At 70.9% G+C, this 55,435-nt stretch carries 53 protein-coding genes and 1 pseudogene (2 of these 54 only partly in view); 10 read left to right on the top strand and 44 right to left on the bottom strand.

Annotated features, from left to right (window positions below):
- The 6 genes from D1J51_RS08510 to D1J51_RS08485 all read right to left on the bottom strand — a co-directional run.
- Positions 1-546 carry the 5' portion of an FGGY-family carbohydrate kinase gene (locus D1J51_RS08510; RefSeq protein WP_119074756.1) on the bottom strand. The gene continues 963 nt to the left of window position 1, outside the view, so 546 of the gene's 1,509 nt are visible here — the first part of the coding sequence; its start codon is at positions 544-546; its stop codon lies beyond the left edge, outside the window.
- Between the two features lie 25 nt (positions 547-571).
- Complete coding sequence (locus tag D1J51_RS08505; protein WP_240423075.1) at positions 572-1,699, bottom strand: ABC transporter permease; 1,128 nt, start codon at positions 1,697-1,699, stop codon at positions 572-574.
- A complete protein-coding gene (locus D1J51_RS08500; protein WP_119074755.1) occupies positions 1,689-2,786 on the bottom strand; it encodes an ABC transporter permease in 1,098 nt (365 codons plus the stop codon). The genes D1J51_RS08505 and D1J51_RS08500 overlap by 11 nt, the downstream gene beginning before the upstream one ends.
- Positions 2,783-4,297 carry a sugar ABC transporter ATP-binding protein gene (locus tag D1J51_RS08495; protein ID WP_119074754.1) on the bottom strand — a complete coding sequence of 505 codons (1,515 nt, stop codon included), beginning with the start codon at positions 4,295-4,297 and terminating at the stop codon, positions 2,783-2,785. Before D1J51_RS08495 ends, D1J51_RS08500 begins: the two co-directional genes overlap by 4 nt.
- 51 nt (positions 4,298-4,348) lie before the next feature.
- A complete protein-coding gene (locus tag D1J51_RS08490) occupies positions 4,349-5,389 on the bottom strand; it encodes an autoinducer 2 ABC transporter substrate-binding protein (RefSeq protein ID WP_119074753.1) in 1,041 nt (346 codons plus the stop codon).
- Positions 5,390-5,606: 217 nt separating this feature from the next.
- On the bottom strand, positions 5,607-6,380 hold the full coding sequence (locus tag D1J51_RS08485) for a DeoR/GlpR family DNA-binding transcription regulator (protein WP_119074752.1): 774 nt from the start codon (positions 6,378-6,380) through the stop codon (positions 5,607-5,609).
- Between the two features lie 122 nt (positions 6,381-6,502).
- On the opposite strand from D1J51_RS08485, the gene D1J51_RS08480 reads away from it, so the two are divergent.
- Positions 6,503-7,318: a BtpA/SgcQ family protein gene (locus D1J51_RS08480; RefSeq protein ID WP_119074751.1), complete on the top strand. Its 816-nt coding sequence runs from the start codon at positions 6,503-6,505 to the stop codon at positions 7,316-7,318.
- An 82-nt stretch (positions 7,319-7,400) separates the two neighbouring features.
- On the opposite strand, the gene D1J51_RS08475 is transcribed toward D1J51_RS08480, so the two are convergent.
- The 8 genes and pseudogenes from D1J51_RS08475 to D1J51_RS08445 all read right to left on the bottom strand — a co-directional run bounded on the left by D1J51_RS08475 (position 7,401) and on the right by D1J51_RS08445 (position 18,823).
- Positions 7,401-8,363, bottom strand: coding sequence for a quinone oxidoreductase family protein (locus tag D1J51_RS08475; RefSeq protein ID WP_371414081.1), 963 nt, complete (start codon positions 8,361-8,363; stop codon positions 7,401-7,403).
- Between the two features lie 57 nt (positions 8,364-8,420).
- The gene (locus tag D1J51_RS08470; RefSeq protein ID WP_119074749.1) at positions 8,421-9,680 is read right to left on the bottom strand and encodes a tetratricopeptide repeat protein; all 1,260 of its coding nucleotides are present in this window, start codon (positions 9,678-9,680) and stop codon (positions 8,421-8,423) included.
- A 190-nt stretch (positions 9,681-9,870) separates the two neighbouring features.
- Positions 9,871-10,440, bottom strand: coding sequence for a hypothetical protein (locus tag D1J51_RS08465; protein WP_119074748.1), 570 nt, complete (start codon positions 10,438-10,440; stop codon positions 9,871-9,873).
- Positions 10,441-10,470: 30 nt separating this feature from the next.
- A pseudogene (locus tag D1J51_RS18625) lies at positions 10,471-10,581 on the bottom strand (hypothetical protein); the annotation flags it as partial.
- Between the two features lie 610 nt (positions 10,582-11,191).
- The gene (locus D1J51_RS17890) at positions 11,192-12,502 is read right to left on the bottom strand and encodes a tetratricopeptide repeat protein (RefSeq protein WP_162903727.1); all 1,311 of its coding nucleotides are present in this window, start codon (positions 12,500-12,502) and stop codon (positions 11,192-11,194) included.
- Positions 12,499-13,710, bottom strand: a complete 1,212-nt coding sequence (locus D1J51_RS08455; protein WP_119074747.1) for an ATP-binding protein — start codon at positions 13,708-13,710, stop codon at positions 12,499-12,501. The genes D1J51_RS17890 and D1J51_RS08455 overlap by 4 nt, the downstream gene beginning before the upstream one ends.
- Positions 13,711-14,057: 347 nt before the next feature.
- On the bottom strand, positions 14,058-16,097 hold the full coding sequence (locus D1J51_RS08450) for a YhgE/Pip family protein (protein ID WP_119074746.1): 2,040 nt from the start codon (positions 16,095-16,097) through the stop codon (positions 14,058-14,060).
- Positions 16,094-18,823, bottom strand: a complete 2,730-nt coding sequence (locus D1J51_RS08445; protein ID WP_119074745.1) for an MMPL family transporter — start codon at positions 18,821-18,823, stop codon at positions 16,094-16,096. The genes D1J51_RS08450 and D1J51_RS08445 overlap by 4 nt, the downstream gene beginning before the upstream one ends.
- A gap of 110 nt (positions 18,824-18,933) precedes the next feature.
- Here D1J51_RS08445 and D1J51_RS08440 point away from each other — a divergent pair, with 110 nt between their 5' ends.
- Both D1J51_RS08440 and D1J51_RS08435 read left to right on the top strand, forming a co-directional pair.
- Positions 18,934-19,686 carry a TetR/AcrR family transcriptional regulator gene (locus tag D1J51_RS08440; protein ID WP_119074744.1) on the top strand — a complete coding sequence of 251 codons (753 nt, stop codon included), beginning with the start codon at positions 18,934-18,936 and terminating at the stop codon, positions 19,684-19,686.
- 310 nt (positions 19,687-19,996) lie between these two features.
- Positions 19,997-21,208 carry an ATP-binding protein gene (locus tag D1J51_RS08435; RefSeq protein WP_240423072.1) on the top strand — a complete coding sequence of 404 codons (1,212 nt, stop codon included), beginning with the start codon at positions 19,997-19,999 and terminating at the stop codon, positions 21,206-21,208.
- A gap of 272 nt (positions 21,209-21,480) precedes the next feature.
- Here D1J51_RS08435 and D1J51_RS08430 read toward each other — a convergent pair whose 3' ends face one another.
- Entirely contained in the window at positions 21,481-22,107 is a 627-nt protein-coding gene (locus tag D1J51_RS08430; protein WP_119074742.1) for an FMN-dependent NADH-azoreductase, read from the bottom strand.
- Positions 22,108-22,146: 39 nt separating this feature from the next.
- Positions 22,147-22,257 (bottom strand): 2-oxo acid dehydrogenase subunit E2, encoded by a 111-nt coding sequence (locus D1J51_RS08425; protein ID WP_240423070.1) that lies wholly within the window; start codon positions 22,255-22,257, stop codon positions 22,147-22,149.
- 43 nt (positions 22,258-22,300) lie between these two features.
- Here D1J51_RS08425 and dcd point away from each other — a divergent pair, with 43 nt between their 5' ends.
- Complete coding sequence (gene dcd, locus D1J51_RS08420) at positions 22,301-22,906, top strand: dCTP deaminase (protein ID WP_119074741.1); 606 nt, start codon at positions 22,301-22,303, stop codon at positions 22,904-22,906.
- A 117-nt stretch (positions 22,907-23,023) separates the two neighbouring features.
- Here dcd and D1J51_RS08415 read toward each other — a convergent pair whose 3' ends face one another.
- The 4 genes from D1J51_RS08415 to rpmB all read right to left on the bottom strand — a co-directional run bounded on the left by D1J51_RS08415 (position 23,024) and on the right by rpmB (position 24,292).
- A complete protein-coding gene (locus D1J51_RS08415; protein ID WP_119074740.1) occupies positions 23,024-23,302 on the bottom strand; it encodes an HU family DNA-binding protein in 279 nt (92 codons plus the stop codon).
- Between the two features lie 278 nt (positions 23,303-23,580).
- Positions 23,581-23,886 (bottom strand): 30S ribosomal protein S14, encoded by a 306-nt coding sequence (gene rpsN / locus D1J51_RS08410; RefSeq protein ID WP_119074739.1) that lies wholly within the window; start codon positions 23,884-23,886, stop codon positions 23,581-23,583.
- A gap of 2 nt (positions 23,887-23,888) precedes the next feature.
- Entirely contained in the window at positions 23,889-24,056 is a 168-nt protein-coding gene (gene rpmG, locus D1J51_RS08405; protein WP_017884003.1) for a 50S ribosomal protein L33, read from the bottom strand.
- Positions 24,056-24,292, bottom strand: coding sequence for a 50S ribosomal protein L28 (gene rpmB / locus D1J51_RS08400; RefSeq protein WP_119074738.1), 237 nt, complete (start codon positions 24,290-24,292; stop codon positions 24,056-24,058). Before rpmB ends, rpmG begins: the two co-directional genes overlap by 1 nt.
- Positions 24,293-24,912: 620 nt before the next feature.
- On the opposite strand from rpmB, the gene D1J51_RS08395 reads away from it, so the two are divergent.
- The 3 genes from D1J51_RS08395 (at position 24,913) to D1J51_RS08385 (ending at position 30,721) form a co-directional block, all read left to right on the top strand.
- Positions 24,913-25,683: an SGNH/GDSL hydrolase family protein gene (locus tag D1J51_RS08395; protein ID WP_119074822.1), complete on the top strand. Its 771-nt coding sequence runs from the start codon at positions 24,913-24,915 to the stop codon at positions 25,681-25,683.
- Positions 25,684-25,755: 72 nt separating this feature from the next.
- Entirely contained in the window at positions 25,756-26,769 is a 1,014-nt protein-coding gene (locus D1J51_RS08390; RefSeq protein WP_119074737.1) for an aldo/keto reductase family protein, read from the top strand.
- 256 nt (positions 26,770-27,025) lie between these two features.
- Entirely contained in the window at positions 27,026-30,721 is a 3,696-nt protein-coding gene (locus D1J51_RS08385) for an efflux RND transporter permease subunit (protein WP_119074736.1), read from the top strand.
- Here the strand turns inward: D1J51_RS08385 and D1J51_RS18365 are convergent.
- The 10 genes from D1J51_RS18365 to D1J51_RS08335 form a co-directional block, all read right to left on the bottom strand.
- A complete protein-coding gene (locus D1J51_RS18365) occupies positions 30,636-31,613 on the bottom strand; it encodes a pyridoxal-phosphate dependent enzyme (RefSeq protein ID WP_256386003.1) in 978 nt (325 codons plus the stop codon). The genes D1J51_RS08385 and D1J51_RS18365 overlap by 86 nt on opposite strands.
- Positions 31,614-31,870: 257 nt before the next feature.
- Entirely contained in the window at positions 31,871-32,803 is a 933-nt protein-coding gene (locus tag D1J51_RS08375; RefSeq protein ID WP_119074735.1) for an amino acid ABC transporter permease, read from the bottom strand.
- The gene (locus tag D1J51_RS08370) at positions 32,800-33,450 is read right to left on the bottom strand and encodes an amino acid ABC transporter permease (RefSeq protein ID WP_119074734.1); all 651 of its coding nucleotides are present in this window, start codon (positions 33,448-33,450) and stop codon (positions 32,800-32,802) included. Before D1J51_RS08370 ends, D1J51_RS08375 begins: the two co-directional genes overlap by 4 nt.
- Before the next feature lie 63 nt (positions 33,451-33,513).
- Positions 33,514-34,395, bottom strand: a complete 882-nt coding sequence (locus tag D1J51_RS08365) for a glutamate ABC transporter substrate-binding protein (protein ID WP_119074733.1) — start codon at positions 34,393-34,395, stop codon at positions 33,514-33,516.
- 88 nt (positions 34,396-34,483) lie between these two features.
- Positions 34,484-35,266 carry an amino acid ABC transporter ATP-binding protein gene (locus D1J51_RS08360; RefSeq protein WP_119074732.1) on the bottom strand — a complete coding sequence of 261 codons (783 nt, stop codon included), beginning with the start codon at positions 35,264-35,266 and terminating at the stop codon, positions 34,484-34,486.
- A 177-nt stretch (positions 35,267-35,443) separates the two neighbouring features.
- On the bottom strand, positions 35,444-35,881 hold the full coding sequence (locus tag D1J51_RS08355) for a Fur family transcriptional regulator (RefSeq protein ID WP_119074731.1): 438 nt from the start codon (positions 35,879-35,881) through the stop codon (positions 35,444-35,446).
- Positions 35,882-35,897: 16 nt separating this feature from the next.
- Positions 35,898-36,719: a metal ABC transporter permease gene (locus D1J51_RS08350; RefSeq protein ID WP_240423068.1), complete on the bottom strand. Its 822-nt coding sequence runs from the start codon at positions 36,717-36,719 to the stop codon at positions 35,898-35,900.
- Positions 36,716-37,603 carry a metal ABC transporter permease gene (locus tag D1J51_RS08345; RefSeq protein WP_240423067.1) on the bottom strand — a complete coding sequence of 296 codons (888 nt, stop codon included), beginning with the start codon at positions 37,601-37,603 and terminating at the stop codon, positions 36,716-36,718. Before D1J51_RS08345 ends, D1J51_RS08350 begins: the two co-directional genes overlap by 4 nt.
- Positions 37,603-38,382 carry a metal ABC transporter ATP-binding protein gene (locus tag D1J51_RS08340; RefSeq protein WP_240423064.1) on the bottom strand — a complete coding sequence of 260 codons (780 nt, stop codon included), beginning with the start codon at positions 38,380-38,382 and terminating at the stop codon, positions 37,603-37,605. The genes D1J51_RS08345 and D1J51_RS08340 overlap by 1 nt, the downstream gene beginning before the upstream one ends.
- Positions 38,379-39,353, bottom strand: a complete 975-nt coding sequence (locus tag D1J51_RS08335) for a metal ABC transporter substrate-binding protein (protein ID WP_119074730.1) — start codon at positions 39,351-39,353, stop codon at positions 38,379-38,381. The genes D1J51_RS08340 and D1J51_RS08335 overlap by 4 nt, the downstream gene beginning before the upstream one ends.
- Before the next feature lie 166 nt (positions 39,354-39,519).
- Between D1J51_RS08335 and D1J51_RS08330 the strand changes: the two genes are divergently transcribed.
- Positions 39,520-40,917 (top strand): amidase, encoded by a 1,398-nt coding sequence (locus D1J51_RS08330; RefSeq protein ID WP_119074729.1) that lies wholly within the window; start codon positions 39,520-39,522, stop codon positions 40,915-40,917.
- Between the two features lie 136 nt (positions 40,918-41,053).
- On the opposite strand, the gene D1J51_RS08325 is transcribed toward D1J51_RS08330, so the two are convergent.
- From D1J51_RS08325 to D1J51_RS08290, 8 genes are all read right to left on the bottom strand, one after another.
- Complete coding sequence (locus D1J51_RS08325; protein WP_162903726.1) at positions 41,054-42,088, bottom strand: Gfo/Idh/MocA family protein; 1,035 nt, start codon at positions 42,086-42,088, stop codon at positions 41,054-41,056.
- The gene (locus D1J51_RS08320; RefSeq protein WP_119074728.1) at positions 42,085-43,083 is read right to left on the bottom strand and encodes a Gfo/Idh/MocA family protein; all 999 of its coding nucleotides are present in this window, start codon (positions 43,081-43,083) and stop codon (positions 42,085-42,087) included. The genes D1J51_RS08325 and D1J51_RS08320 overlap by 4 nt, the downstream gene beginning before the upstream one ends.
- Before the next feature lie 338 nt (positions 43,084-43,421).
- Positions 43,422-43,862 (bottom strand): type II toxin-antitoxin system VapC family toxin, encoded by a 441-nt coding sequence (locus D1J51_RS08315; RefSeq protein ID WP_119074727.1) that lies wholly within the window; start codon positions 43,860-43,862, stop codon positions 43,422-43,424.
- Positions 43,859-44,110, bottom strand: coding sequence for a type II toxin-antitoxin system Phd/YefM family antitoxin (locus D1J51_RS08310; RefSeq protein WP_240423060.1), 252 nt, complete (start codon positions 44,108-44,110; stop codon positions 43,859-43,861). Before D1J51_RS08310 ends, D1J51_RS08315 begins: the two co-directional genes overlap by 4 nt.
- 227 nt (positions 44,111-44,337) lie before the next feature.
- Positions 44,338-45,135, bottom strand: a complete 798-nt coding sequence (locus D1J51_RS08305) for an SDR family oxidoreductase (protein WP_119074726.1) — start codon at positions 45,133-45,135, stop codon at positions 44,338-44,340.
- Positions 45,136-45,240: 105 nt separating this feature from the next.
- A complete protein-coding gene (locus D1J51_RS08300; protein WP_119074725.1) occupies positions 45,241-46,254 on the bottom strand; it encodes a Gfo/Idh/MocA family protein in 1,014 nt (337 codons plus the stop codon).
- The gene (locus D1J51_RS08295; RefSeq protein WP_119074724.1) at positions 46,251-47,120 is read right to left on the bottom strand and encodes a sugar phosphate isomerase/epimerase family protein; all 870 of its coding nucleotides are present in this window, start codon (positions 47,118-47,120) and stop codon (positions 46,251-46,253) included. Before D1J51_RS08295 ends, D1J51_RS08300 begins: the two co-directional genes overlap by 4 nt.
- A 141-nt stretch (positions 47,121-47,261) precedes the next feature.
- Positions 47,262-48,494, bottom strand: coding sequence for a Gfo/Idh/MocA family protein (locus D1J51_RS08290; RefSeq protein WP_119074723.1), 1,233 nt, complete (start codon positions 48,492-48,494; stop codon positions 47,262-47,264).
- A gap of 221 nt (positions 48,495-48,715) precedes the next feature.
- Between D1J51_RS08290 and D1J51_RS18550 the strand changes: the two genes are divergently transcribed.
- Positions 48,716-48,847, top strand: a complete 132-nt coding sequence (locus D1J51_RS18550; protein ID WP_256386002.1) for a hypothetical protein — start codon at positions 48,716-48,718, stop codon at positions 48,845-48,847.
- A gap of 54 nt (positions 48,848-48,901) precedes the next feature.
- Positions 48,902-49,732, top strand: a complete 831-nt coding sequence (locus tag D1J51_RS08280; RefSeq protein WP_119074722.1) for a TrmH family RNA methyltransferase — start codon at positions 48,902-48,904, stop codon at positions 49,730-49,732.
- A gap of 205 nt (positions 49,733-49,937) precedes the next feature.
- Here the strand turns inward: D1J51_RS08280 and D1J51_RS08275 are convergent, their stop codons facing one another.
- The 6 genes from D1J51_RS08275 to iolD form a co-directional block, all read right to left on the bottom strand.
- A complete protein-coding gene (locus tag D1J51_RS08275) occupies positions 49,938-50,858 on the bottom strand; it encodes an ATP-binding cassette domain-containing protein (protein ID WP_119074721.1) in 921 nt (306 codons plus the stop codon).
- Positions 50,855-51,901, bottom strand: a complete 1,047-nt coding sequence (locus D1J51_RS08270; protein WP_119074720.1) for an ABC transporter permease — start codon at positions 51,899-51,901, stop codon at positions 50,855-50,857. Before D1J51_RS08270 ends, D1J51_RS08275 begins: the two co-directional genes overlap by 4 nt.
- Positions 51,902-51,917: 16 nt before the next feature.
- Positions 51,918-52,916 carry a substrate-binding domain-containing protein gene (locus D1J51_RS08265; RefSeq protein WP_119074719.1) on the bottom strand — a complete coding sequence of 333 codons (999 nt, stop codon included), beginning with the start codon at positions 52,914-52,916 and terminating at the stop codon, positions 51,918-51,920.
- A 712-nt stretch (positions 52,917-53,628) separates the two neighbouring features.
- Entirely contained in the window at positions 53,629-54,543 is a 915-nt protein-coding gene (locus D1J51_RS08255) for an NAD(P)-dependent oxidoreductase (RefSeq protein WP_119074718.1), read from the bottom strand.
- A complete protein-coding gene (locus tag D1J51_RS08250; protein WP_240423058.1) occupies positions 54,540-55,340 on the bottom strand; it encodes an HpcH/HpaI aldolase family protein in 801 nt (266 codons plus the stop codon). Before D1J51_RS08250 ends, D1J51_RS08255 begins: the two co-directional genes overlap by 4 nt.
- On the bottom strand, positions 55,337-55,435 hold the 3' portion of the coding sequence (gene iolD, locus D1J51_RS08245; protein WP_119074716.1) for a 3D-(3,5/4)-trihydroxycyclohexane-1,2-dione acylhydrolase (decyclizing). 1,893 nt of this gene lie beyond the right edge of the window; the window shows 99 of its 1,992 coding nt (coding positions 1,894-1,992); its start codon lies off the right edge, out of view — the gene reads right to left on this strand; its stop codon occupies positions 55,337-55,339. The genes D1J51_RS08250 and iolD overlap by 4 nt, the downstream gene beginning before the upstream one ends.

The following is a 55,435-nucleotide window of genomic DNA, read 5'->3' as shown; positions in this document are numbered from 1 at the left end:
GGAGTAGCCGGCGGTCGCGTGGTCGACGACCACCCGGCCGGTGAGCCGCGCGACCAGGAAGCTCTGGCTCGTGAGGTACCACCGGGTGCGCGCGGCGACGTCCGGCTCGTTCCGCTCGATCCACAGCATCTTCGGGCCGGCGGACTGGCTCGTCAGCGCGTTACCCGCGCGGCGGAAGATCTCCTCGCGCCCGAGCCGCTCCTCGAGCTCGGCGATCTCCGCCGAGGCCCGCGTGTCGACGCCGTAGAGGATCGCGGGCCGCAGGGGGCGCAGCGCCGCATCGACCGGGAGCACGCACGGCCCGATCGCGCTGCACCCGAGGCCGATCAGTTCGTCGCCCGGCCCCGCGTGCGACGTGAGCTCGCGGGCCACCCGGACGAGGTCGGCCCACCACACGGTCTCGGCGTCGTGCTCGACCCACCCCGGCCGCGGCGTGCTGATCCCGTGCCGGGCCCGCGCCTCTGCCCGCACCGCCCCGGCCGCATCGACCAGCACGCCCTTGGTCTCGTAGGTCCCGATGTCGATGCCCATGAGCAGTCGGGTCATGGTGTCCTCCGCCTCGTCCAGCCGGTCATCTCGGTGCCCGGGTGCCTTCCGCCCCCGCGGTCTCGGCGGCTGCGGCGGTCGCCACGATACTCGTCGGCGTCGATGGGGCCTCGCGGTGACGCCGGCGCAGCCGGACCTGGTCGAACACCATGACCGCGATCAGGATCACTCCCTGCGCGATGGCGTACTCGTAGGCCGAGAGCCGAAGCGCCGTGAAGCCCGACTGCACGACCTGCAGCACGAGGGTCGCGAGCACGACGCCGGTCACGGTGGCGTAGCCGCCCACCGGGTTGGTCCCGCCGAGCACCGCGATGACGATGACGAGCAGCACGTACGAGCTGCCGTAGTCGGCGCTGGCCGTCGGGTTGCGGGCGAGGAAGACGAGGCCGGCGCAGCCCCCGAGGAGGCCCGTCAGCAGATAGGTGCCCATGAGCACGCTCGATCCGCGGATTCCCGAGTAGCGCGCCGCGACTCCGTTCGCGCCCTGGAGCATCGTGCGGCGGCCGAAGGGTGTGCGCGACAGCAGCACGCCGACGATCAGCGCAATGACGATGAAGACGAGGAACAGCACCGGGATCCCGGCCACGGTCGACTTGCCGACCGCGGCGAGCGCCTCGGGAGCGCCGTAGAGCGTCTTACCGCCGGTCCACACGATCGCGAGGCCGTTGTAGATCTGCATCGTCGCGAGAGTGGCGAGGATCGGGGCGATCCCCACCGACGAGATCAGAAACCCGTTCACCGCGCCCCCGAGCAGCCCGACGCCGAGACCGAGCAGCAGGATCAGGGGCGCCATCGCCTCGGCCTGCGCCGGGTCTCCGGCGGCCACGGCCGTGTACGCGGTGCTCACGGTGACCGCGGTGAGGTTCGCGATCGCGACCAGGGAGAGGTCGATGCCGCCCGTCATCATCGCGAACGCCATCGCGACCGCCAGGATCCCGATCTCGGGGGACGCGACCATGAGGTTCTGCAGGTTCAGCGGGTTCAGGAAGATCCCGGGTTTCAGCACCGCGAAGAAGGCGGACGCGATGGCGAGCAGCACGACCATCCGGCCGATGCCGCGCTCGACGTGGACCCTGCCGAGCAGCGCGCGGAACGAGCGGTCGACGTCGGCGTTGATCCGGGCGACGCCGCCCCGGTCGGATTCACTCGGCATGAGCCGCCTCCCTCTCGGAATTGCCCGGGCGCGCGCCGTCGGTCCGGGGGGTTGCGGCCGGACCCCCGCCGTCGATCACGAATGTGCGTCTCGCCGCCCGCTTCGCCATGAGCGCCTGCACGCCGACGCCGAGCGCGAGCAGAACGCCGACCGCGGCGCGCTGCCAGGCCGTCGGCACGCCCATCAGGATCAGACTGTTGTTGATGATCTGCACGAGCAGGACGCCGAGCACCGTGCCGATGACGCTTCCGCGCCCGCCGAAGATGGAGGCTCCGCCGAGCACGACCGCGGCGATCACGTCGAGTTCGGTGCCGACGAGGTCCTGCGGGTTCGCGTTCTGGCCCAGCACGACGTGCACGAGGCCGCCGATCGCGGCGATGGCCCCGGCGAGCACGTACAGCAGCACCTGGTAGCGCACGACCGGGAAGCCGGCACGCCTGGCGCCCTCGATATCGCCGCCGATCGCGTAGAGGCCGCGCCCGAACATCGTCTTGCCGAGCAGCAGCGAGACCGCGACGACGAGGACGACGACGGGCACCGCCGCCATCGGCAGGTACGACCGGCTGCCCTCGACGGCGATGAGGCTCGAGGTCGAGAGCTGGGAGACGCTGCCGGGCAGATCCGCGATGTAGCGGGAGCCGACGTAGGCGAGCAGCACCCCCTTGAAGATCCCCTGGGTCGCGAGGGTGACGATCAGCGTCGGCAGCCTGAACCTCGCGATCACCGCACCGTTGACGAGTCCGAGCAGCGCGCCGATCGCGATCGCCATCACGATCACGCCGATCAGACCGGGGTCGAACTGCCCCTGCTGCGCCAGGAATACCGTCGTGTACGCCGCGAAGATCGCGATGGCGGGGAACGAGACGTCGATCCCGCCCGAAATGATGACGAGCAGCACGCCGAGCGCGAGCACCATCGGCACGAGCGCCGCCCGGAGAATCGAGAACAGCGTGTGCACGGTGAAGAAGGTCGGATTCACGAGGCTCATCACGACGACGAGCAGCAGGATGATGCCGACGAGCACCAGCTCGCTGGAGAAGGCCGAGGCACGCAGCCTCGAGCGGCCGGTTCTCAGTGCGGCGCTCATGCTGCGATCACCTCCTGAATTCGATGGGTCTCGATGCGGTCGTCGGTGAACTCGCCGACGATCTCGCCCCGTCGCACGATGAGCACGCGGCGGCAGATGGAGACGAGCTCGGGTACGTCATCGGAGATCATGACGACTCCCATGCCCGCGGTCGCGGCCTCGCGGAGGATCTGCAGGATCTCCTCCTTGGAGCCGACGTCGACCCCGACCGTCGGTCCGTTCAGGATCAGCACGCGCGGTTCGGTCGCGAGCCACTTGGCCAGCACGACTCTCTGGGCGTTGCCGCCCGAGAGCGACCGCACGGGGGCGGCCACGCTCGGCGCCTTGATCCGGAGCCGGTCGAACAGCCGGGAAATGGTCTCGGCCGTGCGCCGGGGGCTCAGGAAGAGCCGTCCGCGCGCGTGCTCGCCGAGCGAGCTCGCGATGATGTTGTCCGAGATCGGCTTGTCCAGGAAGAGCCCCTGCGTCAGGCGGTCCTCGGGCACGTAGCCGAATCCGGCGGCGATCGAGGATCGGATGCTGCCCGGCCGCACGCGGACGCCGCCGAGCTCGACCGTGCCCGATTCCGGCTTCAGCACGCCGAAGAGCGCCTCGGCGATCTCGCCGCGGCCCGATCCGAGGAGCCCCGTCAGACCGAGCACCTCCCCCGCACGCAGATCGAAGGAGACGTCGGTGAAAGCGCCCGGGAGCGTGAGCGATTCGACGCGCAGGAGCGGGCCCGCGCCGGGGTCGACCTCCACCACGATCCGGGAGTCGTCGACCTCGCGCCCGGTCATGGCCTCGGTCAGGGAACGCACGTCGAATTCCTCGACCGGGCCGTGAGCGACGAGCCGCCCGCTGCGCAGCACCGTTACCTCCTGCGACACCGACAGCACCTCCTCCAGCTTGTGGCTCACGAAGACGAGCGCGACCCCGCGGCCCTGCAATCGGCGCACGAGTTCGAACAGTCGCTCCACCTCGGAGTGGGTGAGCGCCGTGGTCGGCTCATCCATGAAGATCACCCGTGCCTCCTGCACGAGCGCGCGGCAGATGGCCGTGAGCTGGCGGTCGGCCACGGAGAGCTTACCGACCTCCTCGTCGAGGTCGAGGCTCAGGCCGAGCTCCTGCACGATGCGCTCGGCCGCGGGCCGCAGGCGTTTCGCGCGGTACAGCTTGCTGCGCGCGGCGATGGCGGCCGGCAGCACGATGTTCTCGGCGACCGTGAGGTTGGGGAAGAGCGAGAAGTCCTGATAGATGACCTGGATGCCGGCCCGGAGCGCCGCCGTCGGCGTCATCCGCGACACGGGCTCTCCGTCGATCAGGATCTCCCCGGTGTCGGCCGGCTCCACGCCGCTGACGATCTTGATGAGCGTCGACTTGCCGCAGCCGTTCTCGCCCGCGAGACAGTGGACCACGCCGGGGCGGAGCGTGATCCCCACGTCGTCGAGCGCCACGACGCCGCCGAAGGTCTTCCGGACACCCCGCACCTCGAGCACGGGAGGTGCTGCTGCGGGGGCTGGGTCTGCGGTCATCGGGTCTCCTCGGGTGGGTCAGCGGGCGGTGCCGGCGGCCGGGCGAGCGGCTCAGAAGTCGTACTCGTCGACGTTCTGCTTGTCGACGGTGACGGCGGCGTCTCCCACGAAGACGTTGTCGTACCCCTCGAGGGCCGTGAGCGACTCGTAGCCCTCGATGCCGAGGTCGGTGCCGTCCTTGATCTCCTCACCGTTGACCAGCATCTCGGCGATCTTCAGCTGGGCCTTGCCGGCCATCGCCGGATCCCAGAAGAAGATCTTGTCGATGGAGCCGTCGGAGAGGTACTTCTTCGCCACCGAGGGGATGCTCGTGCCCATGACGCACACCTGATCGGCCAGTCCGGCCTCCTGCACCGCGCGCGCCGCGCCTGCGACGTCGGTTCCGGCCGAGCCCTGGATGCCCTTGAGGTCCGGGTACTTCGCGAGCAGCTCCTTGGTGCGCTGGTAGGCCACGTTCTCGTCCTCCTTGCTCTCTACGGGATCCTCGACGCGCTGCATGTCGGGAAACTTGGTCTGCTGCTGATCGTAGGCGCCGCCGACCCAGTCCATGTGGGTCTTCGCGGTCAAGCCGCCCACGAACTGCACATACTTGCCCTCGCCGCCCATGCACTGGCCGAGGTTGTCCATGATCTGCGCGCCGTACGACTTGTTGTCGAAGGCCTCGATGTCGATGTCCGCGTTCTTGATGCCCGCGGCCTCGTGCGCGACGACGACGATCCCCTGGTCGCGGGCCTGGCCGAGGACCGTCTCGAGCGCCTCGGGCGAGTTCGGGACGACGGTGATCGCGTCGGGCGCCTGCGGGATCAGATCCTGGATGATCTGGATCTGCTTCTCGGGGCTCGCGTCGTCCGCACCCTCCTGGCGGACGTCGTTGCCGCTGTCCTGCGCGTACTCGTTCACGCCGACCTCCATGCGGTCGAACCAGCCGACCCCGGTGATCTTGACGACCGTGACCATCGTCAGCGGGCCGCCCTTGGAGCCGCCGTCCGCCGAACCACCCGCCGAACCGCCGCCGCCGACCTGACCGCAGCCGGTGAGAGCCAGCGTCGCAATCGCTCCGATACCGAGTCCTGTTACCAATCTGCGCCGCATTTGACACTCCTTTGTGTGAGTTTCCATCATTAATCCCAAGTTCTGGGACGAAATTTCATCGTTTGGGAAGAGTAAAACCATCTCCGAGGCGTTGTCAACACACGACCCGGCGGGTTCCCAGTTCGGCCGCGCGCGGAAGCCCGGGCGACGGGACGCGGCGACGGCTCGGCGACGGCCCGACGACGGCCGGACGACGGCCGGAGCGGCTCCGGGTCGCTCAGAGGGAGGGCACGCACTCCACGGTCACGCCGGCCGCGCGCAATCCGACGAGCGCTGGGTGGTCCGCGGGCCCGTCCGTGATGAGCAGGTCGATCTCGCCAGGCAGGGCCACGTTCGTCAGGTGCACCCGACCGAGCTTCGAGGCGTCGGCGACGACGATGACGCGCTCGGCCGCGCGCAGGGCTGCGCGCTTCACCGCGGCCTCCTCGTTGCTGTAGTCGGAGAGCCCGCGCTTCCCGTCAACCCCCGAGACGCCCATGATGTACACGTCGCAGTTGTAGCGATCGAACGCCGCGACGGATTCGGCCCCGATGAGGCTCAGCTCGCCGGGCCGCACGGTGCCCCCGGTGACGAGCACGGTCGTGTTGGGCTCGTTGTGCAGCTCGGCCGCCACGAGGATGCTCGGCGTGACGACCGTGAGCCCGAGGCCCCGCCCCACGATCGTGCGGGCGACCGCGAGCGCCGTGCTGCCGCTGTCGAGCACGACCGTCTCACCCGGGATCAGGTGCCCCACCGCCGCGATCGAGATGCCCACCTTCTCGCGCGCGCTGACCAGCGCCCGGGCATCGAAGCCCGGCTCGACGGCGGTGCCGTGCGCGGCGATCGCGCCGCCCATGATCCGGCGCACACTCCCCGACTGCTCGAGCAGCTCGAGGTCGCGCCGCACCGTCATCTCCGAGACGCCGAACTCCTGCGACAGCGTCTTGAAGGAGGCCTCGCCGTCGGAAAGAATCCGCCGCTCGATGAGCTCGCGTCGCTCCTGCGCTTCCATGCACGGCCTCCAGTCGTCAGGAACCAGGATAGAACACCCCATTGTGTTATCGAATCTCTTGTGATTAGCTCATCGTGAATTATTCACAAATCTTTCACATTCCGAACCTGGAACGAGGAACAATGGCCAACTGGCTCCCCGATGTCTTCGGCACGCACAAGCCCGTCATCTCGATGCTTCACCTCGCGGCCCTCCCCGGGGATCCGGGCTACGACTCGACGGGCGGCCTGTCGGCGATCGTCGATCGCGCGAAGCGCGAGCTCGGCCGGCTGCAGGAGGGGGGCGTCGACGGCGTCCTGATCTCGAACGAGTTCAGCCTCCCCTACCTGACCAAGACCGAGCCCATCACGGCGATCACGATGGCGCGCGTCATCGGCGAACTGCAGTCCGAGTTCGAGGTGCCCTACGGCGTCAACGTGCTCTGGGACGGCCGCGCGTCGATCGACCTCGCAACCGCGACCGATGCGAAGTTCGTGCGCGAGATCTTCACGGGGGTCTACGCGAGCGACTTCGGGCTCTGGGACACGAACATCGGCGAGGTCGCCCGCCACCACCACCGCATCGGCGCCGGCAGCGTCAAACTCCTGTTCAACATCGTCCCGGAGTCCGCGGAGTACCTCGCCGACCGCGACCTCGCCTCGATCGCCCGCTCCACCGTGTTCGCGTGCCGGCCTGACGCGCTGTGCGTCTCTGGCCTCACCGCCGGCGCGCCGACCGACGCCCAGTCGCTCTCCATCATCAAGGAGAACGCGGGCGACACGCCGGTCTTCGTGAACACGGGCGTGCGCGCGAGCAACGTCGCCGAGCAGCTCGCGGTCGCCGACGGCGCCGTGATCGGCACCTACTTCAAGCGCGACGGCGTCTTCGAGAACGAGGCGGACCTGGCCCGCGTGCAGGAGCTCATGGGCGAGGCCCGCGCATTCCGCGACGCGCTGTAGAAGACGGGCGATCCCGCTTGCGCTCCGCTTCCGAGCCTCTCCCGGTCCCGACGACTGAACGTGCGAGGCGAGAGCGGCCTGCTCACGGCTCGAGGATCACCTTGCCCGTCGTCTCCCGGCCCTCAAGCGCCGCGTGCGCCGCGGCGGCCTCGGCCAGGGGAAAGCGCACGCCGATGCGGATGTCGAGCGCCCCCGCGGAGATCGCGTCGAAGAGTTCGCCGTAGCGCCAGGCCCGCTCCTCGGGCGTGCGCAGGAAGTGGCCGAGCGAGGGACGGGTGACCGACAGGGATCCGCCGGCGTTGAGGCGCTGCAGGTCGAACGGCGGCACGGGGCCGCTCGCCGCTCCGAAGAGCACCAGCTCGCCTCGCACGCGCAGGGCGCGCAGGGAGTCGTCGAAGGTGCTCCTGCCGACGCCGTCGTAGACGACGGCGACGCCGTCACCGTCCGTGAGCTCGCGCGCGCGATCCGCGAAGCCCGCGTAATCGAGCACCTCGGCGGCGCCCGCGCCCCGGCTCAGCTCCCCCTTCTCGGGCGTCGAGGCGGTGGTCAGCACCCGCACCCCGCGCGCGACGAGCAGCTGCGTGAGCAGCAGGCCGACGCCACCGGCGCCCGCGTGCACGAGCACCGTGTCGCCCGGCTGCGGTCGCGCCGCGGAGGTCGCGAGGTAGTGCGCGGTCAGCCCCTGCAGCGGCAGCGCCGCCGCGGTGTCGGCGCCGATCGTGTCGGGTACGGCGACCGCGCGCTCCGCCTCCACGACGAAGCGCTCGGCGTAGGTGGCGCGCGCCTCGGCCGTGGCGATCAGGTCGCCGACCGCGAAGCCCTCGACGCCCTCGCCGACCGCGAGCACGCGCCCGGCACCCTCCGCACCCGGCGTGAACGGGAACGGCACGGAGTAGAGGCCGGACCGCTGGTACGTCTCGATGAAGTTCACGCCGACGGCCACGGTCCGCACGAGCAGCTCCCCCGGACCGGCCTCGGGATCCGGAACCTCCGCGATCCTCAGCGCCTCGGGACCGCCGGCCTGCTCAGCAACTATCGCGCGCATCGTCATGCCTCGAGCCTAGCCCCGCCGTCTCGCCTCGCGGAACCCCGCCCGAGCCGCTCAGGGGCGCCCCGGCCTCGGATCCTCTCCGCCGAGTGCGACCACGCGATCCCACAGCCGGTCGGCGAGGCTCGGCGCGACTTCCCGGTCCGCCTCCCCCCGGGCCCGGCGGATCAGGCGGCCGCCCCGGCCCTCGATGAGGTACGCGCCCGCGTCGTCAGTGAAGATCTGCGTGTAGTACTCCTCCTCGTCCCACTGCGACCAGGCCCCCCGATCCCGCTCGATCGCCTCGTCCATCTCGCCGATCTCGGCCGCGGTCATCAGCCGGAAGGAGTCGCCCGCGCCCCACAGCGCGCCGGTGCCGGGCTCCTGCCCATCGTGCCACGCGAGCACCCTCCACTCGCCGCCCGAGTCGCGCGCCGTCTCGCGGTCGAGGGGCGGGCGCAGGGAGGCCGCCAGCGCCTCCGGCATCACGGCGTCGAGCGCGACGAGCGCCTCCACGAGTCCCGTGCCGAACATCTGGTCGCGCAGCGTGCGCCACGCCATCTCCCCGGTGCCGGCACGGCGATGGTCGTCCATCGTGCGCACCCCGCGCTCGATGGGGTCGAGGAACGCGCGCGCGACGATCATGCCGCCCTGCGCCACCTCGTCGGTCGGGTCCTCCCGCAGCACGCGCCGGAACAGACCCTCAGCCTCCTCCGCGCGATAGTGGTACAGATAGGCGTAGGCCAGGGTGGTGGCGAGGATCGGGTCGCTCGGATCCGCCGCGAGCGCCTCCTCCGCGGCGGGCAGGAAGCGCTCCGGCGGCGCGCCCGAGGCGAGCAGCCGCGTCGCGCGCTGCCCGAGCGCCATCGCGTACTGTTCGGGATCCACCCGGGCGGTCGACTCGACGGCCTCGTCGATCACCCGCCACCCGCCCCCGGGATCGCCGGTGAAGATCAGCGCACTGCCGTAGTCCATGCGGTCCATCCAGTCGGCCTCGGGGTGCTCACGCAGCACCATCTCGGCGAGGCGCAGCGCTTCGGCGTAGTTCTCGTCCGAGAACTCGAGGTCGCGCAGCTTCTTGAGCACGTTGAGATACTGCCGGTCTCTCCGGCCCATCAGATCCTGCAGCAGGCGCCTGGCCTCCTCGACCTCGCCGCACGCCTCGCGGTGCAGCGCCGTGAGGATGATCATGCCGGTGAACGTCGGCTCCCGTGCGAGCACGCTCTGCGCGAGCTCCGGGATCCGCGGGTGCTCGGGCCGCACGTCGTACAGCTCCCAGGCGAGATCCCTGTCCCGCTCGATCGCCGCGCGCTCGATGTCGTCGTGTGCGCTCATGCGCTCCCCTCCTGCAACATTCACCCGTCCGCCTCGACGTCCACCTGTCCGCTCGGCAGTAGATGCTCTTCTTTCACAATTCTCAAGCATCTACTGTCGAGCTGAGGGGGCTCCGAACCCCGAACTCCGAACTCCGAACCTCGAACCCCGAACTCGGGAGCCGGGACTGCGCCAACGTGCGGATACCGTGCTACCGGCCCGGCCGGCGTTCCTCGCCGCCGAAGGCGACGACGCGATCCCACACCCAGTCGGCGAGGCTCGGGGCGACCTCCCGGTCCTCCTGCCCGGCGCAGCGGCGATGCAGCACGCCTCCGGGCCCCACGAAGAGGTAGGCCCCCGCGTCGTCCGCGCCGATCAGGGTGAAGTACTCGTTCTCGGAGTCCCACTGCGGCCACGCGGCCGGATCCCGAACGATCGCGTGCTCCATCTCGTCGACCTCGGCCGCCGACATCAGCCGGAAGGGCTCGTCGAAGCCCCACAGCGCGCCCGTGCCCGGCTCCTGGCCGTCGTGCCACTCGAGCAGCTCCGTCTCGCCGTAGCTCTCCCGCGCCGCCTCTCCGCCGAGGGGCGGGCGCAACGAGCGGGCCAGGTCGTGCGGCAGCACGGCGTCGAGCGCCTCGAGCGCCTCGTCGAGGCCCGTGCGGAACATCTGATCGCGCATCATCCGCCAGGCGAGCTCCCCCATGCGGAACTCTCGGAGCGCGTCGAGCGTCGTGTCGCCGCGCTCGATCGGGTCGAGGAACCCCCGCGCGACGGTCATCCCGCCGAGGGCGCCCCTGTCGGTCGGATCCTCCCGCAGCAGACGCCGGAGCAGCTCCTCGGCACGGTCGGGCCGGTAGTCGAAGAGGTACGCGTACGCCAGCGCCAGGGTGATGGTCGGCTCGGTGGGATCCGCCTCGACCGCCTGCTCCGCGGCGGGGGAGGAAGCGTATCGGCGGCGCGCCCGTGGTGAGGAGCCGCAGGGCGCGCTGGGCGAGGGCGTCGGCGTACCAGTCCGGGTCGGTGCGGGCGGCCATCTCGACGGCGTCGTCGATCCGCCGCCAGCCTTCCTCGGGGCTCCGCACGAACACCTCCGCGGTGCCGTAGTCCATCCACTCGGTCCAGTCGGCCTCCGGGTCCTCCCGCAGCACGATCTCGGTCAGGTGCAGGGCCTCGGCATACTTCTTGTCGGACAACTCCAGATCGCGCAGGTTCTTGACCGCGTTGACGTACTGGGGATCGCGCCGCCCCGCCAGCTCCCGCAGCAGGCGCCGCGCCTCCTCGACCTCGCCGCAGGCCCGGCGGTGCAGCGCGAGCAGGATGATCATGCCCGTGATCTGAGGCGCCCGCGCGAGCACGCTCCGCGTGAGCTCCGCGATGCGCGGATGCTCGGGACGGGTCTCGTACAGCTCCCACGCGAGCGCGCGATCCCTGGCGATCGCCTCGCGCTCGAGATCGTCGGCATCGAACCCGCCCCGATCGAACTCCGGATCCTCGTCCATGCGCTCGTCCCCTTCCCCTCTTGCGCCCCGTCACACCCGCCCGGGCCGGCGCTCCTCGCCACCGAGGGCGACGACGCGATCCCACACCCAGTCGGCGAGGCTCGGGGCGACCTCCCGATCCTCCTGCCCGGCGCAGCGGCGGTAGAGCCGACCGGCGAAGCCCTCGAAGAAGTATGCGCCGGCGTCGTCCGTGGCGATCAGGGTGAAGGACTCGTCCTCGGCGCTCCACTGCGGCCAGGCCGCCGGATCCCGCTCGATCGCGTGCTCCATCTCGTCGATCTCGCGCGACGACATCAGTCGGAAGGGCTCGTCGAGCCCCCACGCCACGCCCGTGCCCGGGTCCTGCCCGTCGTGCCAGGCGAGCAGCGTCGCCTCACCCAGCGTCTGCGGCACCGCGGACTTCCTGAGACCCCCGCGCAGCACGCGGACGAGCGCGCGCGGCAGCACCCTGTCCAGGGCGGAGAGCGCATCCTCGAGCCCGGTGTCGAACACCTGCTCGTACATGGTCCGCCACGCCATCTCCCCCATGCCCGCGCGGCGGAACACCTCCATCGTGGCGTCGCCGCGCTCGATGGGATCCAGGAACCCTCGAGCCATCATCATGCCGCCCTGCGCCACCTCGTCGGTGGGGTCCTCCCGCAGCACGCGCCGGAACAGCGCCTCCGCCTCCTCCGCGCGGTAGTGGAACAGGTACGCGTACGCGAGCGCGATCGACAGCACCGGCTCGACGGGATTCGCGGCGATCGCCTCCTCCGCCGCCGGGAGGAAGCGGTCAGGCGGCGCCCCCATCTGCAGGAAGCGCGCGGCCCGCTGCGCGAGCGCACTCGCGTGGTGCTCGGGGTCGGTGCGGGCGCTCAGCTCCACCGCCGCGTCCATCCGCTCCCACCCCGCCTCGCGGCCTCCGGTGAAGACCAGGGCGCTGGCGTGGACCATGCGGTCCATCCAGTCCGCCTCCGGATCCTCTCGCAGCACCGCCTCGGCGAGCCGCTGCGATTCGGCGAACCGCTTGTCGGAGTACTCGAGGTCGCGCAGGAGCCTGAGCGCGCTGAGGAATTGGCGATCCTGCCGCCCCAGGAGATCCTGCAGCAGGCGCCTGGCCTCGTCGAGTTCGCCGCGCGCCCGGTGATGCAGCGCGATCAGGATGATCATGCCGGTGAAGCTCGGCTCCCGCGCGAGCACGCTGCGCGCGAGCTCGGGGATCCGCCGATGCGTCGGCTGCGCGTCGAACAGCTCCCAGGCGAGATCGCGATCGCGCTCGATGGCCGCGCGCTCGAACTCGACGGGGTCCTCGGGCTCGCCCCCCGAAGCACCCGCGCCCCCGAAGGGGTTCCACCTGATCATCGCATGCCGTGCCTCACGCGGTAGCTGCGCAGCTGCTCGAAGGTGCCGTCGTCGACGCCGTACTCGATGACGGGCGCGACCTGGTCGAACCACGAGGTCGTCGACGGCGTGATGCCGGCCGCCGCCTCGAGCACGGCCTCGGTCGTCACGGGCACGATCGCACCCGCGCTCATCGACGCCTGCATCGACTGCTGCAGCGCGATCTTCGCCACCTGCGCGATGTCCGCGCCCGAGAAGCCCTCGGTCGCCGCCGCGACCGCGACGACATCGACGTCCTGGGCGGGCTTGCCCTCGAGGTCCCCCTGCAGGATCGCGGAGCGCGCGATCGCGTCGGGCGGCAGCACGAGCACCGTCTTGTCGATGCGGCCCGGGCGCCTGAGGGCGGGGTCGATGTCCCACGGGCGGTTGGTCGCTGCGAGGAAGTAGACGCCGTCGTTCTGGCTCGTGACGCCGTCGAGCTCCTCGAGAAGCTGCGTCACCACCATGCGCATCGCCTGCGACCCGCCGCCGCCCGAGCTGCGGCGCCCGCCGAGGGCGTCGAACTCGTCGAAGAAGATCACGCAGGGCGCGGCCGCGCGCGCATCGCGGAAGATGCTCTGCACGGCCTTCTCGCTGTCGCCGACCCACTTGCTCAGCAGATCGGCGAGTGTGACGTGGATGAAGGACGCGCCGAGGTCGCCCGCGATCGCCTTCGCGAGGAACGTCTTGCCGCAGCCCGGCGGGCCGTACATGAGCAGCGATCCGCCGGGCTTCTGACCGAAGGCGGCCGCGAGCTCGGGGTTGCGCAGCGGCGCGAGGAACGTCGAGTCGAGGTGCTGCTTGACCTCGGCGAGGCCCGCCACGTTGGCCAGGGTCACCGAGGGGCGCTCGGCGTCCCACAGGCCCGGCTGGCTGACATCGTCGTCGGAGGAGTCGCTCGCAGTCGGGGCGGGGACCGGGGCCGGGCGGGGGGCCGGGGGCGCAGGATGCTTCGACGGCGCCGGGGCGGGCGCCCCGCCGCGCATCCGGGCCGCCATCACGCGCGCCCGCAGCACGCGGGCGCGATCAGGATCGCCGCCGTGCGCCTCGAACGCCGCCACCTCGTGCGCCGCGCGGTCGAGATCGCTCTGCAGCAGCAGCGTGATGAAGTCCTCCCGCAGCGCCGGGTTCTGCGGATCCCGAACCACCTCGGCCTCGATCACCTCAAGGAAATCGTCGCCCTGTGTCATCCTGCTCTCCCCTCAGCCGAGACCGAACCATTTCGATTCTGTCAGCCTCCGGGTGAGCATACCCTCGGGATCCCCCGAAAGCGGGAGTCTCGAATGGCTGCTTCATGCGGTATCGCGGCAACCATTCGGGACTCCGGTCCCCGGGGATGGAGAACGCGAGGCGTTTAAGCCTTTCCGACGCGGTGGCGTCGGCGCGAAAAGCGGGAAAACGCTACGCGTTTTCCCCTAAGCCTTTCCGACGCGGTGGCGTCGGCGCGAAAGGCGGGAAAACGCTACGCGTTTTCCCCTAAGCCTTTCCGACGCGGTGGCGTCGGCGCGAAAGGCGGGAAAACGCTACGCGTTTTCCCCTAAGCCTTTCGCGCCCTTCGCACCGCGAGAGCCGTGAGCACGAGGCCTCCGAGGCCCCACAGTGCCAGCAGCAGCGCCGCGACGCCCGCACCGGAGGCCTCGGTGGCGATCGCCTGGAAACCCCTGAGCGCCGAGCCGACGGGGCTCGCGTCGCCCACGGCGGCGAGCGGGCCGGGCACGGTCGAGACGATCCCGACCGCGAACGCGACCACCAGCAGAGCGAACGCGACGAAGCGCCCGAACCCACCGAGCAGCGCCGAGAGCCCCTGCACCACGAGCGCGAACGCGACACCGGCCAGCAGGGCCAGTCCGAAGAACGCCGCCCCGCGACCCAGCTCGTAGCCGAGCGCGATCGGCAGCACGACGCCGGCGATCGCCCCCTGCACCGCGCCGAGCGCCGCCGCCGGCGCCGCGCTGCGCAGCGCGATCCACCCCACGCCGCGGGCCGCCTCGCGCGTGCGGCGCCACAGCGGCGCGAGCACGAGGAACGACGCGAGCGCGCCCGCCCACAGCGCGATCCCGGCGAACAGCGGCACACCCGAGGCGTTGAACAGCTCGTCGCCACCGCCTCGAGCCTCGACCGGGGCGACCGCGATGTCGGCGAGCTTCTTGCGCTGGGCCTCGGTGTAGTCCGGGATTCCACTCGCGGCCTCGCCCAGGCCAGTCGCGAGCGCGCCCGCGCCGTCGGCCGACTTGCCCGCGCCGTCGGCGAGCTGGGCGGCGCCGTCGGCGAGCTGCGGCGTGTTCGCCGCGAGCTGCGCGGTGCCGGTGGCGAGCTGCGACGCGCCGCCCGCGAGGCCCGCGGCACCCTCAGAGAGCTGCGCTCCCTGAGCCGCGAACTCGTTGAGACCGGTGCCGAACTGCCCGGCCCCGGCGATGAGCTGGTCGAGCTGTGCGACGGGATCGACGTTCGGATCCGGCTGTGTGCCCCCCTGCATGGTCGCGGCGAAGTTCTGCTGCGCCGTCGCGAGACCCGTCATGCCGCCCTGCACCGCCACGAGGCCGTCGCCGATCTGGCCGGCGCGCGCGCCGAGCGTCGACTGCAGCTGCGCGCAGAACTCCGCGCTGGCGCCGGAGGCGTAGCACTCCGCGACGAGGGTCGCGATGTCGGCGGGCAGCCCGGTCTGCGGATCCATGGCGCCGCCGACCGCGGCGAGTCCCTGAGCGACCTGCTGCTGCGGCGCCGCGCTTTCGGCCTGCAGCCGACCGATCGCCCCGATCGTCGTCTTCAGCTGGGTGGCGGCGGCGACGGTTCCCTGCCCCAGCGGCGCGTAGGCCTGCGCCAGCTGGGAGGCCCCGCCGACGTACTGGCCCACGCCCGTCGAGAGCTGCGACGCCCCGCTCGACAGCTCGCCGGCGCCGCTCGACAGCTGCTGGGTGCCATCGGCCAGCTGGCGGGTGCCGTCCGCGAGCTGGGTCGCGCCGTCGGCCAGCTGCGCGCCGCCATCGGCCAGCGCCGTGGCGCCGTCGGCGGCGTCGCTGATCCCGCCGCTCAGCTCGCTCATGCCCACGAACACGCTGCCCACGAACTGCGCGCCGAGCTGCCGGTTGAGCACGCCGGTCGCGGTCTGGGTGACGATGCTCGACAGCGCCGTGTCGATGAGGCGTCCGCGGTCGCTCTCCGCGATGTCGATGCGCGCGGTCTCGGCCTTGTCCGGTCCGTTCGAGAGCGAGGTCGCTGCGGCCGAGAAGTTCTCGGGGATCGTCACGACCGTGGTGTACCGGCCGTCGTCGAGACCCGACTTGGCGTCGGCGGCGTCGGTGAGCACCCACGTGAAGTTCGCGCCGCCGGCCTCGGACGACGCGCCGCCGATCAGCTCGCCCGCGAGCACCCGCCCGAGCGGCGTGGGCTGCCCGTCGATCTCGACCGGCTCGTCGTTGTTGACGACGGCGGCGGTGACGGTGCCGAGTCGTTCGGTGGGGTTCCAGAGGCCCCAGAGCAGCACGCCCGCCACCGTGAGCGGCACGAGCATCAGGCCGAAGATCGTGGTCCAGTGCACGGGCCGCGCTCCGGTGCGGCGTACGAGCGACAGGCTCATCGTGCGGCTCCTTCCATGGTCTGCGCGGCGCCGACGGCGGCCGGCTGCACGAGCACCGCCCCGTCGGGCAGCAGCCGCTCGGCGAGATCCCGCCCGCCGAGCACGGCGACGGTCAGCGCCGGCGCCGACCCCCGGTTCGTCTCGACGACCGCAGCGGCCAACGCCGAGCGGACGTCCTCGGCGGCGGCGGGGGTCAGCGGTCGCCCGGCGGCCGCGCGCAGGTCGAGCAGCAGGAACGACGGGCGATCCCGCAGCGCCTCGCGCAGCGATTCGGGATCGGCCCACGCCGAGCGCGCCCGCAGCGAGGACGCCCGCTCGGGCAGCAGCAGCCCGCCCACCTTCAGCGTGCCGGCGACGATCGGACCGCGGCCGGTGAGGGTCTGCGCGAGTGGCAGCGACACGGGATCGCGCGGGTCGAGCACCAGGGCCTCCCCCGGCGCGACCCGCAGCTCGGGCGCCCTCACCTGATCGGGCAGCAGCAGCCGGTCGGCTGCGATGACGGCCTCGGGCATGTCGGCGGGCCAGTCGGCGTGCGCGATCTCGCGCGCGAGCCCCTCGCCCTCCACGTCGAAGGCGGGCAGCAGTCTCGACAGCCGCCGCGGCATCCACCAGGCGCGGTCGCCCAGCAGTGCCAGCACGGCCGGCACGAGCGTCATGCGCACGACGAACGCGTCGACGAACACGCCGACGGCGAGCCCCAGCGCGATCACCTTGATCGACGGATCGCCCTCGGGCACGAAGGCCGCGAACACCGCGAACATGATGAGCGCCGCCGCCGTGACCACTTTCGCGCTGCCCACGAAACCCCGATGGATCGCATCGCGGGCCTTCGCGCCGTGCACGTACTCCTCCCGGATGCGCGAGACGAGGAACACCTCGTAGTCCATCGCCAGGCCGAAGAGCACGCCCATGAGGATGATCGGCATGAAGCTCAGCACCGGGCCGGTCGAGGCGACGTCCAGCAGGTCCGCGAACCAGCCCCACTGGAACACCGCCACGACCGCCCCGAACGCCGTTCCCACCGAGAGCAGGTAGCCGAGCGTCGCCTTGATGGGCACCCAGACCGAGCGGAAGACCATGGCGAGCAGGATCAGCGACAGCCCGACCACCAGGACGCCGAAGGGCAGCAGCGCCCGCATGAGCATCTCGGAGACGTCGATGCCGACCGCGGTGAAGCCCGTCACGGCGAGGCTCACCCCGTACTTCCGCTCCCACTCGTCGCGCATGTCGCGCAGCTCGCGCACGAGCGCGGCGGTGCTCTCGGCGTGCGGCCCCTCCTCGGGAACCACCTGGATGATGCCCGTGTCGGCGCCCTGGTTGGGGGTGGCGAGGGGCACGTCGGCGACGCCGGGCACCCGGCGCACCTCGTCGGCGAGGTCGTTCATGAGCCCGAGCGGGTCGTTGCTCTCGATGATCGATCCCGTCAGCAGCAGCGGCCCGTTGTAGCCCTCGCCGAAGCGTTCGCCCGTGAGCTCGTAGGTCACTCGCGCCGGGTCGTCGGCGGGCAGCGAGGTCGCGTTGGGGAGGGCGAGGCGCAGCTGGAGCGCGGGGACCGCCGCGATGCCGAGCAGCACGAGCACGGAGAGGATCGTGACGAGCGGGCGCCGGGTGACCGCACGCACCCACCCCCCGAAGAAGCGGTCGGCGCGCGAGGGGGCGCGGGTCTGCTCGGCGACGCCCGCCTCGAGCGCCCTCCGCTGCTTCTTCGGCAGGATCCGGGTGCCGGCCATCGCCATCACCGCGGGCGTGAGCGTGACCGCGACGAGCACCGCCACCGCGACCGCGGCGGCGGCGGCCACGCCGAGCGCGGTGAGGAACGGGATGCCGGCGACCGAGAGCCCCACGAGCGCGATGATCACGGTGAGTCCGGCGAACACGACCGCGGAGCCGCTCGTCGCCGTCGCCCTGGCGATCGACTCCTCGACGGGCGCGCCGGCCCTCAGCTGCTCCTGGTGCCGGCTCACGATGAAGAGGGTGTAGTCGATGCCCACCGCCAGGCCGAGCATGAGCGCGAGCATGGGCGTGGTGGAGGTGAGATCGGCGAACGCCGTGACGAGGAAGAGGCCGGCGATCGAGACGCCCACGCCGAGGATCGCGATGATGAGCGGCATGCCGGCCGCGATCAGCGAGCCGAGGGTGAGGATCAGCACCACGAACGCCACGAGCACGCCGACCGCCTCGGTGGGGCTGATGCTCGGGACGGACGATGAGAACACCTCGCCTCCGTACGAGCTCTGGGCGCCCTGAGGCAGGCGATCCTGGATCCCCGCCGTGGCGCGCTCGATGCCCTTGATCGTCGCGTCGGGCACCGTGCTCGTGTCTCCCTCGATCTGCACGGTGATGAGCGCGGCGCTGCCGTCGTCAGAGAGGCCCCCGCCCGCGAGCTCGCTGAAGGGGGTCTGCACCGCGATGACGCCCTTCACGTCCTCGAGTTCGGAGGCCGCGTCGGTGACGACCTGCTTGTACGGCGCGGCGTCGACCCGCTCGCCGTCGGCCGCGACGACGATGATCGTCGCGCTGGCGCCGCTCACCTCGGGGAAGGTGCGTCCGAGCTCCGTGATCGCCTCCTGAGATTCGGTTCCCGGGATGTTGATCGGCGCATCGGCGCCCTGGCCGAAGAGGCCCGCTCCCGCTCCCAGCAGGGCGAGCACGGCGATCCAGAGAACGAGCACGAGGGTCTTCGCCCGGGTGGCCCAGCGGCCGAGGGCGTAGAGCAGCGTGGACATGCGGGCCTTCCGATCGGAACGATTCACACTTGATACACGAATGTATCGAGTTCGATGCACCAATGTATCGGTACAGGCTTCGAGGGTGCTGAGCGTGCGAAGATGGTCGCATGTCGACTCCGAGTGCCAGACGCCAGGAGACCCGGGCGCGCCTTCTCGACGCCGCGACCGAGGTGTTCGTCGAGGGGGGACTGCAGGGCTCCTCCGTCGAGGCGGTGTGCGCCCGCGCCGGGTTCACGCGAGGAGCCTTCTACTCCAACTTCTCGAGCAAGGAACAGCTCCTCCTCGCACTGCTCGAGCGCGAGTTCGAGCAGCGCGCCGAGAGTCTGGCCGTCAGGGCGCGCGAGCTGGAACCGACGCTGCGCGAGCGCAGCGGCTGCATCTCCCCCGCAGAGGCCGGGCGCTACGTGGTGGAGTTCTTCGCTCCGGCGAGCGACGCGACGGCCTGGTTCGTGCTCGAGACGGAGTTTCTGCTGCTGGCCATGCGCGACCCCTCGATCGCGCCGGGGCACCACGAGTTCATGGACCGCTTCTACACCAGCATCTCCGGCGCGGTGGAGCGGGTGGTCTCGGCCGCCGGCCGCCGTTTCGTGATCCCCGTCGAGCGCGCGATACCGGTGTTCAGCGGCGTCTACGAGCGGGCGCTGCGCACGGCCGCGCTCGCGGGGCCGCACACCGACGGAGGTTTCGACGAACTCGGCGATCGCCTCGCAGAGCTGCTCTTCGCCCTCACGGAGGAGGTTGGAGACGAGGCGGGATCCGGCACCGAGACGGCTTCCGCCGATGAGCGCCCTCCGCTGCCGGCCGGGGAGCAGGCACCCGGTCCCGGCTTCATCCCGCCGACCGGGCTGCGTCTCTTCTGAGGGGAATGCTCTGTGCAGTACAAGTGGAATATTCTGCACAATAGAGTCGGAATGTTCTGTGCAATAGGAGTGGAATATTTTGCGCAGTAAAAACGGAATATTCTGAGCAATAGACTACTCATGCACAGTGCGAAGGCCGTACAATAGGCAAAGTAATACACGATGCAAGAGACGACTGAGAGCTTGTGCCGACAGGCACTTGTCGTACTGCACACAGTCGCAGAATCCACGACTGGGTCCGGCTCTCTGGCACGGCCGGGAAGGGCTTCCGATGTATCGCACTCGAGTAGTCGACTCCGAGCTGGATGAGATGCTCGCGGCTGTCGGAGCCGTGCTCATCGAAGGCCCCCGGGCATGCGGCAAAACCGCTACCGGGGCCACGCGATCCAGAACCGCCTTCAGATTCGACATCGATGATGCCGCGCGCCGGACAGCCGAAGTCGCGCCGAGCCTGCTCATGCAAGGCGACCCGCCGATCCTGCTCGACGAATGGCAGCTCGAACCGCAGTTGTGGAATCACGTCAGACGCGCGGTCGATGATCGATCCGGCGAAAAGGGAATCTTCATCCTCACCGGTTCCGCCACCCCCTCCGACAACGCGAGCCGTCATTCCGGAGCAGGACGGATCGCGGCGCTCCGCATGCGCCCGATGTCCCTCTTCGAGTCGGGTCACTCCAATGGTTCGGTATCACTCGAACGGCTGTTCACCGGCGCGCAGGAACCCGCGAAGGGAGCCGGGCTCGAGGTCACCGACGTGATCGATCGGATCGTTACCGGCGGATGGCCCGCCCTGCAGCAGGACGGACCGCGTACGGCGGCACGGGCGCTCCGAGGCTATCTCGATCAGATCAGCAACGTCGACCTGCCTGCAGTCGGCCATCGCACCCGCAGTCCGGAGAGGATCCAACGCCTTCTCAGCACGCTCGCACGCAATGTGGCGACGGAGGCTCGCATCACGCAGATCACCGCTGACGTCGCGGGTGCGGACGGCACCGTAACCCGATCGACGGTGACCAACGACATCAACGGGCTCGCGCGCCTCATGGTTCTTGAGGATCAGCCTGCGTGGGGGCCGCATCTTCGCTCGAGAACTCCGGCCCGCGAAGCCGCAAAGCGGCATTTCACCGACCCCTCTCTCGCGGTGGCGGCGATCCGCGGCACCCCCGAACGGCTGCTCGCCGACTTGAACTGGACCGGCCTCCTCTTCGAGTCTCTGGCGGTACGGGATCTGCGCGTCTATTCGCAACCTCTTGGAGGCCTCGTCTCTCACTTCCGAAATGCCAAAGGACTCGAAGTCGATGCGATCGTGCAGCTCGATGACGGGCGCTGGGCCGCGTTCGAAGTCAAACTCGGCCAGCGGGCTGTCGATGCCGCCGCAGAGGGACTCCTGAAGTTCGCGAACCAGATCGATGAGGTACGCACAGGTACACCTGCAGCTTTGGCGGTCATCACCGCCACCGGCATGGCCTACCGACGCAGTGACGGAGTCTGGGTCATTCCTATTGACGCACTCGGGCCCTGACAGGGGCAGACGAGGACGGGTTCAGCCGAGAACGCGCTGCGCAACACGATCGGGGCTCGGTGTGGCGGGTAGTCGCCGGTTCCGAGCCTGAATACGCCCCAAATACCTACTTGAGTTCACCCCAAATCCATACGTGGCGGTTCTTCAGATCCACACTTACCGGCACTGTGGAGATCTGGTTGCAAGCTACCTGCCGCGCATCTCTGACTCGATTCGTGCGGAATCTCGACGCCAGCTGCACTCCTCCGCCGAGCGCAGGAGCCAGCTCAGGATCACGTCGCAGGCAGCGACGCTCCGAGCTCGCGCACCCGGTCGAGCGCCCGCGCGAGCTCCTCGGCGGCGAGCGCGGCGTCGAGGTCGGGGACGGCGTCGGCCAGGGTGCGGCTCGTCGAGACGACGTGCACGTCCATGCCGAGCCCGTCGCCCAGGGCGAGCCGCAGCGGGGCGAAGACGTGCTCGAAGGCGCCGTCGTCGTCGGTGGCGCCGCGCGCGCTCACGATCACGGCGGGGCGGCCGGCGAGCGGCTGGGTCGGCTCGTCGAACGGGGCGGTGACGCCGGGCACGTGGACGAAGTCGAGCCACGCCTTCAGCGTCGAGGGAAAGGTGTAGTTGTACATGGGCGCGCCGATGACGACCGCGTCGGCCGCGAGCAGCTCGGCGATCAGCTCACCCTGCAGCGCGGCGGTCCCGGCGTCCAGCACGGCGCCGCCGCGCAGGCGCTCGGGCCAGTGCTGGGCGGTGTCGCCGAGGTGCGGCGGCGGGGACGCGTTCAGATCCCGCGCGACCACGGAGAACTCCTCGCCGCGGGCGAGCCAGGCCCCGGCGAGCTCGTCCGTGATGCGGCGGGACCTGGAGTCGGCGCCGCCGGCAGAGGAGTCGATGCGGAGCAGTACGGGCATGCGGAGTCCCTTCGGCGGAGGTGTGCGGGTCGTTCGAGCCTAGACCAGCAGACCCAGCGGCTGCTCGATGCGCTTCGCGAAGGCGGCGAGCCACTCGGCGGCGAGCGCGCCGTCGAGCACCCGGTGGTCGGCGGAGAGCGTGACCGTCATGGCCGAGATCACCCGCCGGGGGCCATTCCCGTAGACTCGACACGTGCTGCTCTCAGACCGCGACATCAACGCCGAACTCGAATCCGGGCGCATCAGGCTCACGCCCAGCGAGGCCTCGATGGTGCAGCCGTCGAGCGTCGACGTGCGGCTCGACCGCTACTTCCGTCTCTTCGACAACCACAAGTACGCGGTCATCGACCCCGCCGAGGAGCAGCCCGAGCTGACCCGCCTCATCGAGGTCGACCCGGCCGAGGGCTTCATCCTGCACCCCGGCGAGTTCGTGCTCGGTTCCACCTTCGAGAAGGTGGGCCTGCCGGACGACATCGCGGCCCGCCTCGAGGGCAAGAGCTCGCTCGGCCGGCTCGGCCTGCTCACGCACTCCACCGCGGGCTTCATCGATCCCGGCTTCGAGGGGCACGTCACCCTCGAGCTCTCCAACGTCGCCACCCTGCCGATCCGCCTCTGGCCCGGCATGAAGATCGGCCAGCTCTGCTTCTTCAAGCTGCTCTCGCCGGCCGAGCGGCCGTACGGCGCGGGCGCAACGTTCTCCCGCTACCTGGGCCAGCGCGGACCCACGGCCTCGCGCTCGCACCTCAACTTCCACCGCGCCGATGTGACCGTCACCGACGAGGGGCACGCGGGCGGCTGAGCCCTCGGGCCAACGTTTTCCCGATCCCGATCGCATCGCCCGCCGCTTGGAACAGCGGACACGAGAAGACCCCCGCCGGGCGACGAACGCCGAGCGGGGGTCTTCAGGGAGAGCGGGTTACTTCACGGCAGCCTTGAGCTTCGAGCCGACCGACACCTTCACGCGCTTGCCTGCGGGGATGTCGATGGTCTCGCCGGTGCGGGGGTTGCGGCCGGTGCGAGCAGCGGTGGTCGCGGTCTCGAAGGAGAGCCAGCCGGGGATCGACACCTTGTCGCCTGCGGCGACGGTCTCGGAAACCGCGGCGAAGAGGCCGTCGATCACGCTCGAAACAGCGGCCTGGCTCTGGCCGGTCTCGGCGGCGATCTTCGCGACAAGCTCAGTCTTGTTGAGTGCCATGTTGTGTCCTTCCAGGGCGAAGACGCAGTGCTCCCCAGCCCCTGATCGTGTTCAGGTATCCCTCCCGGTTTGGGAGGGTCCGATCGGTTGATCGCTACGAATCTACCCCAATTCGGCGGAATTCTGCGGAACTCGGCGGGGATTTTGTGTCGCGGCGTGTCATATGGGGCCGCCGGCGGCTCGCGATACGTCATCGGGCACGAAAGCGGGCGCGGATCCCGGGGGACCCGCGCCCGCTTCGATCGCGGCCTGCGAGGCTTGCTTACAGCACGAGCTGCTTACCAGCTCGACTTCGTGATGCCGGGCAGCTCGCCGCGGTGCGCCATGTCGCGGAAGCGCACACGCGAGACGCCGTACTTCGACAGCACGCCGCGGGGGCGGCCGTCGATGACGTCGCGGCTGCGCACGCGCACCGGCGAGGCGTTGCGGGGGAGCTTCTGCAGGCCCACGCGGGCGGCCTCGCGGCTCTCGTCGGTCCCGTTGGGGTCGATGAGGGCCTTCTTCAGCTCGGCGCGCTTCTCCGCGTAGCGGTCGACGATCGCCTGGCGCTGCTTGTTCTTCGCAATCATGCTCTTCTTCGCCATGATTAGCGCTCCTCTCGGAACTCGACGTGCTTGCGGATGACCGGATCGTACTTCTTGAGCACGAGGCGGTCGGGGGTGTTGCGGCGGTTCTTCTTCGTCACGTAGGTGAACCCGGTCCCCGCGGTCGAGCGGAGCTTGATGATCGGACGTACGTCCTTGTCCTTCGCCATTAGAACTTCACCCCACGCTTCTGCAGATCAGCCACGACGGCGTCGATGCCGCGGGCATCGATCACCTTGATGCCCTTGGCCGACAGGGTGAGGGTCACCTTGCGGCCGAGCGACGGCACGAAGTAGGTCTTCTTTTGGATGTTCGGATCGAACCGGCGCTTGGTACGACGGTGCGAGTGCGAGATGTTGTGACCGAAGCCGGGAACGGCGCCGGTCACCTGGCACACTGCTGCCATGGTGTTTCCTCTCATACCGTGAGGCCGGACGGCCCCACCCAAGATTTCTTGTCTGCAGGTGCCCCGGCCTGACAAGTCATTCCGGTCTCGAGGCGAGCGGCCCCCGCGGTCTGCGCACTGGGACGGCGCGCAGCCAAACATCGATTCTATGTCAGGATCCGGTATCGCACAAGCCGGGCGTGTCGCCCGTGCTCCGACCCGTCTTGCGCCGCCCTCGCCCCTTCCTCTCCCGAACCGCCCCGTCCCCGTCCTGCCGCCCGCCCCCTCTCTCGCCCGCGCCCCCTCGCCCGCCCGCCCCTGCTCTCGGTCCGCACGCCTTTTCGCACACCGAAGCACCACGGCCCTCCCGAGACACCACGGTATTAGCGCGATTTTCTTGGCCTTTCGGGAAGATTCTGGCGTTCCGACGGCGGGCAGGGCCGGGGAGCGGCGGGCAGGGCCGGGGAGCGGCGGGCAGGGGCGCGGTGAGACGGGCGTAGGCTGGGTGGGTGGGTGACGGGCAGGCTGAGCGAGAGCACCGGGTTCGGGATCAAGAGGCGGGGGATCGCAGCACACACGATCCCGCTGCGGAGACAGCCGCCCCGGCCGCCCATGCAGCACCGCGGCCGGAGCGGGCGCGGATCCGCTACGTCGCCGTCGGCGACAGCTTCACCGAGGGCGTCGGCGACGAGCAGCCCGACGGCTCGGTGCGCGGCTGGGCCGACCTCGTCGCGCGGGGGATCGCCGAGGCGACGGGCGAGCCGATCCAGTACGCGAACCTCGCGATCCGCGGTCGCCTGCTCGCCCCCATCATCGCGGAGCAGCTCGAACCCGCGCTCGCCCTCGGCCCGACGCTCGTCAGCTTCAACGGCGGCGGCAACGACATGCTGCGCCCCGGCACCGACCTCGCGTGGATCAGCGCGGAGACCGAGCGGGCGCTGGTGCGGATCCGGGAGGCCGGAGCCGAGCCGCTGCTGCTCGCCGGGGCGAACCCGACGGCGGGGCTCCCGGGCGGCGACCGGGTGCGGGCGAAGGGCGACGAGCTGGTGCGGGAGGCGCGCGGCATCGCCGAGAGGCTCGGGATCCGTTTCGCCGACAACTGGAGCGATGCCGAGCTGGGCGGGTCGCAGTACTGGTCGCCCGACCGCCTGCACCTCGCACCCGTGGGGCATCGCCGCGTGGCCGCGAACGTGCTGCGGGCGCTGGATCTCGCGCCGCCGAGCGGCTGGGCGATCGAGGCGGCGCCGATCCCGCGGCCCACCCGCCGGGAGCAGCTGAGCTACGCCCGCGACCACGTGGTGCCGTGGGTGAAGCGGCGGCTCACCGGCCGCTCGAGCGGCGACGGCCGCGCCGCGAAGTTGGCGGAGTGGACGCGGGTCGCACCGACGATGTCGCCCGGTGATTCCGGGTGAGCTGCGCCGGGCCCGTCCGACCGGATCGCCCGGCCCTGATCATGGCGGTCGGCCCCCGCTAGGGTGGGCGGCATGGTCGCATACAGATACCTCGGCAACAGCGGATTCAAGGTCTCGGAGATCACCTACGGCAACTGGGTGACCCACGCCTCGCAGGTGGACGACGACGACGCGATCGCCACGGTGCACGCCGCGCTCGACGCGGGCATCACCACCTTCGACACGGCCGACGCCTACGCGAACCTCGCGGCCGAAGAGGTGCTCGGCCGCGCGCTCAGCGGCCAGCGCCGCGAGAGCCTCGAGATCTTCACCAAGGTGTACTTCCCCACCGGTCCCAAGGGGCCGAACGACACGGGCCTCAGCCGCAAGCACGTGCTCGAGTCGATCAACGGCTCGCTCCGCCGCCTGGGCACCGACTACGTCGACCTCTACCAGGCGCACCGCTTCGACGCCGAGACCCCGCTCGAGGAGACCTTCCAGGCCTTCGCCGACATCGTGCGGCAGGGCAAGGCGCTCTACATCGGCGTCTCCGAGTGGACCGCGGAGCAGCTCCGCGAGGGCCACGCGCTCGCGCGCGAGCTCGGCGTGCAGCTCGTCTCGAACCAGCCGCAGTACTCGATGCTGTGGCGCGTCATCGAGGGCCGGGTGGTGCCCGCCTCGCAGGAGCTCGGGATCTCGCAGATCGTGTGGTCGCCGATGGCGCAGGGGGTGCTGTCGGGCAAGTACGCTCCGGGCGGGGCGGTACCGGAGGGGTCCCGCGCCACCGACCGACGGGGCGGGGCGAAGTTCATCGAGTCCTTCCTGCGCGACGACGTGCTGGCGGCCGTGCAGCGCCTGCGCCCGATCGCCGAGCAGGCCGGGCTCACCATGCCGCAGCTGGCCATCGCGTGGGTGCTGCAGAATGCGAACGTCGCGTCCGCCCTCGTCGGAGCCTCGCGCCCCGAGCAGCTCGCCGAGACCGTGCGGGCGTCGGGGATCAAGCTCGACGCCGACACGCTCGCGGCGATCGACGACGCCCTCGGCGATGCCGTGTTCGCCGACCCCGAGCACACCTACTCGATGGCGCCCGAGACGCGGCTCGCCTGAGGCCTCGATCCCGGAGCGGCGAGCCGGTGGGGTCCGCCGCTCCGGGTCTCCCGACTCATACTTCGGGCTGATCCGAAATAGCACCCTGGGAGGATGCGCGACCGCCGAACACCCGAGAGGCTGAGGGTGTCTCCGGCGAGGGTGCGGTGCGCGGAGTGCGCATCGCCGGCGTGCGCCAGCGCGCACCCCGTCATTCCGGCCGAGGTGCGCGCCCCGGATCCGGCGACGACATCGCCGCACCCCACCGAAAGGCCCCATGTCCTTCCTCACCCGCACCAGCCTCAAGAACCGCCTCATCGTCGGGTTGACCACGCTCGCGGTGGCCGTGCTCGGCGTCTTCGCGATGAGCTCGCTCAAGCAGGAGCTCATGCCGCCGATGCAGGCCCCGATGGCGTTCGTCTCGGTGCAGTCCTCCGGCCTCGCCCCCGAGGAGATGGCGCGCGTCATCACCGAGCCGACGGAGCAGGCGATCGGCGCCGTGCCCGGGGTGACCCGGGTCGCCTCGTCCACGTCGAGCGGATCGGCGGAGATCACGGTCGAGTGGCCCTTCGGCGAGAACGACGCCGACACGCTGCGCACCATCCGCTCCGCCGCCGAATCCCTGAAGTCCTCGTTTCCGAACGGCACGGAGGTGCAGGTCTTCTCCGGGGGCTCCGACGAGATACCCGCCATGGTGCTGAGCGCGGGCACCGCGAAGGATGAAGCCGCGTTCGGAGACGCCCTCGCGCAGGAGGTCGTGCCGGCGCTGCAGGGGTTGAGCGGCGTGCAGCGGGTCGACCTCGCGGGTCGTCAGGATCAGCGGATCCTGATCGCGCCGCGCCCGGCCGACGTCGAGCGGCTGAAGGTCGACCCCGCTCAGATCGCCCCCGCACTCGAATCGCGCGGCGCCGCGCTCCCCGCCGGCCAGGCCGAGACGGCGGACGGTCCCGTGTCGGTGACGGTCGGATCGGCGCCGAGCTCCTCCCCGGAGAAGGCCGTCGAGGAGATCTCCGCGATGCCGCTCACCGTGGAGAGCGGCGGCGAGAGCGGCGTCGTGCGCGTCTCCGACTTCGCCGACGTGAGCGTCGAGGCCGTGCCCGCCGACACCATCTCGCGCGTCAACGGCAACCCCGCGCTGACGCTGCAGGTCTTCCCCTCCCAGGGCGCGAACGTCGTGGACATCTCGCGCGCCGTCACCGCCGAGCTCGACCGCCTCGCGCCGGGCCTGCAGGCCGAGTTCGTCTCGATCTTCGATCAGGCGCCGTACATCGAGCAGTCGATCAAGGACCTCTCGGTCGAGGGCGGGCTGGGCCTGCTCTTCGCCGTACTGGTGATCCTCGCCTTCCTCGGCTCGTGGCGATCGACCGTGATCGCGGCGGTCTCGATCCCCCTCTCACTGCTCATCACGCTCGTCGGGCTGTGGTGGAGCGGCAACACCCTCAACATCCTGACGCTGGGCGCGCTCACGATCGCGATCGGGCGGGTCGTGGACGACTCGATCGTGGTGATCGAGAACATCAGCCGACGGCGCGGATCCGGACCCCTCACGCCCGCGGGGGTCGTCGCCTCGGTGCGGCAGGTCGCGGGCGCGATCACCGCCTCGACGCTCACCACGGTGGCGGTGTTCCTGCCGATCGCCCTCGTCTCGGGCATCGCGGGGCAGCTGTTCCGCCCCTTCGCGGTGACGGTGACGATCGCGCTGCTCGCCTCGCTGCTCGTGGCGCTCACGATCGTGCCGGTGCTGGCGTACTGGTTCATGCGCGCGACGGCTGCGAGGGCGAGGCCCGTCCACGAGCGGCACCGCGACGGCGACGCGACGGATCCCGCGGCGCCCGAGAGCGATCTGGCAGAGATCCACACGGCCCCCGATCGTCTGCAGCGCGCCCTCATGCCCGTGCTGAACGCGACGCGGCGCCACCCCGCGATCACCCTGATCTCGTCGACGCTCGTCCTCGTCGCGACGCTCGCGATGACGCCGTTCCTGCAGACCGACTTCCTCGGCTCCTCGGGCAACGAGAGCCTGCGGGTTACCCAGACGCCGCCGGTTCCGGTCGGAGGCGGCGCCGAGGCTGCGGGGTCGGGAGGCGGAGATGCCCTGGTCGCCGCGGCGGAGCCGGTGGAGCGCGCACTCGGCGAAGTGGCCGGCGTGCGCGACGTCATGACGTCGATTCCGCTCGGAACCGCCGGAGCGGGCGGTTCCGGAGGCGCGACGGAGGCGATCTCGTACGACCTGCAGCTCGAGGACGGAGCCGACGCCGCGGCCGTCGGCGACGCGGTGGAGCGAACGCTCAAGACCCTTCCCGACGCCGGGAAGGTGCAGCTGCAGACGCAGGACGCGTTCGTCGGCGGAGCGGCGGGCGACGGGATCGCCCTGCAGATCAGGGGATCCGACCCGGCCGCGCTGCAGCGCGCCAGCGACCTGCTGCAGAAGGAGCTCTCCGGGGCCGCCGGCGTGCAGGCGGTGCGCAGCGACCTCGCGGGCGAGCAGCCCGTGATGCGGGTGAAGCTCGACGAGACCGCAGCCGCCCGCTCCGGCTTCGACCGCGCCCTCGTCGCCCGCTCGGTGCAGGAGGCACTCGAGGGACAGCCCGTGGGCCGCCTGATGCTCGAGGGCCGCGAGCGCGACATCGTGCTGCGCACCCCGGGAGCCGGGCGCACCGCGGAGCAGCTCGGCGAGATCGTGCTGCCGGTCACGCCGCAGCAGACGGCTCAGGCGCAGAAGCAGGCCTCGGACGCTCTCCAGGAGAAGGCGGACGCCGCCGCCGAGGAGCAGCGGATCAAGGCGAGCGCCGAGCTGAGCGATCAGCTGAACCAGGCGGCGGCGCAGCGCTCCGAACTCGTCGCGCAGCTGGGGCCCTTGAACGAGCAGCTCGCTCAGCTGCGGAGCATGCCGATCGTGCCGGGGGAGCCGCGCACGCCCGAGGAGGAGGCCGCGGTGCGCGCCCAGCAGCAGCGCACCGAGCAGATCGCCTCGCTCGAGGGGGCGATCGCGAGCGCGCAGGGCGGCATCACCGGAATCGACGAGCAGATCGCCGGTCTGCAGCGGGCGCAGTCCGACGCCGCGGCCCAGCTGACGGAGCAGCAGGCGGCGGAGGCCGAGCAGCGGGCCGCCGCGGAGGCGACCGGCACCGCGATCCGGCTCGCCGACATCGCGACGGTGGAGGAGGAGCTCACGGCGCCCACGATCACCCGCGCCGACGGCGAGCGCCAGGTCGCGCTCACGGTGACGCCCCGCAGCGGGCAGCTCGACGCGGCGAGCAGCGCGGTGGATCGCGCCATCGCGACCGTCGACCTACCCGCGGGCGTGAGCTTCGAGCTCGGCGGAGTCAGCGCCGAGCAGGACGAGGCGTTCGCCCAGCTCGGCGGCGCCATGCTGGCGGCGATCGTGCTCGTGCTCCTCGTGATGGTGGCGACCTTCCGGAGCTTCCGCGGTCCCTTCGTGCTGCTCGTCTCGATCCCCTTCGCCGCGACGGGCGCGATCCTCGGCCTGCTGATCACGAACACGCCGCTCGGCCTCCCGGCGCTCATCGGCCTGCTCATGCTCATCGGCATCGTGGTGACGAACGCGATCGTGCTCATGGACCTCGTGAATCGGCTCAGGGAGAGCGGGGCGTCGCTGGAGGAGGCGGTCGAGCACGGCACACGGCTGCGGCTGCGGCCGATCCTGATGACGGCAGCCGCGACGATCTTCGCGCTGGTGCCCATGTCGCTCGGGCTCACCGGCGGGGGAGTGTTCATCTCTCGGCCGCTCGCCATCGTCGTGATCGGCGGCCTCATCTCGTCGACGCTGCTCACCCTGGTGCTCGTACCGATCCTGTACGCGCTCGTCGAGCGGCGCAGAGAGCGGCTCGCGCTCCGAAGGGCGCGGCGGCGCGCCCGGCGCGTCGTCAGGCGGCGTGCGCGCCGCACGGACCGGGGGCCGAAGGCCGACGATCGCTCCACGGCTCCCGCGCTGCAGGGCTCGCTGCCTTGAGGCCGGATCCCGTGAGCACGACCACCGCGGTCTCGTGCGGGCGGAGCGCGCCGTCGGCGACGAGGCGAGCGTGCGCGGCCGCCGCGGTCGCGCTCGTCGGTTCCGCGTAGAGGCCCCGCCCGGCGAGAGCGGCATGTGCCGCGAGGATCTCCTCCTCCGGCACGGCCACGGTGCCGCCGCGGGTCCGGCGGAGCGCGGCGAGCATCTCGGCGAGGCGCAGCGGGGCGCGGATCGCCGTGCCCTCGGCGACGGTCGGCAGCACGGGCCGCCCGACCTCTCCGCGCAGCGCGGCGTCGACCGGCGAGCAGTGCAGCGGCTGAGCGGCGTACAACCGGGGCACCCGGTCGATCGCCCCGGCCCGCCGCAGCTCGCCGAATCCGAGGGAGCAGCCGAGCAGGCTGCTCCCGGCCCCGACGGGCACGACCACCGCGTCCGGAGCGCGAAAGCCGAGATCCTCCCAGATCTCGTACGCCAGCGTCTTCGTGCCCTCGAGGAAGAACGCCTGCCAGTTGTGGCTCGCGTAGCAGCCCTCTCCGCGCTCGGCCGCGGCGATCGCGGCCGCCTGCGAAGCCTCCCGCGGCCCCTCGGTCAGCTCGACGCGCGCGCCGTAGGCGCGGGCCTGCACCAGCTTCGCGGGCGAGGTCGATGCCGGGGCGAACACCGTGACGTCGATCCCGCCCGCCGCGCCGTACGCCGCGACGGCCGCCCCTCCGTTGCCCGACGAGTCCTCGATCACCGCGGTCGCCCCCTGATGCCGCAGTACCGACAGCATCACGCTCGCGCCACGGTCCTTGAAGCTGCCCGTCGGCGAGAACCACTCGAGCTTGAAGTACGGCCGCGCCCCCGCCCACTCCCTCTGCACGAGCGGCGTGCAGCCCTCGCCGAGGGTGATCGGATGCTCGATCTCCAGCGCCAGCGCGGCGCGGTACCGCCACAGGCTGCGCTCCGCACCGTCGACGTCGCCCGCCCCGATGCCCCGGCCCGGAGTGATCAGCAGCGGCCCACCGGCGTCGGAGCGCCAGCGGGGCGCGTCGAGCGGGTACCGGTCGCCGGTCGCCGGGTCGAGGTAGGCGCGCTCGCGCGGGGCGGACGCGTCGGCCGACCACCGGCCCGGGGCGGCCGCGGGCTCGCCCGCTCGGCGAGCGGGCCTCAGGACGGCCTCTCGGCCCCGGGCGCACCCGAGGCGGCGCCCATCGCACCGTCTCCGCCGCCCCCGGCGTCGACCGCCGCGACGGCGGCGACCGCACCGCCCGCCCTGCCGCCGCGCGCCGCTGCGAAGCGCGCCATGCGGCGGCCGAACCACGACACGCTGAGGTTGATCGCGAGGTAGATCACCACGGCGACCACCCAGAAGGTGAACAGATAACGGTTGCCGTAGAACGTCGAGGCGTCCTTCACGGTCTTCGCCAGCTCCGGATAGGCGACGATGTACCCGAGCGAGGTGTCCTTCAGCAGCACCACCATCTGCGCCACGAGGATCGGCAGCATCTGCGTGAAGGCCTGCGGGAACTCGATCATCAGCCGGGTGCGCACGGGAGTGAGCCCGATCGAGAGGCCGGCCTCGCGCTGCCCCTTGTTGAGCGCGAGGATGCCGGCGCGCAGCGCCTCGCCGACGATCGCCCCGTTGTAGATGATGAGCGCGATGACCACCGCCCAGAACGCACCGGTCGAGGCAACCAGCAGGATGAAGAGCATCATCAGCAGCACGGGCATGCCCCGGAAGAACTCGAGGATCACGCTCACCGGCACCCGGACGAGCGCGCTTTCGGCGAGCCTGCCGAAGGCGAAGAGCATCCCCAGCAGCATGGCGCCGACCATGGCGACCGCGGCGGCGCGGATCGTGTTCCAGGCGCCTCGGCCGAGATACTGCCACACCTCGGCATACCCGAGCACGTCCCACCGGGAGGGGTCCAGCATGCCGGGCGTGACGTTGCCGTTGACCGCCACCTGCGGCTGCGCGAGCCGCCAGGTCACCCAGCCGAGCAGCCCGAGCACGGCGAGGAGACCCACGATGGAGATGGTCCGGGAGCGAGCGCGGGCCCGGGGGCCGGGGGCGTCGTAGAGAACGGTGGCCTGACTCATCGCAGTACCCGCACCTTCTTCTCGATCTGCCCGGCGATGAGACCGAGCGGAATGGTGATCAGCAGGTAGAAGCAGGCCACCCCCACGAGGATCGGGATCACCGCCTGCCCGTTGGCGTTGGTGAGCTGCCGGGCCGTGGCGAACAGCTCGACCACGAAGAAGCCGCCCGCGACGGACGTGTTCTTCGTGAGCGCGATGAACACGTTGATGAGCGGCGGCACCACCATGCGCAGGGCCTGCGGCAGCACGATGAGCGTGAGCGTCTGGCCGAAGGCGAGGCCGATCGAGCGGGCCGCCTCTGCCTGGCCCACCGGCACGCCGTTGATACCGCTGCGCAGGGCCTCGGCCACGAACGGCGAGGTGTAGATCGCCAGGCCGATCGACGCCAGCACCTCGTACGGAGGCCGATTCGGAGCGATCAACGGCAGCACGAACACCATGAACATGAGCAGCAGCGTCAGCGGGGTGTTGCGTATCAGCTCGGTGTAGACCGTTGCGAAGCTGCGCAGCGACGCCACCGGCGAGATGCGCATGGTCGCCACGACCAGGCCGATGGCCATCGCTCCGAGGCCGCCGAAGAGCAGCAGCCTGAGGGTCATCAGAAACCCGGCGATGACGGTGCCGGAGTTCGCGAGGAGCACGTCCACGTTCGGGATCCCTTCTCCGAGGAGAGGTCCGCCGGGCGGCGCATCGCCGCCCGGCGGACCGGGTCAGTAGCGGTCGACCGCCGGCGGCTCCGGCGTGGAGAGCACCTTGCCCGCCGTGCTCTCCCAGGCCGCGGCCCAGGAGCCGTCCTCGTACGACTGCTCGAGCACGTCGTTGATGAAGTTGCGGAACTCCTGGTCTCCCTTCTTCAGCCCGATGCCGTAGGGCTCCTCGGTGAAGGGGTTGTCGAGCACCTCGAATTCGCCCTGGTTCTGGTCGGCGAGGCCCGCGAGGATCACGTTGTCGGTAGACACCGCGACGACCTGGCCCGACCGCAGCGGCTCGAGGCAGTTCGAGTAGGTGTCGGTGGCGAGCACCTCGACCCCGGCAGCCTGAAGGTTCTGCTCGGAGGTCGACCCGGTGACCGAGCAGACCTGCTTGCCCTTGACGTCCTCGATGCCCTTGATGCCCTCGGGGTTGCCCTGCAGCACGAGGAGGTCCTGCCCGGCGATGTAGTAGGGGCCCGCGAAGTCGATGACCTGCTTGCGCTCGTCATTGATCGTGTAGGTGGCGACGACGATGTCGACCTCGCCGTTCTGGATGAACGGCTCGCGGTTCGCCGAGACCGCCTCCTTCCACTGGATCTGCTTGTCGCTCAGGCCGAGCTTCGAGGCGATGAGCTTGCCGATCTCGACGTCGAACCCCTCCGGCTGATTCGTGCCGGGATTCATGAGGCCGAAGAGCGGCTGATCGTACTTCGTCCCGATGGTGATCTTGCCCGCGTTCTGCAACTTGGCCATGGTGGTGCCCTCATCGAAGGTCACCTCCTCGACCGGCGCGGTGGTCGTCTGCTCGTTCCCGGCATCGTTCGGCGATCCGGAGGCGCACGCGGTGAGCGTCAGTGCTCCCGCCGCCGCGAGCACTGCTGCGTACTTGGCGATTCTCATGAGTTTCCTGCCTTCTCTTCCTTGGGGCCCGGTTCGTGCCGGTCCTTCGATATCGTTCCGGTCTCGGGCGGTGGCCCCCGGAACGGGCTCAGTGACCCAGGATCTTCGAGAGGAAGTCCTTGGCTCTGGAGGTCTGGGGATCGGTGAAGAACTGCTCGGGTGTCGCCTCCTCCACGATCTGCCCGTCGGACATGAAGACGATGCGATCGGCGGCCCGGCGCGCGAATCCCATCTCGTGCGTCACCACGACCATGGTCATGCCGTCGTTCGCGAGAGCGATCATGACGTCGAGCACCTCGTTGATCATCTCCGGATCGAGCGCGCTCGTCGGCTCATCGAGCAGGATCAGCTTCGGATCCATGGCGAGGGAGCGCGCGATGGCGACGCGCTGCTGCTGGCCGCCCGAGAGCTGCGACGGGAGCTTCTTCGCCTGATCCGCGATGCCGACGCGGTCGAGCAGCGCCATCGCCTTCTCCTCGGCGGCCTTCCGGCTCATGCCGCGCACCTTGACGGGACCGAGCGTCACGTTCTCGAGGATCGTCTTGTGCGCGAAGAGGTTGAAGGCCTGGAACACCATGCCGACGTCGGCGCGGAGCTTCGCGAGTTCCTTGCCCTCCTCGGGCAGCGGTTGGCCGTCGATGGTGATCGTGCCGGAGTCGATGGTCTCGAGCCGGTTGATGGCGCGGCAGAGGGTCGACTTGCCCGAGCCCGACGGGCCGAGCACCACCACCACCTCGCCGCGACCCACCTGAGTGTTGATGTCGTTCAGCACGTGCAGCTCGCCGTAGTGCTTGTTCACCTCGCTGATGATGACGAGTGGTTGCCGATCGTCGCGGGCCACTCTGACCACTGTCGTCTTTGCCTGTGCCATACGGCGATCGTAGACACGCCCGCACCCTTCGCGATAGTCCTTGTGGCGACCTACAAATTTTCTGTATAATAGGTGAAAATTCCCGATCAAAGCGTAAATAATGCGCCGCTGACCACCGGGTACCGCGCCGCATGGGACGATGCTGTCCCGACGAGGCCCGCGATTGTTATCGTTCTGTCACCTTGCGCCGCCCCTGTGGGCGAAGCGCGTCTCTTCGGGCGGGCGCTCGCTCCGGCAGCGCTCGCAGAGGCCGAACAGGTCGACCACGTGCTCGATATCGGTGAAGCCGTGCTCCTCTCCCACCCTCCTCGTCCACTCCTCCACGACCGAGGCCGCGAGCTCGCGGGTGTCGCCGCAGCCGCGGCAGACCAGGTGGTGGTGGTGGCCGGGAGCGGCGCAGGAGCGGAACAGGTTCTCGCCCTCGGGCGACTGCAGCGAATCGGCCTCGCCCGATTCGGCGAGACCGGCCAGCGCGCGATAGACCGTGGCCAGGCCGATGGTCGACCCGCCGTCGCGCAGGTCGCGGTGCAGTTGCTGAGCGCTCACGAACCCCCGGCGCTCGGCGAGCGCCGCCCGCACCGCCTCGCGCTGCCACGTGTTCCGCTTCGGCTGCATCGAGCACCTCCGATCCTCATCCCACCGTAGCGAAGTTCCGGGCGCACGGTCGCCGGGTTCGGCGCGCCCATGCCCGCGCGACGAACGCCAGCAGGAACACGCCGGTGATCACGAGCCCGACCGAACCGCCGGCCGCGATGCCGAACTCGCGCGAGATCCGCATCCCCGCCAGGCCCCCCGCGATCCCGAGCGCCGCCGAGAGCGGTGGCACCCACTCGAGCCGAGACACGAGCACCCGCGCCGTCGCCGCCGGGCCGATCAGCATCGCCACGCCGAGGATCGCCCCGACCGCGGGCATCGACACCACCACGGCCGCGGCGGTCACCGCGGCCGTCACGAGTTCGACGGGCCACGCGCGGAACCCCGCGGCCGCGAAGCCCGCGGGGTCGAAGGCGTGGAACAGGATCCGGCGCCACGACAGCGCGAGGATCGCGAGCGAGGCGATCAGCACGCCTCCCGTGGCCGCGACGTCGCCGGCGCCCACGCCGAGCAGCGACCCGACCAGCAGGGCCTCAACCGGCACGCCCAGTGCGGGGTTGAGGCTCGCGAGCAGCGAGCCGAGCGCGAAGCCGAACGAGAGCACGACACCGCTCGTCACCTGCCGCCCCTGCCCCGGGATACGGCCCAGCAGCGTCATCGCGAGCACGAGCAGCACCGCGAAGAGCGCCTGGCCGAGCAGCAGGTTCCAGCCCGCGACCGCGAACACGACGCCGCCGGGGAAGGTGGCGTGGCTCAGCGCGACCGCGAAGAACGAGCGGCGGCGCAGCACGATGAGCGCGCCCGCAAGCCCCGAGAGCAGGCCGAGCAGCGTGAGCTCGAGCGTCGCGAGGCCGCTCACGATCGGCCCCCCGCGATGCGGTCGGCCTCCGCCTGCGGATCCGCGATCGTCGCTCGGCTCACGATCGCGCGCGCGAGCGCCGCGAGCAGGTAGAGCCCCACGAGCAGCAGCACGACCACGGCGCCGGGCGAGACGGGCGCCCCCGATCCGACCGACCACTCGAACGCGAGCCACAGCCCCAGCGCACCCGCCACGAGCGGCAGCAGGATCGCGATCGGGATCAGCAGCGCGAAGCCGCGGGTGAGCAGCCGGGACGCGGCCATGGGCACGGTCAGCAGCGCGACGACCATGAGCACGCCGAGCGCCTGCACGCCCGCCACCACGAGCAGCGCGACCGCTGCGCCGAGCGTCAGGTCGGTGCCGAGCGGGCGGAAGCCGGCGGCCTCCGCGCCGGCTGCGTCGAAGGCCCTGAAGAGCTGGGCGCGCCGCGTCAGCGCGACGAGGAGGATCGCGACGACCGCGACGACGGCGATCTGCCGCAGCTGCGACGGAGTGACCGTGAGCAGACGCCCGAAGAGCAGCTCCTGCAACTGCGAGACGTAGCCCTCCCGGCGCGAGACCAGCACGACGCCCAGGCTGAACAGGCCCGTCAGCACCACCGCTATGGCGGCGTCGGCGTCGCCCCTGCGCCCGATCGTCGCGAACAGCGACGCCGCCAGCGCGGCCGCGATCGCCGCGCCGGGGAGCAACCCCGCCGTGCCGCCCAGCGCGGCGCCCACGACGAGCCCCGGGAACACGGCGTGCACGAGGGCGTCGCTCACGAACTCGAGCTCGCGGAGTCCGATGAAGAGGCCCACCACGCCCCCGGCGATCGCGAGCACCGCGACCGTCAGCAGCGCGCGCCACATGAAGGGGAGCGAGAAGGCGTCGAGGGTCGCCTCCACTACTCAGCCTCCCGCACGGTGGCGGTGGTGCGCGGCTCCGGGACCGTGCCCCCGAGCGCGAGCGCCTCGGCGAGCGGCCCGAACGCCGCCGGGCGGCCGGGCTCGCCCGGGCGACGCCCGGAGCGGAGCCGCAGCGCGTGGGTGCAGACCCGCCGCGAGATCTCGGGGTCGTGCGTCGACACGACGACCGTGCGCCCCTCGTCGCGCAGCTCGCGCACGAGCCGCAGCAGCGCTTCGCGGTTCTCGCCGTCGAGTCCGTTGAACGGCTCGTCGAGCAGCAGCATCCGGGGGCCCGAGACGAGCGCCCGGGCCAGGATGCCGCGCTGCTGCTGGCCGCCCGAGAGCTCGCCGAAGCGGCGCCCGGCGAGCTCGGCCAGGCCGACGCGCTCGAGCGACCCCGCGACCGCGGCGCGGCCCGCGCGGCCGATCGGGCGCAGCGCCCCGCGGGAGCGGTAGAGCCCCATCGTGACGACCTGCCGCAGCGTCACCGGCAGAGCGGCGTCGCGCGTGTCGGCCTGCGGCAGCGAGCCGATGCGGGGCCGGGCGCGACCCGGGGCCTCGCCGAGCACCCGGGCGCCTCCCGCCGTGAGATCCGCGAGCCCCAGGATGCCCCGCAGCAGGGTCGACTTGCCCGATCCGTTCGGGCCGACGAGCGCGACGGCCGAGCCCTCGGGCACCTCGAGGGTGAGCCCCTCCACCCGGGTCCTCCCGCCGTAGCCGAACGCGGCGCCGCTCAGCGAGAGGGCGTCGTCGCGAGCGCCGGACGATGCGCGCATCATCCGCGCAGGGGAGCGGGCAGCGGATCCACCGTCGCGCCCCAGGCCTCCAGGATCACCCGCGTGTTGTGCGCGGTCGCCCCGATGTAGGTGGCCCCGTCGCTGCCGGGCGCCCCGAGCGAGTCGGCGTAGAGCGCCCCGGCGTCGGCCACCTCGACCCCGGCCTCCCGGGCGATCGCCCGCGCCAGCTTCGGGCTCATCGACGACTCGACGAAGACGGCCCTCACCCCGCGCTCCTCGATCGAGGCGACGAGCGCGTCGACGTCGGCGGCGCTCGGCTCGGCGTTGTCCTCGAAGCTCGGCAGCATGGAGCCGACGAACTCGATGCCGTAGTCGTCGAGGTAGGCGCCCAGCGAGTCGTGGCCGCTCACGAGCACGCGCTGCTCGGCGGGCACGCGCTCGAACTGCGCCGCGATCCAGGCGTCGAGCGCGTCGAGCCGCGCGGCGTACGCGTCGGCGCGCTCGGCGTAACCGTCGGCGCGCTCGGGATCGATGCGGGCGAGATCGCCCGCGATCATCGACACCATGCGCGCGGCGTTGCGGGGCGAGGTCCAGATGTGCGGATTCGGCTCGCCGGGATCGGGGCCGGGGTCGATGCTCTCGCTCGCGGTGACGATCTCGCCGTCGAAGCCCGACGCCTCGACGGCGGAGTCGATGAACCCCTCGAGGCCCGCGCCGTTCGCGATGAGCACCTCCGCCTCGCCGAGCGCGACCAGGTCGGCCGGGGTCGGGTCGAAGCGGTGCGCCGATCCCCCCGGGGCGAGCAGACCCGTGAGCTCGATGTCATCACCGCCCACCTGCCGTGCGAAGTCGGCGAGCTGGGTGGTGGTCGCGACCGCCCTGAGGCGGTCGGATCCCGAATCGTCGGCCCGGGATCCCCCGCCGCTGTACGCGCCCAGCACGAGCGCGGCGAGCGCGGCGCCTCCGAGCGCGGTGGCCTTGAGGGGGTGAGTGCTGCGAGGAGTGCGTGACATGCCCGACTTTCTATATGAGAACGATTATCACTATAGCGTAGACCGCCACCGCGGCGCCGAGACAGGTCCGCCGCCGCCCGCCGCTGCTGACCCGCCCGCATCCGGGCCGCCGGCGGATGGCCCGGCACGCCCCTGCGGGAGGGCGATCGGCGCGTAGCCTGGTGGCATGAGCAGATTCCCCGAGACCGCGCTCGAACTGCGCGACGCCCTGCGCACCGGCGAGGTGTCGGCGCGCGAGGCCGCGACGCACTTCCTGAGGCGGATCGCCGAGCGCGAAGACCTCGGGGCCTTCATCGCGGTGACGGCCGAGCTCGCGCTGGCCGAGGCCGACGCGGCCGACGCCCGCTTCGCGGCGCTCGCCCCCGAAGAACGGGCCGGGCTCCCCCCGCTGCACGGCCTGCCCCTCGCGCACAAGGACCTCGTCGACGTCGCCGGGGCGCCCACCACCCTGGGCAGCGCCGCCCTACCGCACCCGATCGCCGAGCAGGACGGGCCCGGCGTGGCGGTGCTGCGCGCGGCCGGCTCCATCTCGCTCGGCAAGACCCAGGTGCCCGAGCTGGGCCTCAACGCCTACTCCGAGAACCTCATCGCACCCCCCGCCCGCAACCCCCTCGACCCCGAGCGCACGCCGGGCGGATCGTCCGGGGGCAGCGCGGCCGCGGTAGCCGCGGGGCTGCTTCCGGTCGCCCCCGGCAGCGACGGGGGCGGGTCGATCAGGATCCCGAGCCTCGCCTGCGGGCTCATAGGCCTGAAGCCCGGCCTCGGCGCCGTGCCCACCGATCTGGAGGATGGGCCGGTCGACGACTTCGGGGCCCCGCGGCTCACGACCTCGGGCCCCATCGCCCGCGGCGCCGAGGACGCGGCCGTGCTCTTCGACGCGATGCGGGGCGGCCCCGAGACCACGCTCCGCGCGGTGCGCGAGGCCGACGCCCTGAGCGCGCTGCGGATCGGGATCAGCGCGGCCTCGCCGTTCGAGGCCGCGCACCCCGTGCCGCTCTCGCCCGAGGCGCGGCTCGCCTGGCGACTCGCGGCCGAGAGACTGTCGGATCGCGGACACCTCGTCGAGGAGGCGGACCTGCGCTACGACCCCCGCTACCCCGAGGCCTTCCGCATCGGATGGATGGCGAACCTCTCGCTGCTGGAGCTGCCGGAGGGCCACGAGGATCGGCTGATCCCGTACACCCGGGTGTTCCGGGAGCGCGCGCTGGCCCGGCCGCGCCCGGCGCACCTCGAGGCGGCGGCGGCCCTGCAGGAGATCGCGGCCGAGCTGCGCCGGCAGTGGGGCGCCTACGACGCGGTGCTCACACCGGGGCTCGCGGCGCTGCCGCCGCGCGTCGGCGCGTTTCTGAAGCTCGCGCCCGACGACGACTACCGGGCGCAGTGCGAATGGACGCCGTTCACGTCGATGGTCAACGTCTCGGGCCTGCCCGCGGTCGCGGTGCCGATCCTCGAGGTGCCGAATCCCTCCGCCCCGGGCTCGCTCCCGATGGGCGCTCAGCTGATCGGGAGGCCGGGATCGGAGGCGCAGCTGCTGCAGCTCGCCGCACAGCTCACGACCGTCTGACGCCGCACCCGCTCCCGCACGGAAGGCCTGCGCTCACGCGAACAGGACCCCGGCAAGGGAGGGGCGCGGGGCGGGGACGGGGGCCGGAGGCGAAGCAGAGCACAGCGCGAGCGGAACGGGGGCGGGGCCGAATGCCTCAGCGTGCGTTCGAGGCGGAAGCCGGATCCCCCATCAGCTCCCTGGCCTGCTCCATGAGCGAGATCGTCGCGAGCGTCTGGTCGAGCGTGCGCAGCGGCGACTCCGCGAGCCCGGCCTCGACGCAGCGGGCGACCTCGAGCGCCTCCCAGAAGAGCTGCGTGTGTGCGAGCGCGGGTTCCTCGTAGCGCAGCCGCTCGCCGTCGTGGAAGCGCACCACGACCGGCCCGGGCTGGTAGAACGGCGCGTCGAGCGAGAGCGTCGCCTCCGTGCCCGCCACGTACGCGGTGGAGGGCGTGTCCGCGAGCATCGAGGCGCTGACGGTGGCCTGACGACCCGCGCCGTCGCCCAGCAGCGCGTGGAACTGGCCGACCGCCCCGCGCGCCGCGTGGCGCTGCCCGTGCGCCGCGAGCACCCGCAGGCCCGGCAGCACCTCGTTCGCGAACATCATCGCGTAGGTGCCGATGTCGTTCATCGCGCCGCCGCCCTGCACCGGGTCCATGGCGCGGTGGTGATCCACCAGCCGCTCGCCGAGGTTCGCGTGCACCTCGACGACCTCGCCCAGCAGCCCCTGCTGGAGCACCTGCCGCACCACCGAGTAGCGGGGCAGCGCCAGCGACCACACGGCCTCCATCGCGAAGACCCCCCTCGCGCGCGCCAGGTCGGCGAGCGCGCGCGCCTCGGAGAGCCTCGGCGTCATCGGCTTCTCTATGAGCACCGGCCTGCCGGCCTCGAGCGCGAGCGTCGCGTGCGCGAAGTGGTCGAGGTGGCCGGTGGCGACGTAGACCGCATCGACGTCGGAGGCGACGAGCTCCTCGTACGACCCGTACGCCAGCTCGATTCCGTGCTGCGCGGCGAACTCCGCTGCTCGGGCGGCGGTGCGGGATCCGACCGCGACGACGCGCTGCGCGGTGTGCTGCTGCAGCGCCTCGACGAAGCGGGCGGCGATCCAGCCGGTGCCGAGGATCGCCCAGCGCAGCGAGGGGACCGACAGCGGGTCGGGCACGACGGGGCGGGGCAGGATCCGGCCGCTCATCGCACGTCCCCCACCCTCACGAAGGCGCCGCCCGCGCGCATCGATGCCGCCGCGGCCGCGGCGACCCGGGTGGCGGTCGCCCCGTCATCTATGGTGGCGAGCGCGGGCGCGCGCCCCTCGCCGAGGGCCGTCACCCACTCCTGCAGCTCGAGCCGGTAGGCCTCGGCGAAGCGCGGACGGAAGTCCTCGGGCACCGCCGTGCAGGCGACCAGCGAGGTCGACACGGCCACGCGGTGCGGCTCGGCGATGGACACCGCGCCCGTCTCGCACACCACCTCGCAGCGCATGTCGTAGCCGTAGCGGGCGTTGAGAAAGACCTCCACGGTCGAGAGCGCGCCGTCTGCGGTGCGGAGCAGCAGGAGGAAGCGGTCCCGGAGACCGCCGCCCGTGCTGCTGGGCGCTTCGGGAGCGTGCCAGCTCACCTCGGTCACGGGCGCGTCGAGCAGCCACGGCACGAGGTCGAGGTCGTGGATGGCGGAGTTGAAGATGACGGACTCGTCTGTCGCGCCCGGGCCCGAGGTGACGCCGCGGCCCACGGAGTGCACCATGAGGGGACGGCCGTGCGCACCCGAGGCGACGACCCGCTTCTGCTCCACGTAGCCCGGGTCGAAGCGGCGCATGAACCCCTGGTGCACGAGCGGGATCCCGTCGCCCACGGCGGTGCGGTGGGCGACGACGACCCGTTCGGCCTCGTCGACGGAGTAGGAGAGCGGCTTCTCGCAGAGCGTCGGCTTGCCCGCGGCGATGCAGGCGAGCGTCTGCTCGGCGTGCAGCGCGTCGGGCGAGGCGATGAGCACCGCGTCGACGTCGGGGCAGTCGATCAGGGCCTGCGCGTCGTCGAAGGCGAGGGAGCCGGGGATCGCGGCGGCCGCCGCGCGGGCGCGATCGACGTCGGAGTCGGCGACCGCGGTGACGGTCGCCCCCGACACCTCCGCGTGCAGGCACTGCGCGTGGAAGGCCCCCATGATCCCCGTGCCGATGATACCGATCCTCATGCCGACTCCTTTGTGCTGACAAATTCGAACGGATCGAATCTAGCCGAAAGCCGGGGCGATGTCGATGCGGGATCGGGCGGCTTCAACAGGCGCGCTTCCGCCTCCGCGACACGCCGCTCCCCCGAGATCAGGCTGCGCGGATCCGCGAGGGCCCGCTCACTCAGGCGGGCGTCGAATGCGCACGTGTAATATACCTCGCTCCCAATGACTCAAGTGTGACCGCTCGCGCAGAGCCCGAACCGCCAAATTCGAGAATCTGTGAACAACTCGCGGAACTGCCACGACTTGAGCGAAGCGTCCCCTCACGAGCCGAATCTGGAACCGCGCAGCCAACGCGGTCAGGCCGAGGATCCCGCCGAGGACCCGGCCCAGGGACTCAACAGTTCCACACCGAGCGACTCAAAATCTTTGAGGTTGCGTGTGGCGACTGTCAACCCATGCACCTGAGCCGTCGCGGCGATCAGCGCGTCACGTTCAGCTCGAGGATCGGGGACATGCATGCGGGCAGCCGCTCGGGCTACGGCGATATCGACGTCGAGCACTCGCCCTGCGAACCCATCCAGAAGTTCGTCGTCGAGCCACGCTCTCAACACCCCAGCCTGTGGGGCATCTCGTCGCTCCAAGCGGGCGATCCCCAACTCGATCTCAAGAATGGAGATAACACTGAGAAGCAGTTCGTCAGCGTGCTGCGCTGCGAACCATGCCCGCACCTGCGCATCGGCGACACGAGCCGGCTTACGGATCTCGCTCACAACATTCGTGTCGAGTAGAAACCTCAAAACTGCGCCGCTCGCGCAAACCCGCGCACCGGCTCGGGCTCGAAGTCGAAGTCGTCATCCATGCTGAGCCTGTCGAGCAAAGCCTGACCGGAAGAGGCGCCGCACATTTTGCGGTACTCGGCGATCGAGATCAGAACGAACGCCGGATTCCCCCGATCGGTGATCACCAGAGGCCCCTCGAGCGCTGCCCGCTTCGCCGCGCTGACATCGCGATTGAACTCTCGCGCAGATATCGCATTCATCGCCATCGCTCCAAGATAGGTACGTACCTACATCGTAACCGAGCGGCGGTCGCCTCGTCAATAGCAGTGCAGTGCGATGAGGGATCACGCCGTCGGCTCGAAGCGCGAGATGCGGTCGAGCGCGGCCTCGGGATCGCCGAGAGCGCGGCGATCCCGGCTCCACGGGGGCGGCGAGCGCGACGGGCACGTAGAGCGGATCATCGCCGCCGCCCGCTCATCGAAAAGCCTCGCCCCTACTGGTCGTACGCCCCGGGCACGTTCTGGTCCCAGTCGATGACGGACCCCGTGACCACGCCGCTGCGGTCGCTCAGCAGGAAGACCACCGCGTCGGCGATCTCGTCGGGCCGCCCCAGCTTGCCCATGGGCTGCGCCGCCTCCGCCCGTACGAGCCAGTCGTCGCCCGCGTCGTGGAAGGTTCGCTGGGTGGCCGCCTCACCCGGCGTGGCCGTCCAGCCGATGTTGAGGCCGTTGATCCGGATGCGGTCGAAGCGGTGCGCGAACGCGGCGTTCCTCGTGAGACCGGCGAGGCCGGCCTTCGAGGCCGTGTAGGGCGCGAGGTACGGCTGGCCGCCGTGCATCGCCATCGAGATGATGTTGACGATCGTGCCGGGTTCGCCCCGGCGGCGCATGTCGGCGACGGCGGCCTGCATCGTCATGAAGGGGGCCACGAGGTTCACGGCGAGGTGCTCGTCGAGCAGCTCGCGCGTGGTGTCGAGCAGCGTGCCGCGGCTCGTCGCGCCCGCCGCGTTCACGAGGCCGTCGATGCGCCCGAAGCGCTCGATCGTCTCGGCGACGGCGCGCTCCGCCTCGCCCGGTTCGGCCAGATCGGCAACGATCGGGAGCGTCTCGACGACGTGCCCCGCACCCCGCTCGCGGATCGCGGCGGCGGCGGCTTCAGCCTTCTGCGCGCTGCGCCCCACGACCGCGACGCCGGCCGCGCCCTCGCACGCCGCGGCCTCGGCGACGGCCAGACCCAGGCCCTGACTCCCTCCCGTCACGAGCAGGATCTTGCCGGTCATGAGCTGCTGCATGTGTTCGCTCCTCTGCGATCGGGTTCGGTCGGAGGCGGGGCCCGATCAGAGGGGATCCGCGCGTTGCGTCACGGACGCCGAATCTCCGACCGGAACCGCCCCCGCTCAGCCGAGGCGGCCGGGCCTCCTAGGCATGCCGCTCTCGGCATATACTGCGTCGAGCAGGGCCATCGTACGCCGCGAACGGCCGAGCAGCGCCGCGGAGCGCTGGTCTGCGCGCACCGCGTCGCGCACCCGCCGCAGCTGATACGCGTACGACGACGCCCCGCCCGTGCGCTCCACGCGCTCCTCGGCGCCCACCCCGCTCGTGCTGCGCACGATCAGCCTGCCGTCCTCCTGCGGCTTCACGAAGTTCGGCAGATACGTCTCGCCCAGACTGCCCGTCACCCGCAATCCGAAGTCCCACCCCGGGCCGGCCATGCTCGCGTGCATCGCCACCGGCGCTTCGCCCAGGCGCAGCCGCGCGCGCACGGTCGCGTCCACCCGCCCATCTCCCTCGTACGGGTCGGCCTCGGCCGAGATCAGCTCGACCGGCTCGCCGAGCGCCTCGCCGAGCAGCAGCAGCCCGTTCAGGGCGTAGCAGCCGAGATCCATCATCGCGCCGCCGGCCAGATCGAAGCTCCACCGAGGATCGCTCGCGGGCGGCGCCGGCATGTCCATGTGCACGTCGATCCCCCGCAGCTCGCCGATCTCGCCGGATCGCACGACCTCGATGAGCCGGTGCACGGCCGGGTGATCGGCGTAGTGGAACGCCTCCCAGGCCCACCCTCGCGACGACTCCAGCCGTGAGGCGACCGCGTCGAACTCGAGCAGGTTCGAGGCGAACGGCTTCTCCACGAGCACGCTGCGCCCGGCGTCGAGCGCCCGCACCGTCCATTCGGCGTGGAGCCCGTTGGGCAGGCCGATGTAGATCAGATCGAGGGTGTCGTCGGCGATGAGCTCCTCGTAACCGTCTCGGATCCCCTCGTAGCCGTGCTCCGCGGCGTACGCACGCGCGCGCTCGGGATCCCGCGCCGCCACGGCGGCGCGGACGTCACCGGTTTCGCGGCTCGCCTCCGTGATCGCGAGCTCCGCGATCCTCGACGCCCCCAGCAGGCCAATGCGCAGCGGATCGCTCATGCCGCGACCGCCTCGCGGATGAACGCCACGCTGCGCCGCGCGTTCTCGAGCGCGCGGAGGGCGTCCTCCTCGCTCTCGACCACGGTGTCCTGCTCGAGCACGTACCAGCCGCCGTAGCCGGCATCGCGGAGCGCCTCGACGATCTCGCCGATGCGAGCGTCTCCCGCGCCGAGCGCCCGGTACATGCCCTGGCGCACTCCCTCCCGGTAGTCGATGCCGCCGCTGCGCACGCGAGCTGCGACGTCGAGGCTCACATCCTTGAGGTGGGCGTGCACGATGCGGTCGGCGTGCTGCCGCACGAACGCCACCGGATCCCCACCGCCCAGCGTGTAGTGGCCGGTGTCGAGGCACAGTCCGATGCGCGATCCCGCGACCACCCGCTCGACGGCCCGAGGCGATTCGACGACGGTGCCGAGGTGGGGGTGCAGCGTCGCGACGACGCCCACGGCCGCCGCCGCGTCGAGCGCGCGGTCGAGGTTCGCGAGCAGGGTCGCCCACTCCTCCTCGCCGAGATCGGCCGCACGGTCGTAGCCGTCCTCGCCGGTGACGGCCGACAGCACCATGGTTCCGGCGCCCGCGGCGACGTACGCCTCGAGCTCGCGCTCGATGACGGGCAGCGGATCCTCGTCCGACCGGTGCAGCACCACCGGGAAGAAGCCGCCCACCGCGCGCAGACCCGCCGAGGCCAGGGCCTCGGCGCGCTCGGCCGGCGCGTCCGGCAGAAACCCCTCGGGGCCGAACTCGGTCGCCTCGATGCCGAGGCCCACCATCTCGGAGAGCACTCGCTCGCGGTCGAGCTGCAGGCCCCAGCCTGGGACCTCGATGACGCCCCAGCTGATGGGGGCGGAGGCGATGCGTGCGTTCATGGGGCTCCTTCTTGGATGGTTGCGGGGCGGGGCGGCGAAGGAGGAGTTTGGGGGCCGAATCCTCGATTTCGGCCGGGAAACTCTTCTTTCGGCGCGGGGCGTCGGGCGCGGGGTCTCGGGCGGGCGGGATGCGGGGCGGGATCAGGCCCGCATCGCGGCGGTCGTGCCGCTGACGGGGGCGATCGTCTCCCAGCGGCGAGCCTCGGCGGACCGTTCGGCCGCGGTGACCACCTGCGCAGCGGAGAGCGCGTCCTGGATGTTCGACCCCAGGTGCTCGCGACCGAGCACCGCCTGCAGAAACTTCTTGGCCTCGATCACCTTCAGGTCGTCGTAGCCCATCGAGGTGCCCGATCCCGGCTGGAAACGCCCGAAGTCGCCCATGCCCGGGTGCGCCATGACGCGGGTGTAGCCCTGGTTCTCGGCGCCGAGGCCGCCCGAGAGCCGCAGTTCGTTCATGCGCTCGAAGTCCCACAGGGCCGAACCCTCGGTGCCGTAGACCTCGATGCCGTAACTGGCGCGCGGGCCGACGGCGACGCGCGAGGCCTCGAGCGTGCCCACCGCGCCGGCGGCGACCGCGGCGCCCGAGAGGCGCACGAGCATGGCCGCGTAGTCCTCGTTCTCGACGGGCTTCATCTCGACGTCCGCACCCTCTTCGATCACGGCGAAGTGCGTGCCGGTGCCCATGGGCAGCTCGGGGCGCTCGGTGTAGACCCTGGACGTGAGCGCGCTGACCTCGGCGATGGGCCCGAGCGTGTACTGCACGAGGTCGACGAGGTGGCCCATGAGATCGCCGAGCACGCCGTTGCCGGCGAGGCCGCGCACGAAGCGCCAGGACAGCGCGCCGCGGGGATCGGAGGAGTAGTCGGCGAACATCTGCCCGCGCACGTTGGTGATGCGGCCCAGCTCGCCCCTCGCGATGATGGCGCGCAGGTGCTCGACCGCAGGGGCGTGGCGGTAGTTGAAGCCGATCGAGGAGATCACGCCGGCCTCGGCGGCCGCCTCGGCGACGGAGCGGGTCTCGCCCTCGCCGCGGCCCACGGGCTTCTCGATCCAGAAGTGCTTGCCCGCCTCGGCGGCGGCGATCCCGATCTCGGCGTGGAGGAAGTTGGGGGCGCAGATCGAGACGACGTCGACCTCGGGATCGTTCAGCACGTCGCGGTAGTCGGCGCCGGCCCGCTCGTAGCCGAGCGCCTCGACCGCCTCCTGCGCGCGTGCAGGGGCGGGGTCGGCCGCGTGCACGAGTCGCGGCTTGATCTTGAGCTCCGGGTAGACGTACCGCAGGTTCGAGTAGGCGCGGCTGTGCAGCCGACCCATCCAGCCCACGCTGATCAGGCCCACGCCGATGGTCGTGGAGCCGTCTTCGTTCGTCTGCATACTCGCGCTTCTCCCGGTCGAGGTGCTATCGGAACCGTGCTTCATCGCGGATCCGGGCTCAGATAATGGACCGGTCCAAATTGTAGGGACAGGCGACCCTCCATGTCAATGCGAAACGCGCGGGGAGCGTTACCGGACCTGCGCGGATGGGACAGTGGCCGCAGAGTTACCCCGGGGGGTATCGGGCGCACTCCGCGTTGGCCGAGGCGAAGCGTTCGGGAGTGGAAGCGGGGAGCGATTGCACCGATCGCCTCGCCGATATCGAGCCGGGTTTGGCGGAGTGGCTCTCCGACATCATCGACGCGAACGCCAGCAAGCACGGCGTTCGTCCCGAACACGCCACCTGGGAGTAGTCACGCCGAGCCCGTTTTGACACTCACGTCGCGTGAGGCCGCACGCTGGTGCGCATGGCGGCGGAGGCGATTGCGGCAGAGACGGGTGCACCGGGTAGGGTGCAGTCGATCGACAGCGCTCGCCACCCGGTCGCCCGCCGCGTCGCCGATACTCTCCGCAACCGCAGCCAGAAGCCCAGGGTCTTCATCATCGATGACCGAGAGAACATCGAGCAGGCTGTGGCGTGCGGGATCAGGCTCGACAGCCTGTATGCGGCGGCATCCGCTGCAGAAGACAGGTTCATCTTTGCCGCCGATCATCCCCGCACGCCGCTCTACATCCTTGGTGACGCCGTGATCGGGAGGCTGTTCGGGGAGCAGAAGCGAGCCCGCGTCTTCGCACTCGCCCACTCTCCGAGACGCCCTCGGCTCCGGGATCTGAGCCGTAACTCAGGCGATGTCATCGCACTCGATGGAGTGCGACTGATCGGCAACATCGGCGCGACTACGCGGACGGCATGCGGACTGGGCGCTGCGGGCGTCGTGCTGCTCGAGAGCGGTCTGCGTACGGTTCTCGACCGGCGCCTGATCCGTGCGAGTCGAGGGCTGGTGTTCGCCACGCCCGTCGTCACGGCCACGCGAGAAGAGTTCGCCGGCTTCGTCCACCGTGAAGGGCTCCCGGTGGCGGCGCTGTCGGCGGGCGCCACCGAGCCGCTCAATGCGATCCGCTCCGTGCAGGAACGCCTCGTCATCTCGCTGGGAGGCGAACGCGACGGGCTCTCACCCGAGATGGCGGCCCTCGCGACGCACCGATACGCGATTCCCATGGCTTCGAGGGTCGAGTCGTTGAATGTCTCCGTGACCGCGGGAATCGCGCTCTACGAACACCGCTACGGCCGGCGGTAGGCCCCTCCTGAGCTCCCGGCCGCGCATCGCGCACCTCCCGCGCCCGGCCCGGTTGCGCATGCGGACGGTGGATCGTCCCTCACGCCCGACCGCTCCTCTCAGCAATGCGAGATGCACCCCGAGTCGAGGTGACGCCGAGCCCGGGAAGACGAATCCGGGGATCCGCTCTCGCGAGCGGATCCCCGGATCTCGGCGGAGCGCGCAACTACTTGCCGTCCTCCTCGGGGACGTCCCCGATGTTCACGGCCTCGGTCACCGTCACGCGGCCGACCCCGGCCGCCTCGTCATGCTCGATCTCGTCGCGAATGGTGCGCACCGTGTCCGTGCTGGTACCCACCTGACGCAGCTCGTGCACCAGCTGCTCGAGCTCGGCACCGCCCGCCATGAGGCCCGTGAGCTCCTCGAGAGAGATCTCCGACTTCTCGTGGTAACCGATGCTCTGCCCGCGCTTCAGCAGCAGGAAGCGGTCGCCCACCGGATAGGCATGGTGCGGGTTGTGCGTGATGAAGATCACGCCCAGACCGCGGTCGCGCGCCTGCACGATGTAGCGCAGCACCACGCCCGACTGCTTCACCCCCAGAGCGGCGGTCGGCTCGTCGAGGATCAGCACCTTCGCGCCGAAGTACACCGCGCGGGCGATGGCGACGCACTGGCGCTCGCCGCCCGAGAGGGTGCCGATGGGCTGATCCACGTCGCGCAGATCGATGCCCATGTCGAGCAGCTCCTTCTTCGCAGTCCTGCGCATGAAGTCGACGTCGAGCCTGCGGAACGGCCCCCATCCCGTCGTCGCCTCCGACCCCAGGAAGAAGTTGCGCCACACCGGCATGAGCGGCGCGACCGCCAGATCCTGGTACACCGTTGCGATGCCCCGGTTGAGCGCCTCGCGCGGCGAGTTGAACCTCACCTCCTCGCCTTCGACGAGGTAGGCGCCCTCGGTGTTCTGGTGCAGTCCCGCGATGATCTTGATGAGCGTGGACTTGCCGGCGCCGTTGTCGCCGAGCACGCACATCACCTCTCCCGGGCTCACCTTCAGGCTGACATCGCGCAGCGCGATGATGTTGCCGTAGCGCTTGCCCGCATCGCGAAGCTCGACGAGCGGCTTCTCAGCGGTTGCCGTGGCGTTCATTTCTTGCCTCCCCTCGCTGCGCGGCGCTGCAGGGTGAAGTTCAGCACGGTCGCGCCGAGGAGCATCGCGCCGAGGAAGAACCTCAGCCAGTCGGGGTTCCACTCCGCGTACACGACGCCCTTGAGCGCCATGCCGTAGATGAGAGCACCGATCGCGCCGCCGATCGCGCTGCCGTAGCCGCCCGTCATGAGACACCCGCCCACGACCGCGGCGATGATGTAGAGGAACTCGTTGCCGATGCCCTCGCCCGACTGCACGGTCTTGAAGGCGAAGAGCTGATGCATGCCGAGCAGCCAGGCGCAGAAGCTGACACCCATGTACAGGCCGATCTTGGTCCATACGACCGGCACGCCCACGGCGCGGGCCGCATCCGGCGCTCCGCCGCTCGAGAAGACCCAGTTGCCGGTCTTCGTGCGCTGCAGGATCCACGTCGCGATGATGACCAGCAGGATCCAGTAGAACACCGTGATCTTCACGTTCACCCCGAAGACGGGCACGTCGGAGGCGAAGACCGCGGCCGCCGACTCGAAGCCGGGCCACTGCTCGATCGAGGGAGCGGCGACCCCGCCCGTGATCGCGCGGGTCACACCGAGGTTGAGACCGGTGATCATGAAGAACGTCGCCAGGGTGATGATGAAGCTCGAGAGCTTCGTCTTCGTGAGCAACCAGCCGTTGACGAAGCCGAGGAGCAACGACGTGACGAGGCCGATGATCACCCCGATCCACACGTTGCCGCCGAACCAGTACAGGAACAGCGAGGCGGAGAGCGCCGAGAAGACCACGCCGACGCCGGCCGACAGGTCGACCTCGCCGCCGATCATGAGGAGCGAGACGCCGACGGCCATGATGCCGACGGTCGAGGCGCCGTAGAGGATCGTGGCGATCGATTCGGGCCTGGTGAACTGCGGTGCCACCACGGCGAACATGATCACGAGGACCAGTGCTGCGGCGGTGGCGCCGGCCTCCGGCTTGGTGAAGAACCTGGTGAACAGGTTGCCGGAGGCCAGGCGCTCGTCAGCCTTGGGGGCTGTTGTCGTAGACATGTGAGAGGCCGCCTGCTTACTCGAACTGCGCTGCGACGCTGTCGAGGTTATCGGCGTTCACAACCGAGGGGCCGGTCAGCACGGCCTGACCACCGCCGAGCACGTAGCCGCCCTGATCGTAGAGGCGAACCGCCTCGACGCTGGAGTACCCCTGCATGAACGGCTGCTGATCGATGCCGAACAGAATCGTGCCGTCCTTGATGGCGTTGTAGACGTCGGCGTTGAGATCGGTCGTCGCGAGCTTGGCGCTCGAGCCGGCGTCGGCGATCGAGCTCTGAGCGGTCAGCGCGAACGGAGCGCCGAGCGTCAGCACTCCGTCGATATCGGAGTTGGTCTGCAGTTTCGAGGTGATGGTGGAGGCGACGTTGGTCATATCGGTGCCCTGCACGTAGAGCACCTCCGACGAGCCGGTGAAGGTGTCGGCCAGACCCTCGCACCGGGATTCGAGGCCGACGTGGCCCTGCTCCTGGATGACGCAGACGACCCTCTTGAGGCCCGCCTTGTTGAACTGCTCGCCCGCTGCCTGCCCGGCGATGAACTCGTTCTGCCCGAAGTGGGCGAGCACGCCCATGTCCTTGTACTGCTCCTCACCCGCGTTGATGCTGAAGACGGGGATGCCGGCGTCGACGGCCTTCTTGACCTCGCCCGCCATGGCATCGGCCTTCGCCAGCGTCACGACGATGCCGTCGACCCCCTGGTCGACCGCCTGCTGCACCAGCTGCGCCTGGCGCGCGCCATCCGGATCCGAGCTGTAGAGCAGCTCGATGTTGTTCTTGGCGGCGGCGTCCTCCGCACCCGCGCGGATCGTGTCCCAGAAGGTGTCTCCCGGGGCCGCGTGTGTGATGAGTGCGACCTTGAGCGGCTTGAGGTCGGAGCCTCCGCCATCGCCGTTTCCGCCGGCGGCGCCTCCCCCCGCGCCCGCGGGAGAACCGCACGCGGCGAGCAGCAGCGCACCAGCGGCTGCGATTGCGGCAAGACCGAGTCTGCCCCAGCGACCCTTACGTGACTTCAACATTGCTTCACTCCATCGTGTAATTGAACTAATGTCGTTACAAAGCTTGCGCTCTATTTTTACAGTACCGTAACTTTCCCATCGAAGTGAACCGTCGCGGTAAAAGTTCGATAACGACGTCGCCGGGCTCTTTTTTCGATCCCGCCGAGCGCATCGGCATCGCCCCGCGTCGCGCGCTGTCCGGCGGATCAGCTCGCCCACCCGGGATCGATATCGATCGGCCCTCGCTCACGGACACCGCATGCCGCAAGATTGGACCGGTCCAAATTTTTACACGGATGCAACTTCCCTGTCAAGGCGGGCGCGAGATGCCCGACGGTGCCGCGCAGCGGAGCGATATGACGACCACCCCTCAACTCCTCGCCACCTGCTGGACGACGGCGGGGAGAGCGACTCCCGACGGTCCGACTCTCCGAAGCCCGCTCTCCGTCGAGGAGCGCATCGCGGCCGCCGAGGCGCTCGGGACGAAGACGGTGAAGGCGGCTCCCGACACCTCCGCTCCGGCCGATCCCGACCGCCTCGCCGAGCGCTTCGACACGCTCGCCCTCATCAACGCCGTTCGGGCGACGCGGTTCGACGGCATGCGGGGCGTCGAGATGCTCTCGAGCCGGCACCGTTCCCTGCCGCGCCCGCAGGCGCTTCGCGAGGCGCGCGAGGCGCCGCTCGCCTGCTTCGCCGAGGCCGAACTCCGCGAGTTCACGAACCCCGCGCCCGGCTACACCGTGGCGACGTGGGCCGGCGAACGGCCGGCCAGCACTTCCGACACGGCCTCGGCAGCCATGCGGAACGTGGTCGCCGTCGCGCCCTCCGAGAGCCCCGTCGTGTGCGGGCTCAGCAGCGCGCGGGGGTGCCCGGCGAGGGGGTGATCCCGAACCGGCTCGGTCTCGAACACGTCCAGTCCGATGCCGCCCAGGGCGCCCTCGTCGAGTGCGGCGCGCAGCGTCTCCGTGCGCACAAGGTCGGCGCGGGCGCAGTTCACCAGCACCAGCCCCGACCGCGCGGTGCGCAGCAGCTCGATCGGCAGCAACTCGCCGCCACCGCCCGGAAGGTGCAGCGTCACGGCGTCGGCCCTCCGCACCGCCTCCTCGAGGCTCACGTTCTCGTAGGCCTCGGCCCGCACGAAGGGATCGTGCACGATCACCCGCATGCCGAAGGCCTCCCCGAAGCCCGCGATGACACGCCCGATGCGCCCGAAGCCGAGCACCGCGAGCGTCTTCCCGAAGAGGTCGCCGGGCACCGGGACGGGTTCGCCGCCCCACCGCCCCGACGCGACGAACGCGTGGGACTCCCCAACCCGCTTCACCAGCGAGCAGACCATCGCGAAGGCGCCCTCCGCGACCGCCCGACTGTTGCTGCCCGGCGTCACCGCGACCGCGACGCCGCGCTCGGCCGCCGCCGCGACGTCGACGCGGTCGACGCCGACGCCCGTGCGCGCGGCCACCCGCAGCCGCGGCATGCGCGCCAGCAACCCCCGATCCACGTCGAACGCGGCACGCACGATCGCACCCTCGGCCACCGCGAGGTCGGCGGCTGAGGGATCGGCCACGAAGAGGGCATCATCGGGCAGGTAGGGTACGACGAGCGCCGGATCGACCGGACCGAGACCGACCACGACGGGGACATCGCTCATCGCCCGGTCCCCAGGCCGTCGGGGATCGAGGCGCGAACGTGGGAGGCGAGCAGCGTCGCGTCCGAACCGATGGCGAGGAAGCCGAAGCCGCGATCGCGGTAGCGCTCGACGGCCTCACGGTCGTTCGCCAGAATCCCGGCGACCTTCCCGTGCCTGCGGCAGGCGTCGACGACGCGATCGAGCACGGCCTGGAAGCCGGGGTCGTCGAACCTCCGGGGCAGGTCGAGAGCGTAGCTGAGATCCTGCGGGCCGACGAAGAGCACGTCGGCACCCGGAGTCGCGGCGATCGCCTCGAGATCCTCGACCGCGCCACGGGTCTCGATCTGCACGATGCCGATCACCTGCTCATTCGCCCCCTCGAGGGCCGCGGTGTCGAGCGTCCAGCGCGCGGCGCGGTTGTAACTGGCCACGCCGCGGTCACCCTCCGGCGGGTACAACTGGTGCCGCCGCGCCTCGGCGGCCTCGACCGCGCTCGAGATGCGCGGGAGCATCACGCCTGCGGCGCCGGCATCGAGCGCTCGCCCGATGCGGATGCGCTCCGGCTGCTCCACCCGCACGAGCGTCGCGGTGCCGTACGCGCCCGCGGCGGCGGCGATCGCGCCCACCTGATCCTCGTCGCCGCCGCCGTGCTCGAGGTCGACGAGCACCCAGTCGAGGCCGGCGGCCGCGCACACCTCGGCGGCGGTCACCGAACCCAGCCCGAGAAAGGTGCCGACGGTCGGCTCGCCCGCGAGGAAGCGCTCGCGCAGCGCACGACCGGCGCCGAGCGGACCGGCCGCGCGATCCCCGGCGCTCACCCGTGCCACCGCTGCAGCGCGAGACCCTCGCCGTACTCGGCGAGCTTCTCGGAGGTGTCGACGTGCTCCCACACCTCGGCGGGCGACACGTCCCA

It is taken from the genome of Leucobacter sp. wl10, from assembly GCF_003569785.1.
Classification (GTDB): domain Bacteria; phylum Actinomycetota; class Actinomycetes; order Actinomycetales; family Microbacteriaceae; genus Leucobacter.
This window is presented reverse-complemented; position numbering and strand designations above follow the sequence as displayed.

Excerpts from the sequence above, each read along its gene's own strand:
- D1J51_RS08505 (WP_240423075.1), bottom strand. The coding sequence starts at position 1,699 with ATGCCGAGTGAATCCGACCGGGGCGGCGTCGCCCGGATCAACGCCGAC.
- D1J51_RS08500 (WP_119074755.1), bottom strand. The coding sequence starts at position 2,786 with ATGAGCGCCGCACTGAGAACCGGCCGCTCGAGGCTGCGTGCCTCGGCC.
- D1J51_RS08495 (WP_119074754.1), bottom strand. The coding sequence starts at position 4,297 with ATGACCGCAGACCCAGCCCCCGCAGCAGCACCTCCCGTGCTCGAGGTG.
- D1J51_RS08490 (WP_119074753.1), bottom strand. The coding sequence starts at position 5,389 with ATGCGGCGCAGATTGGTAACAGGACTCGGTATCGGAGCGATTGCGACG.
- D1J51_RS08485 (WP_119074752.1), bottom strand. The coding sequence starts at position 6,380 with ATGGAAGCGCAGGAGCGACGCGAGCTCATCGAGCGGCGGATTCTTTCC.
- D1J51_RS08480 (WP_119074751.1), top strand. The coding sequence starts at position 6,503 with ATGGCCAACTGGCTCCCCGATGTCTTCGGCACGCACAAGCCCGTCATC.
- D1J51_RS08475 (WP_371414081.1), bottom strand. The coding sequence starts at position 8,363 with ATGCGCGCGATAGTTGCTGAGCAGGCCGGCGGTCCCGAGGCGCTGAGG.
- D1J51_RS08470 (WP_119074749.1), bottom strand. The coding sequence starts at position 9,680 with ATGAGCGCACACGACGACATCGAGCGCGCGGCGATCGAGCGGGACAGG.
- D1J51_RS08465 (WP_119074748.1), bottom strand. The coding sequence starts at position 10,440 with ATGACCGTCGCGCGGGGGTTCCTCGACCCGATCGAGCGCGGCGACACG.
- D1J51_RS17890 (WP_162903727.1), bottom strand. The coding sequence starts at position 12,502 with ATGATCAGGTGGAACCCCTTCGGGGGCGCGGGTGCTTCGGGGGGCGAG.
- D1J51_RS08455 (WP_119074747.1), bottom strand. The coding sequence starts at position 13,710 with ATGACACAGGGCGACGATTTCCTTGAGGTGATCGAGGCCGAGGTGGTT.
- D1J51_RS08450 (WP_119074746.1), bottom strand. The coding sequence starts at position 16,097 with ATGAGCCTGTCGCTCGTACGCCGCACCGGAGCGCGGCCCGTGCACTGG.
- D1J51_RS08445 (WP_119074745.1), bottom strand. The coding sequence starts at position 18,823 with ATGTCCACGCTGCTCTACGCCCTCGGCCGCTGGGCCACCCGGGCGAAG.
- D1J51_RS08440 (WP_119074744.1), top strand. The coding sequence starts at position 18,934 with ATGTCGACTCCGAGTGCCAGACGCCAGGAGACCCGGGCGCGCCTTCTC.
- D1J51_RS08435 (WP_240423072.1), top strand. The coding sequence starts at position 19,997 with ATGCTCGCGGCTGTCGGAGCCGTGCTCATCGAAGGCCCCCGGGCATGC.
- D1J51_RS08430 (WP_119074742.1), bottom strand. The coding sequence starts at position 22,107 with ATGCCCGTACTGCTCCGCATCGACTCCTCTGCCGGCGGCGCCGACTCC.
- D1J51_RS08425 (WP_240423070.1), bottom strand. The coding sequence starts at position 22,257 with ATGACGGTCACGCTCTCCGCCGACCACCGGGTGCTCGACGGCGCGCTC.
- D1J51_RS08415 (WP_119074740.1), bottom strand. The coding sequence starts at position 23,302 with ATGGCACTCAACAAGACTGAGCTTGTCGCGAAGATCGCCGCCGAGACC.
- rpsN (WP_119074739.1), bottom strand. The coding sequence starts at position 23,886 with ATGGCGAAGAAGAGCATGATTGCGAAGAACAAGCAGCGCCAGGCGATC.
- rpmG (WP_017884003.1), bottom strand. The coding sequence starts at position 24,056 with ATGGCGAAGGACAAGGACGTACGTCCGATCATCAAGCTCCGCTCGACC.
- rpmB (WP_119074738.1), bottom strand. The coding sequence starts at position 24,292 with ATGGCAGCAGTGTGCCAGGTGACCGGCGCCGTTCCCGGCTTCGGTCAC.
- D1J51_RS08390 (WP_119074737.1), top strand. The coding sequence starts at position 25,756 with ATGGTCGCATACAGATACCTCGGCAACAGCGGATTCAAGGTCTCGGAG.
- D1J51_RS08385 (WP_119074736.1), top strand. The coding sequence starts at position 27,026 with ATGTCCTTCCTCACCCGCACCAGCCTCAAGAACCGCCTCATCGTCGGG.
- D1J51_RS08375 (WP_119074735.1), bottom strand. The coding sequence starts at position 32,803 with ATGAGTCAGGCCACCGTTCTCTACGACGCCCCCGGCCCCCGGGCCCGC.
- D1J51_RS08365 (WP_119074733.1), bottom strand. The coding sequence starts at position 34,395 with ATGAGAATCGCCAAGTACGCAGCAGTGCTCGCGGCGGCGGGAGCACTG.
- D1J51_RS08360 (WP_119074732.1), bottom strand. The coding sequence starts at position 35,266 with ATGGCACAGGCAAAGACGACAGTGGTCAGAGTGGCCCGCGACGATCGG.
- D1J51_RS08355 (WP_119074731.1), bottom strand. The coding sequence starts at position 35,881 with ATGCAGCCGAAGCGGAACACGTGGCAGCGCGAGGCGGTGCGGGCGGCG.
- D1J51_RS08340 (WP_240423064.1), bottom strand. The coding sequence starts at position 38,382 with ATGATGCGCGCATCGTCCGGCGCTCGCGACGACGCCCTCTCGCTGAGC.
- D1J51_RS08335 (WP_119074730.1), bottom strand. The coding sequence starts at position 39,353 with ATGTCACGCACTCCTCGCAGCACTCACCCCCTCAAGGCCACCGCGCTC.
- D1J51_RS08330 (WP_119074729.1), top strand. The coding sequence starts at position 39,520 with ATGAGCAGATTCCCCGAGACCGCGCTCGAACTGCGCGACGCCCTGCGC.
- D1J51_RS08325 (WP_162903726.1), bottom strand. The coding sequence starts at position 42,088 with ATGAGCGGCCGGATCCTGCCCCGCCCCGTCGTGCCCGACCCGCTGTCG.
- D1J51_RS08320 (WP_119074728.1), bottom strand. The coding sequence starts at position 43,083 with ATGAGGATCGGTATCATCGGCACGGGGATCATGGGGGCCTTCCACGCG.
- D1J51_RS08310 (WP_240423060.1), bottom strand. The coding sequence starts at position 44,110 with ATGGCGATGAATGCGATATCTGCGCGAGAGTTCAATCGCGATGTCAGC.
- D1J51_RS08305 (WP_119074726.1), bottom strand. The coding sequence starts at position 45,135 with ATGCAGCAGCTCATGACCGGCAAGATCCTGCTCGTGACGGGAGGGAGT.
- D1J51_RS08300 (WP_119074725.1), bottom strand. The coding sequence starts at position 46,254 with ATGAGCGATCCGCTGCGCATTGGCCTGCTGGGGGCGTCGAGGATCGCG.
- D1J51_RS08295 (WP_119074724.1), bottom strand. The coding sequence starts at position 47,120 with ATGAACGCACGCATCGCCTCCGCCCCCATCAGCTGGGGCGTCATCGAG.
- D1J51_RS08290 (WP_119074723.1), bottom strand. The coding sequence starts at position 48,494 with ATGCAGACGAACGAAGACGGCTCCACGACCATCGGCGTGGGCCTGATC.
- D1J51_RS08280 (WP_119074722.1), top strand. The coding sequence starts at position 48,902 with ATGGCGGCGGAGGCGATTGCGGCAGAGACGGGTGCACCGGGTAGGGTG.
- D1J51_RS08275 (WP_119074721.1), bottom strand. The coding sequence starts at position 50,858 with ATGAACGCCACGGCAACCGCTGAGAAGCCGCTCGTCGAGCTTCGCGAT.
- D1J51_RS08270 (WP_119074720.1), bottom strand. The coding sequence starts at position 51,901 with ATGTCTACGACAACAGCCCCCAAGGCTGACGAGCGCCTGGCCTCCGGC.
- D1J51_RS08265 (WP_119074719.1), bottom strand. The coding sequence starts at position 52,916 with ATGTTGAAGTCACGTAAGGGTCGCTGGGGCAGACTCGGTCTTGCCGCA.
- D1J51_RS08255 (WP_119074718.1), bottom strand. The coding sequence starts at position 54,543 with ATGAGCGATGTCCCCGTCGTGGTCGGTCTCGGTCCGGTCGATCCGGCG.